Consider the following 57,671-nt stretch of genomic DNA (forward strand, 5'->3'; position numbering starts at 1 on the left):
ACCCCAATTATCTATTGAGTTTAAGCGGACAATGTCAGTGTGTATTTCGAAATGTGTACCTGACCCCCTTGATTTTTTGCGTAAAGATTTTCATACCTTATTGGTACAAAACCATTGTCGTAAATTATGTCTTTCAATGAAATGGTGATATACAGACTATCATTAAAATATTGTTCTTATATCTGGTAACGAAATGCGTAACTTTTGTGGTTCTATGGTGCTTTCTTTAATGATTTTAGCAGCCTTGTTGCCACTTTCTGTGTTTGCGCATGAAGAAGCTAAGCCCGTTACCTTGGGGATTGTAGTATTTCCACCACTTGTGATAAAGGACAGTGAAACCGGGCGTTGTTATGGTGAAGTGGTAGAGATGTCCTCTAAGCTTTTAAAGCAGCTTGGTTACACTATGAGTATTGAATGCATTCCCCCTATACGGCTTTTTGAAAGGGTGAAACAAGGCGAGATTGATTTAACCGTTAATGTAAAAGGTACAGCTGCACTTGACGATCATGCTACGTTTATTGATAAGCCCGTAACAAACCTAACGTTAATGAGAGTGACAAATAACGCTCGCCTAAATGAAAAATCCATAGCGGGTATCAGAGGATATGATTACGTAGGGGAGCGTATTCGTTTAGTTGAAGAAGGGTACGAATTTGTCGATATGCCCTCTAGTGTAGATTCCATCAGGTTTTTTCTCTTCGATAGGACAGCCAACCTCATTACATACGAGCGACCTTTTTATTATTTTCTTGGTGACAAAGAGTTCGATGGAAGAACAAGTTCAATAATATTAAAAAAGAATATTCCCACATTCTTCGCAGTGTCGTTACAAAGCAAACATAAAGATGATCTTCTTGAAAAACTCTCAGCCTACAGTGAGTCTTTCAAGGAAGGAACTATCTTAGAACACGCCACTAAACCCACACCACAGCTTTAAAGTATTTAAGTCTGCGCAGTATTTTCGCGAGGGTGTTTACTCTCAAATAAAAAATATTAAAAAAAGTTAAAATTTTGTGAAAGCAAATTGTTAACACCTCGGTCTTATTTATTGAACGTCAACATTGTGGTTTAACAATAGAATAAATTTCCGAGGGCTAAAAATGAAGCAAATTAATAAAACATCAATAGCAACAGCGTTAGGTGCAGTAGTTATCGGCTCGTTAGCATCAAGTGTAGCGGTAGCAGATACAAATCCATTCGGTATGCAATCTCTTGAGTCTGGTTATAGTCAATTTGCCGCAGAAGGAAAATGTGGTGAAGGCAAGTGTGGCGGCGATAAAGCCGCAAAAGAAGGCAAGTGCGGCGGTGATAAAGCCGCAAAAGAAGGCAAGTGCGGCGGTGATAAAGCTGCAAAAGAAGGCAAGTGCGGCGGCGATAAAGCCGCAAAAGAAGGCAAGTGCGGCGGTGATAAAGCCGCAAAAGAAGGCAAGTGCGGCGGCGATAAAGCCGCAAAAGAAGGTAAGTGCGGCGGCGATAAAGCAGCAAAAGAAGGTAAGTGCGGCGGCGATAAAGCAGCGAAAGAAGGTAAGTGCGGTGAAGGTAAATGCGGTAGCATGTAACCATTGCTTTCTAGAATCGTAATATGGCCGTCAATTGATGGCCTTTTTTTTAGTACTGTTCTTGGAGACTAAGAGTGAATAATATCAAAGGTGCTGGTTTAGGTTTCAGACGTGAAATGCTTGACGAACTATTCCCTACACTTCCTAAAGAAGTCGACTTTTGGGAAGTGGCGCCAGAAAACTGGATCCCTCTTGGTGGCATTTATCAAAAACAATTTAAACAGGCCACTGCACAAGCACCATTTAGTACTCATGGACTGTCTCTTTCGATAGGCAGCAGTGATAAGCTTGATGTTGAGTTTATAAAAACCGTGAAGCAGTTCTTAGATGCCAATAACATAGGCCTATACAGCGAGCATTTAAGCTATTGTTCTGGAAACGGTCATATGTATGATTTGATGCCTATTCCATTTACTGAAGAGGCGGTTAAGCACGTTGTTGCTAGGGTTAAGCAAGTGCAGGACATTCTTGAAAGGCCCCTTGTCTTAGAAAATGTTTCTTATTATGTCGCGCCAGATCAGGTTATCTCTGAACTTGAATTCACCAACGCAGTTTTATCTGAGTCTGGCTGCTCTATGTTGCTAGACGTCAATAATGTTTACGTAAACAGTATTAATCATAACTATTCCCCACATGAGTTTATTAAAGGGCTGCCGTCTCACAAAATAGTTTACGGTCACATTGCGGGGCATTACGACGAGGCTGCAGATTTAAAAGTGGATACACACGGTGCCGATGTTATTGAACCAGTATGGGAGCTATTAGACTATGCCTATAGCGCACATGGCGTTTACCCCACTTTGCTAGAGCGTGACTTCAATATCCCCTGTGTGGATAATTTACTCAACGAAGTGCGTAAAATTAAAGCAATACAGTCAAAACACGCGTCTTCTGGAATTAATTCTTCAAGTAAGGGAGTTGCTTGATGCCATCGTTACAACAAAGCCAGGGTGAATTTGTACAGGCGATAAAAGACCCTTCAACTTTTATACCTAAGGATGAAGAGTACGCCAGACGAATGAAAATCTATCAGTCGCTATTTTTCAGCAACATAAATGGTTTTGTTAGCTCAGCACTTCCAGTTTTAAAATCTATCATCATTGCTCAATTTGGCGAAAACCAATGGGAGCAAGTAATCGGTCAGTTCTTTATTGAGCACCAGTGCAGGTCTCCTTACTTTAATGAAATAAGTAAAGAGTTTGTTGAGTACCTAGCGACATCTCCCGCCTTTGGTTTTGAACTACCATCGTTTTCTTGTGAGCTAGCCCACTATGAATGGTTAGAGTTAGATGTGGCAACGCGTAGAAGTAGTGAAAACAACGCGTATTACAAACCAGGACAAAACATTGAGGAAGTGAAAGTTTCACCATTTGCCACGTTAGCGTCATATTCGTACGCAGTTCACCTTATAGGTCCTGATCATATGCCCGACAGTCCATCTGAAGTGCCACACAATTATGTCGTGTATCGAGATGAAGAATATCAAGTTCAATTTGTTCATTTAACCGCTATGACTGCTATGCTGGTACATACCATAGAGGGAGCTGAAGAAGGCATTTCATTAGCGGTATTAGCTAACCAACTCATTGAGCAGGCGCCAAGTATTCCTCAGTCAACGCTTACAGCGGGAATGGAACAAACTGTCATCGACTTACTGCAAAAGCGGATATTAATGCTGGCATAAGCCTGCAAAATATATAAATACAGACGGCATAGTGTTTAATTTTTTATCGTTTGAAGTGTCCATTATTAACTTTACTTACCAACTGTATTTATTGTGAGCGTTTAACTATATTAGCGCTGTCAATCGGGCTTGCTTTCGATTAACATTTACAACCATTTTTTTGTTCACAATTATTGTTTAGGTAGTGCATATGGCTGACAATGAAGATTTTAAAGAAGTTTATAACAAATGGTACTTCTTGGCCTCATTAGTAACTTTACTCGCTTTTCCGTTGATGCATATCATCGCCGGTTGGTTCACATTCTGGTTATAAAGCAGACATATAAGGTATTATCGTGACTGCAGAATATATAAAATCAGTAGTGAAAACCGTTCCTGACTATCCAAAGCCAGGCATATTATTTAGAGATGTAACTAGCGTTTTGGAAGATCACAAGGCGTTCAAAAGCTGTATCTCATTACTTGTTGAAAAGTATCAGGGCATGGGATTTACAAAGATCGCAGGCACTGAAGCTCGCGGCTTTTTGTTTGGCGCGCCTTTAGCAATTGAAATGGGTATCGGGTTTATCCCAGTACGCAAACCTAATAAGCTGCCCAGAGAAGTCGTAAGTGAAAGCTACGAGCTAGAATACGGCACAGATACGTTACAAATTCATCGCGATGCAATTGTCCCTGGCGACAAGGTATTGTTGATTGATGATCTTCTTGCTACCGGCGGAACTATCGCTGCATCAGCGAAGCTTATTCGCTCATTGGGTGGTGAGTTAAATCACGCTGGGTTCGTTATTAATCTACCCGATTTAGGTGGTCATAAAAAATTGACCGAACTAAACATTGAAAGCTATTCAATTTGCGAGTTTGAAGGCGAGTAGTTAGCCATTCAAAAGGGCGCAAGAAAGCCGCAATAAGGCGTGATTAAGCTTGATGAGGCAAAACAAGGCGTGATGAGGCAAAGAGTACAGTAATGAGTTATCAGGTATTAGCAAGGAAATGGCGACCAGGGAAGTTCGGTGAACTTGTCGGCCAAGAGCATGTGGTGTCAGCCATTTCAAATGCCTTAGATAACGATCGTTTGCATCACGCTTATCTGTTCACCGGCACACGAGGCGTAGGAAAAACGACAATAGCGCGTATTTTTTCTAAAAGCTTAAATTGTGAAGAAGGCCAAGGAGCTAATCCTTGCGGACAGTGCCATACGTGCAAAGAAATTGAGCAAGGAAATTACGTTGATTTGCTCGAGATTGATGCGGCATCAAGAACGAAAGTAGAAGATACGCGAGAGCTTCTGGACAATGTGCAGTACAAGCCAACTCGTGGCCGCTACAAGGTGTACCTTATCGATGAGGTACACATGCTCTCGAAACACAGTTTCAACGCGTTGTTAAAGACGCTGGAAGAGCCGCCTCCTCACGTAAAATTCCTGTTGGCGACCACCGATCCACAAAAGCTGCCCATCACCATTTTATCTCGCTGTCTTCAGTTTAATCTTAAGGCTATGTCGCGAGAGCAAATTGTTGGTCAACTTACTCACATTCTAGAGCAGGAGCAATTGAGCTTCGAGCCTCAAGCGCTGTCGCTGCTTGCAAGAGCCGCACAAGGCAGTATGCGTGACGCGCTCAGTTTAACTGACCAGGCCATAGCGCAAGGCGGAAACCAAGTAACTGCATCGGTGGTTACTGACATGCTTGGTTTAATGGACAAAAACCAGCTGCTCAAAATTATCAATGCGGTGGTAAATAAAACTCCCAATGATGTGATTCAGTTGGTCAACGACTTGGCTGAGCAGGCGCCAGATTACGACAATGTTCATGGTGAATTGGCGAGCCTACTCCATCAGATAGCCTTGACCCAATGGGTGCCTGAGGCATGTAAGCTGGAGACAACATCGGCAAAAGCGATATATCAACTCGCCAAAACCATCCCCGCTGAACAAGTACAGTTGCTCTATCAAATTGCAATTCAAGGGAGAAAAGACTTACCTTTCGCAGCCGATGGTAAAAGCGCATTTGAAATGACATTAATGCGAATGATGTCGTTTGCACCTGCAACGCCTCCTGATAATGGTGCAGATAATATTGAGCGCGGAGGTAGTGAGCACGACCTTCCCGTTAAAGCCGGCCCTCAATCACAGACTGGTGATCCGGGAAACGTCGGTAAGCAAGAGGAAGCGCTTAAAAGCGAAACTCTTGTAGATGCCACGCAACAAGCGGAAGCAGCAGAGCCGCAATTTCAAGGGCAGCCTACCTTTGATATAGCTTCTGGACCTGATACACAGTCTGAGCCGGATACACAGCCTGAGCCAGAGCTTTCAGAGGCGTCTCACTCAGCTTATCGCGGTGGTGATGTGGATACTGTTGAATCAGAGCCTTCAGCGAGAAAAGAGCCTTCAGCTGGACAAGAGCCTTCAGCGGGACAAGAGCCATCAGCGAGACAAGAGCCTTCAGCGAGACAAGAGTCTTTTGCGAATAAACAGCCTTCTGAAAATACAGTGCCTGAACCCACAGCTGATGCTATGAATGTTGCGAACCACGCCAACACTGCAACCGTTGACTCTGATCCTAAATTGGGTGAATCCCAGCATAGCGAATCACAAAAAGCTGAATCACAGCATAGCGGGTCACTAAAGGCTGAATCACAACGTCAAGTATCTGAACAGACGGAACCCGAGCAGCCACAGCAACTCGAGCCGCAGCAGGTAGACTCGATCTCTGAAGCTTCGCATCAGCAAAGTGATTTGTCGCCATTTTCTAATAATGAGCCTCCGTTAGATGCCTACATGGACGATATGCCGCCTGCCAGTGATGAAGAGTATCCACCAGATATTGATAGCGGTTTTTCTCACCGTGCTGACGGCGAGCAAAATGCTTCGCCAGACATTGCGCCAGAAACTGCACAGCCGTCTCCAGAAGAGCAGTTGAGTGCTACCGCAAGCATGCTTGCGCTTAGACAAAAAATGAAACAGCGCAAGGCACAAGACACAGAAGATAAAAAAGCGCAGGTATCTGCAGAAAGTCCTTCGCAGGACGCCGCTGATAGAATGTCTAACACCCTGCGTTCTCGATTCTCAAATGCTAACGCAACGCCATCAGCGCAGAATAACCAAGCCCAATCTTCGCAGCAGCATATTGAACAAGAGCAATCAGACCCAAATCAATCACAGCTTCAATCTCAAATGTCAAAGGCAGAGGGTAGTGCTAATAAAGTGGTACCTGGTTTATCAGACTCAGTGAATACAGCCTCTGATAATACAAGCTCGCCCATCACAGCAGATTTTCAGCCTTCTGTTAACAGTGACGAGAGCGGCCAAGGCAATGCATTCGACGATGACGAGTTTTTCAATGCCGAATTTGAAGAAGATATGCCGTTTGCCAGTGACTCGCAGCCTGATTCGCCTGATTCGCCCGATTTGCAGAGCGCTTTATCGAACCAAGGCTCATTACAGCAAGACTCATTACAACAAGGCTCATCGCAAGAAGCTTCATCGCAAAAAAATGCTAGCGAAAGCTTTTTTACGGAAGACCATCCACCGTGGGACACTGCACAGAGCAACGGTTCAGTCGATTCAAATGGTCCTGTGGCTTTTAATGATAATGCGGCGACGGATTCATTACACAATACAAATGCTGAGCAAGTGCCTTTCCAGAGCGCAAAGCAGCCTACTGAATCTAAGCAGAGCAGTTATGACCAAGGCGCTAGCTTCCAGTCTAACGTAGACTATTCGTCAAGCAATGCTGAACAAAGCGATGGCTCAAGAGTCATTACCAGCACCCCAAGTGGCAGTTTAAGTGCATATCTCGAAGATGGAACTAAACTTACTCATGCTAGCCAAATAGATGAGTGGAGTAACTTAGTTGAGCAGATGCCAATCGCCGGATTACTAAAGCAACTGTTTCTTCATGCGTCTTTTTCTCGTGATAACGGTACTGTGTCACTTGAAATTGATAACAGTCAGTCTCATTTACTTAATGAGAGCGCGAAACAGCAATTGCTAGACACACTGCATCATGGGTTGGGAGAGAACGTAACGGTAAATATTACGTTAGGTAAACCAAATTCAACGCCATTTGCACTGCAGCAAGATATTCATGCAATGCGCCAGGCGCATGCACATTCAGTTGTACAAACTGATGAAAAGATTCAAGCGCTGCTATCAATTTTTGATGCCTCAGTGCTGACCGATTCGGTTAAAGCACGGTAGCAGATTAACTTAATACCAAACAAAGTGAGATAAAAATATGTTTAAAGGCGGTATGGGCAACATGATGAAACAGGCGCAGCAGATGCAAGATCGCATGCAAAAAGTGCAGGACGATCTCGCTAAGCTGGAAGTTACCGGTGAAGCCGGTGCAGGTATGGTTAAAGTTACAATGACCTGCAACCACAACGTACGTCGCGTTGACATCGACGACTCGCTAATGGACGATGATAAAGACATGATTGAAGACCTTGTTGCAGCAGCGTTTAACGACGCCGTTCGCCGCGTTCAAGAAACCAGCAAAGAAAAAATGGCTGATGTAACTGGCGGAATGTCACTTCCACCCGGTATGAAACTGCCGTTTTAAATAGGGCTAATCAAAGCAGGGCCTATTGAGGCAAGTTGCTATAACAACTGAATTTGATAAATTTAAATTCAGATAAAACACCCGCCCGATAGTTCTAGTATTCAAAAGCCTTGGAACATTCCAAGGCTTTTGCACATTCAGCGTTTGCTTTTTGTGATGCTATTTTCCTATAGTCCATATCTTCCAAAGTCATCTCATTACAACCACTGTATTTAACGTACTGTGCATCAAAATCTAACACTCCATCATTCCTCTTCAAATACGCTATAACTTGTCAGGGCTACTGCTCGCTGATAATGTATTATTTCATTGATTAATAGGGATATGTTTATGAAATATGGAATGTTTGTACTTGTATTAGCTGCTTTTGTTGCGGGTTACTTTATCGGTCACGCAAGACCTTTTACCGATGCTGATACACCACCATCTTTACAGCTTTTGGATGGCACTTCATCATCTAATACGCCAGCACTAAATGCCCAATCGCTTAATGGTAAATTTGCTACTGAATCTGAAACAAAATCAGGAAGCCCTCACAACCTAATTAGTGATGATCTAACAAGTGATAAACTAACTAACGACAACCAAACCGACGGCAACCAACAGCAACCATTATCGTCAGATAACGTCGATGAATCAGAACCCAGTGAACTCATCGTGAGTCAGAATAAAGATTCTCAACGTGATAACGCCCCATCTGATCCTAATACATCCGACCAACAAAGCGCAGTATCATTCCCCGCAGCACAGGAAGAGCTCGATGAATGGGTAACTGCTCGCAAAGAAACCCTTCAACAGCAGCTCACCGATGCCATAGGCGAACAAGATGCCTCATGGATGTTTGATCAAGTGCTAAAAGATAATGAATTTCTCAACCAGCCAACAGCGACAAATGCATTTGACAACGATGTAGTGTCGCGATTTGAGATGGAACAAAAGCTAAAAGACTTTATAACCGCTAGAAGCAAAGACCCTCAACTTCAAATACTCAGTGTGAATTGTATTCAAGGACGTTGTGAAATTACCTTGGAGGGCAAAGACCAAACAGCAGCTATCTTCTTATTCTTTGATATTCAAAAAGATAACTCGATGGGAGTCATCGAGTTAATGACCCCAACATTTTATTTGGATGACGAGGGAAATTATTGGCTCTATAGAACCCTTACATACGCGGTAAATTAGCTTTCGCGCGATTATTATGAAGCCATTGATTAAATCTGCTATACACGGGGTTTCACCAGCTTTTACGCTATTAATGCATTACAATAGCGAGAATTTTGAAGCCATTCACAATGGCATCTCGTATTATCACTATCTAACATCGCCTATTAGGGCGTGTTGAGCTTTATTATGCACTTTGCAGAGGTTTGTGTGTTGTTAAAATAAGGTCAACATGCTCTGACTATTTCTAGATAAAAAGGAACCCGTCTTGATCAGAAAAGGTTTGGTCACATCCACTCTCATTCTTATTCCTATTGCTATCGTATTAACTGTTTTCAGTATCTATTCCTTATTCAGTATAAAAACAGTCACCGTCGACCCGAAGCTAAGGGAGATATCGGGTATCGAGTTTGATAAAAAGCAGCGCCTTTGGGCGATTAACGACAGTGGCGATGGCCCCATTCTTTATATGTTAAACAAAGACGGTTCAATTGCTCGTGAAGTGACAGTCTCAAATGCTAAAAACGTCGATTGGGAGGACATGACGCAAAATCAGTTTGGTCATTTTTTCCTAGGCGATTTTGGCAATAACGACAACGATAGGCGTTGGCTTACTATTTATAAAATTGAAAACCCTATTGATATTAAAACCGACACCACGAAGGCTGAAATCATAAAGTTTACTTACCCTCAAATGGAAGAGGGCGAGATTAAACCAGAAGATAAAAACTATGATCTAGAGGCATTTGTTGAATTTAAACGCCATCTTTATCTGTTTACCAAAAACAGAACTAAGCCCTTTGACGGTATTACCAAACTGTACAAAGTGGGCGATCATGCGGCTAATTTTGATGCTGAATTAATAGGTGAATTTAAAACCTGTACCACCCTCGAAAAATTATGCTGGATAACCTCAGCGGCAATAAGCCCAAATAGAGAAAAGTTGGTTTTACTTGATTCTACCAGTCTTTGGCTATTTGAAAATTTTGATGGTGATAACTTTTTCAGTGGTGAGGTATCACGCATAGACTTAGGCATTATCACGCAAAAAGAAGCAGTAACGTTTTACGATGACAACACGCTTGTATTTACCGATGAGGAATTCAAAGGCCTGGTAGGCGGAAATGTTTATGAAGTTAAACTCGACCAAGTAAAGCGTAACGTGATTAAATACCCTCAACAAAACGATAGCGAACGAACAGCGAAGTAGTCTCATTATGAAGTTCAGTCCCTTACTTGCAGAACTCATTCAGGCGTTAACGTGTCTGCCTGGTGTTGGTAACAAAAGCGCTCAGCGAATGGCGTTTCATTTACTCGAGCGAAACCGAAAAGGTGCCGTTGCCTTAAGCGATGTATTGCACAACGCAATGGAGCACATCCATCATTGTAAGCGCTGTAGAACTTTTACTGAAGATGAGCTATGTGACATATGCCGCCACCCTGAGCGTGAGGCCAGTGGCCTTCTGTGCGTGGTGGAGAGCCCTCAAGATGTATTGGCAATAGAGCAAACCATGAGCTTTAAGGGGCAGTATTTTGTTTTGATGGGGCACCTGTCGCCTATTGATGGCGTGGGGCCAGAAGAAATTGGTTTGAATGAACTGGAGGCGCGGTTTGCTGCAGGGGGGATCACCGAGGTAATACTTGCGACCAATCCAACCGTAGAAGGTGAAGCCACTGCCCATTACATCGGTCAGCTGTGCGCGTCAAACGACATTGATGCCTCTCGTATTGCTCACGGCGTGCCGGTGGGCGGTGAATTGGAATACATTGATAACAACACATTAACCCACGCTTTCTCTGGGCGGCGTAAACTTTAGTGTGATAAAAAACAAATAATTTTTCTCTCTTGTAGTTGAAAAACACGCTTCGAGTCCACACCTGTCTATCAGTAACGTGATCCATTCAACGAGGAGATACTGGATTATGGCTGAAGCAGCCCATAAAGAAACCCACGGTTTTCAGACGGAAGTAAAACAACTTCTACATCTGATGATTCATTCTTTGTACTCAAACAAAGAAATCTTCTTACGCGAGTTAGTGTCTAACGCCGCTGACGCCGCAGATAAACTCCGTTTCCGCGCTTTGGAAAACGACAGTCTCTATGAAAACGATGGTGACTTGAGCGTTAAGCTAAGCGTAGACAGCGAAGCGAACACCATCACAATCGTCGACAACGGCATTGGTATGTCTCGAGATGAGGTAATCGCTAACCTTGGTACTATTGCTAAGTCTGGTACAAAGGACTTTTTCAGTAAGCTGTCTGGCGACAGCGCAAAAGACTCACAGCTTATCGGACAGTTTGGCGTAGGTTTCTACTCTGCGTTCATCGTTGCTGATAAAGTTACCGTTCGTTCTCGCGCCGCGGGTGCAGATGCATCAACGGGTGTTGAGTGGGTATCTGATGGTGGTGGCGAATTTACTATTGCCGACATTAACAAGCCAACTCGCGGTACCGAAATTACGCTTCACCTTCGCGAAGAAGAAAAGGAGTTTGCAGACACATGGCGTCTTCGTTCAATCGTAAGTAAATACTCAGACCACATCAGCATTCCGGTGCATATGTGGAAAGATGAAGTGCCTGAAAGCGAAGGGCCTGACGGCGAGAAAATTGAAGCTCAGCCTGGTGAATGGGAAGCGGTTAACAAAGCAACTGCGTTGTGGACTCGTGAAAAGTCTGACATCAGTGATGACGAATACAACGAGTTCTATAAGCATATCTCTCACGACTTTGCTGACCCACTATCCTGGGTACACAACAAAGTTGAGGGTAAAACAGAGTACACCAGCTTACTGTATATTCCTTCAAAAGCCCCGTTTGATATGTGGAATCGTGACCAAAATCACGGTTTGAAGCTGTACGTTCAACGTGTGTTTATCATGGACGACGCAGAACAGTTTATGCCTACGTACCTTCGTTTTGTGAAGGGACTACTTGATAGCAACGACCTACCACTGAACGTGTCTCGTGAAATTCTTCAAGATAATAAAGTGACTCAAGCGCTGCGCCAAGGTTGTACTAAACGCGTGCTTCAGATGCTTGAAAGAATGGCCAAGAACGACTCAGACAAGTACCAGACTTTCTGGAATGAGTTTGGTAATGCGCTTAAAGAAGGTCCAGCTGAAGACTTTAGCAATCGCGAAAAAATTGCCGGTCTACTTCGTTTCTCATCGACTCACGGTGATTCTGATGCGCAAACCGTATCACTTGCCGACTACATTGAGCGCATGAAAGAAGGGCAAGACAAGATTTATTTCGTTACTGCAGACAGCCTGCAGGCGGCTAAATCGAGTCCTCACCTTGAGATATTCCGCAAGAAGGGTATCGAAGTATTACTCATGGGCGAGCGTATTGACGAATGGTTAATGTCTCACCTGACAGAGTTTAACGAAAAGCAGTTTGTTTCAATTGCGAAAGGCGACTTGGACTTAGGTGATTTGGAAGACGAAGAGTCTAAGAAAGCCCAAGAAGAAGCTGAGAAAGAAATTGAAGGCGTGCTAGAAAGAGCAAAAGCGGCGTTAGGCGAGAAAGTGGTAGATGTGAAATTTACCCATCGTTTAACAGACTCTCCTGCGTGCATCGTAGCCGATGATAATGGCATGACAACGCAGATGATGAAGCTAATGCAAGCAGCTGGTCAAAGCGTACCAGACGTTAAGTATCACTTTGAGCTTAACCCTGAGCACAGCCTAGTTAAAAAGCTAGCCGACACTCAAGACGAAGAGTTGTTCAATGAATGGGTAGGGGTGTTATTCGACCAAGCTGCACTTTCAGAACAAGGCAGTCTTAAAGACCCTGCTACCTTCGTTCAAAACATGAATGCATTGTTGATGAAGCTGGCAAAATAAGCTGCTTTTAGAACACTGCAAATTTTAAAGAAAACGGGCTTTACGCCCGTTTTTTGTTTTTATGTCTTTCAATCAAGTATCCCCCTAATAATATGTTATGTTTTCAGGCCTAAAATACGCAGCCAGCACTGCTATTATGCGTGTGGGATATAAAGCGTGTAGACAATGGCCGTAATCGTCACAGTTTGTGCGTTGCTCAAAGAGTGACTATAAGTTGAACGTATATTCGCCATTAGTCGTAAGATTAGCCTTGAGGTGCTGCTTACACTTGTCACTAATGTATTGAATGTGTAAAGTGCCCGTAGTGAAAATTTTAAAAAATCATAAGCGGAGAACGCACTCATGCGAATCATTCTTCTCGGCGCTCCTGGCGCGGGTAAGGGCACACAAGCTCAGTTTCTAATGGGCAAATACGATATTCCACAAATTTCTACAGGCGATATGCTTCGCGCAGCAATAAAAGCTGGTACCGAACTTGGTTTAAAAGCCAAGCAGGTGATGGATGAAGGTAAGCTGGTTTCTGACGATATCATTATTGGTTTAGTGAAAGAGCGCATTGCAATGGATGATTGCAAAGACGGTTTTTTACTCGACGGCTTTCCACGCACTATTCCCCAAGCGGATGCAATGAAGGAAGCCGGTGTGGAAGTAGACCACTGCATTGAATTTGATGTTGCAGATGACGTGATTGTTGAGCGCATGGGCGGAAGACGTGTACACCCTGCTTCTGGTCGTGTTTACCACGTAGTGTACAATCCGCCTAAAGAGGCAGGCAAAGATGACGCCACTGGTGAAGATCTTATTGTCCGTGAAGATGATAAAGAAGACACTGTACGTAAGCGTTTAGCTATTTATCATGAGCAAACTAAGCCACTTGTTAACTATTACATGGCGGAAGCTGATGCTGGCAACTGCGAGTACCACAAACTCGATGGAAACCGTCCGGTTGATGACGTTAGCGCTGACCTTGAAAAACGCTTAAGCTAGTCAATTGACTCATTACAAGAGGCCGCATTAATGCGGCCTTTTTATTGTGCCGATTTTATTATGCCTTTAAAGTGGGAAGAGGTTCTGACTTGCGTGTGCTGCCTCCCCTCTGAATAATAACTTAGAGGGATAAAGCTAACAGAGATAGAGCTAAGAGGGCTAGCTAAGAGAGCTAAACAGGCGCTACCTAATAACGCATCACAATCAGCTATACGTTGTTAAAATCTCTATGCTAACTTAGAGATATAAGTTGCAAAAACGGTTGCACGAATAATAATAAAAATTGGAGTTGATAATGGTTTTACCAATCACGGCCTTTTACGCCAGCTTGCTGGGTATATGCTATCTCTATTTATCCCTGCTTGTCATTGGCGCCAGGCGGCGTTACAAAGTGAGTTTGGGAGATGGAGGGTACGAAGATTTAGGGCGTTTGTCTCGTGCACACGGTAACTTCAGTGAATATGTGCCGATTACGCTAATTATGATCGCCTGCTTTGAAGCAAATACCGGTCAAGAGTGGGCCGTGCATGCCTTAGGAAGTGGTATTTTGTTTGGAAGAGTACTGCATGCTTATGGATTAGGAAAGCACGCAGGGGCTAGCTGGCAGCGTTTTGCAGGTATGATTTTGACTTTTCTAGCAATGCTGGTGACAGCCGTTGGCAATTTGGTATTGATTCATTTCGGGCTGTAGCGCCTGTCGAGGAAGTTAATTGCTCATAAAGCGTTAACAACAGATGATAATTGCATAAAAGCCCGCGTAGCGGGCTTTTATGCATGCCGTATACATTAATTTAGTGTCAACATGGCGCGGTTTTGTCGTGGTAAATAATAGTTGCTCTTATCAAGAGAGAAAGCCACAGAAGTGGCCCTGCCTTGTATTTCAGAGATAGGGAAGAGCCCATAGTAGCGAGAATCCATACTGTTATCTCTATTGTCTCCCATAGCCAATATATAGCCTTTTGGTATGGTCACTGGGTGAAATGAGGATGCAGGGTTTTCAATCGAGCGGTGAGTAACGCCGCTGCTATCAATATAATCACTGTTAGTCAGCGCAATAGTGCGAGAGTCACCTAGAAGCGCCTCTTGATAAAAAGGTGAAGTAAGCGGCGTGATGGTGGCTGATCCACCGTTTATGAAAAGGCGATTATGACGAAGCTCAACAGTGTCGCCCGCCACGGCAACCGCACGTTTAACCAATCGATTCTGTGCCGCGCTGCTATTGATAATCACAATGTCGCCACGCTCTACGTCGCCAGTCTTGGCAATGACAATGTCACTAAAAGGCAATTCTAGGGTGTAAGCTGTTTTATCTACTACTATTCTGTCACCCACTTGAATTGTCGGTTCCATTGAGCCTGATGGCACATGATACCAGTCGGCCATACTGCTTCTGAATGAAAACATAAGGACGATAAAAAGAATAAAAGGGAGATTTTCTTTAATCAGGTTTTTTGCGTTTGGCAAAGCCGTGTCTTTGTTCAAGAGGGTATCCATCTAAAGTGTATGATAATAGGGCGTGTTGATCCTTGCTGTACAAGTTTTGGGCTAAGTCAAAGGGCCCAAATAAAAAAGCGGGGCCAAAGAGTAAAATGTTTTCCATAACGCCCCCTTCGGGCAGCGCCTGTGAGCTATTTACACTGCCTTGAATGGTTTCGATTTAGCCCGCTAGACCTTCAACCATTCGCCTTGTCTAAATAGCTCACAGACCGCTGCAAAAATGTACAGCAAAGATCAACACGCCCTTGTTAGATACCTAAAAAACAAAATGTTCATTATCAAGATGTAAAAGAGTGTGTCGGCACAAAAAGGCCCATCGTTGTGATGGGCCTTTTGAGTATATAAGCGCTTATCTACGAGCTTTTTTATCAGCTTATTTAAAAATAAGCGTTGAGAAGTTACTTATGACGCTCTTGTAATACGCTTAGCGCATCGTTTAGCGACATATCGCTGGCTTGTAACAGCACAGTGAGGTGATACAACAAATCAGCAGCTTCGTTTTTAAGTTCTTCTTTGTCGTGAACGGTTGCGGCTAATGCGGTCTCAACGCCTTCTTCACCCACTTTTTGCGCAATGCGTTTAATGCCTTTGTTATAAAGGCTGGCCGTATAGCTGCTTTTAGGGTCGGCTGTTTTACGTGATGCCAATACGCGCTCTAGGTCGGCTAAAAACGTAAACGCCGGCGTACTGCCTTCAAACCAGCAGCTTTCTACACCAGTGTGACACGTCGGGCCGTTTGGATTTGCTAATACTAGCAGTGAATCGCTATCGCAATCACACGCAACACTCACCAAGTCTAGCGTGTTACCCGATACTTCCCCTTTCATCCACAAACGCTGTTTAGAGCGGCTGAAGAATGTCACTTTGCCACTTTCTAAAGTTTTGGCTAGTGCGTCTTGGTCCATATAGCCTTGCATTAACACTTTGCCAGATAATGCATCTTGTACAATCGCAGGCAAAAGGTTATCCATCTTTTCCCAGGCTAGAGTATTGCTGTTGCTACTTGTAATGATCATGGATTAACTCCTTCTGCTTGCGCTGTTAAGCCATGACGCTTGCGCATAGGGACGCCGTTAGCAGTCAACTCTGCTTTCAACTCGTCTATATTAATAATGCTTTTATGAAATACAGAGGCGGCTAAGGCCCCATCAACGTCAGCTTGCTGAAACACGTCAGTAAAGTGTGCAATTTCGCCTGCACCACCAGATGCTATTAACGGCACATCGCAAGCACCTCTTACCGCTTTGAGCTGTTTAACGTCGTAACCATTGCGTACACCGTCTTGATTCATGCAGTTAAGCACGATTTCACCAGCACCACGAGATTGCACTTCTTTTATCCAGTCTATGGTTTGCCACTGACTTTTTTGAGTGCGGCTTTCATCACCGGTAAACTTGTACACTTCATATTGATTAGTGGCTTCGTTGTAAAAGCTATCAATACCGATAACCACGCATTGCTGACCGTAAACGTCGTGTAACGCATTTATCAAATCAGGGTTATTTAGGGCAGGGGAGTTAATGGAGATTTTATCCGCGCCCATCTCCAGAATTCGTCCAGCATCTTCAATACTTTTGATGCCGCCAGCAACACAAAATGGAATATCAATTACTTGCGCAATGCGGCTTACCCAGCTTTTATCCACAACGCGAGCATCAGAGCTTGCTGTAATATCATAAAATACCAGTTCGTCGGCGCCTGCCTTGGCGTATTGCTCAGCAAGTGGAACAATATCACCAATTATTTCATGGTTTCTAAATTGAACCCCTTTTACTACCTTGCCGTCGCGAACGTCTAAACAAGGAATTATGCGTTTTGCCAGCATGCGATAGCCTCCTTCACGGTGAACTTACCTTCGAGTAAGGCGCGACCTAAAATAACCCCATCAACCTTGGTTGGCTTTAAAACGGCAATGTCATTAAGGCTTCCAATACCACCAGAAGCCTGCCATTTTACATTAGGAAACTGAGCTGCCATTTCTTCATACAGGGCTTTATTTGCACCTTGTAAGGTACCGTCACGGCTTATGTCTGTGCACAACACATGTTTAGCACCCACAGTAGCGAAATCGTCTAACAGTCCCTCAAGTGCAACGCCTGAGTTTTCTTGCCAGCCATGGGTGGCAATCAGTTTTTCGCCGCTTTCGCTGATATTAATATCTAAGGCAAGTACGATATGTTCTGGTCCGTATTTCTCAACCCAAGACTTCACTAGCTCAGGTTGTTTAACGGCCAGAGAGCCAATCACAACGCGACTTACACCCGTCTCAAGTAACTGTGCTACCTCTTCTTCAGAGCGAATGCCGCCACCAGCCTGAAACTTCATGCGCTTGGTATCTACCATAGCTTTAATCAATGACAGTTGGCGCTTGCTGGTATCTTTTGCACCTGTTAAGTCAACAATATGCAGCCAGGTAGCGCCTTGGTCAGCATAGTCGTGTACGACCTCTACAGGGTCTAATTCGTATTGTGTCTTTTGCTCGTAATCGCCTTGGTAAAGACGAACCACGTGTCCGTCAATAAGATCAATTGCTGGAATTATCATTATAAGTTCACAAAGTTGGTAAGAAGTTGTGCGCCAGCCTCGCCGGAGCGCTCTGGGTGAAACTGCACGCCATAAAAATTATTTTTATTAATGGCCGCAGAGAATGACCCGCCGTAATCGCAACGGGCAAGGGTATGCGCATAATCAGGCACGGCAAAGCTGTGTACAAAGTAAAAGTAGGTGTCTTGAGGAATGCCTTTAAACAATTCGTCATCACTGTGCTGTACTGTGTTCCAGCCCATGTGAGGTAAACGCAAACCGTTCGCCTCCATGCGTGCTACGTGCCCAGGCATGAGTGAAAGACACGGAATATCACCGCTTGTATTATTCATTCCACCTTCAGCACTGCTATCTACCATTAACTGCATGCCTAAACACACGCCTAATACAGGTTGAGTGAGAGACTGTAGTGTAGCAACAAGTTCTTTTTGCTTAATACTCGCCATCGCTGCAGAAGCGGTGCCCACGCCAGGCAAAAACACTTTATCTGCGGCGGTGATAACGCTTTTATCATCAGAAACTTCTACCTCTACGCCTAAACGCTCTAATGCAAATCGCACAGAAGAGATGTTGGCGCAGCCAGTATTTACAATAACTATTCTCTGTCGTTGGTGTGTGTTGACCACAGACATTACAGCGCTCCTTTACTGCTTGGCAGTGCGTCGCCTTTTAATGCAATTGCTTGACGCAGCGCGCGACCAAACACTTTAAATAAGCTTTCAACCTGATGGTGCGCATTACCTTCACTTGTCGATAAGTGTAAAGATAGGCCCATACTTTGCGCTAAAGAATAGAAAAAGTGTGGCACCATTTCTGTGGCCATTTCACCCACTTGGTCACGGCTAAACTCCGCTTCAAATTTAAGGTGAGGGCGGTTTGATATATCCATTATGCATTCTGCGCGACACTCATCCATAGGCAGTGCAAAACCAAAGCGACCAATACCGCGTTTGTCTCCTAGCGCTTTCTTGAGCGCTTCACCAATGGCTAGCGCGGTATCTTCAACGCTGTGGTGATCGTCGATGTGCAAATCGCCATCTACGGACACATTAAGCTGAAAGCCACCGTGAACGGCAATTTGATCGAGCATATGATCGAAAAAGCCAAGCCCCGTGTGAATAGCCGATTTCTCTTGAGAGTCTAAATCTACACGCACTCTAATATCGGTTTCAGACGTAGTACGAACCACTTCTGCGATACGAGACGAAGCAAGAATGGTCGTTTGAACTGTGTTCCAGTCAAGGTTGTCGCGGTTGTATTGCAGCGCCTTAATACCCATATTTTCAGCAAGCTGAACGTCGGTGATTCTGTCGCCAATCACATAAGAACGCGTAAAGTCTACCTTGCCTTGCTGAAGATAGTCTTTAACCATACCAAGCTTGGGTTTACGGCAGGTGCAATTGTCTTCATCAAAATGTGGGCAAATAAGCACGTCGTCAAAGGTAACCCCTTGGCTTTCAAAAATGCCCATCATGGCATTATGCGCCACGTCAAAGTCTTGTTGAGGGAAGCTGTCAGTACCTAAACCGTCTTGGTTAGTTACCATTACCAGCTTAAACCCTGCTGCTTTGAGTTTTAACAGTACCGGTATAACGTTTGGCTCGAAGACCAGTTTTTCTAAACTGTCTAATTGCTTATCTACAGGCGGTTCTTCGACAAGAGTGCCGTCGCGGTCTATAAATAGTATGGCTTGCTGACTCATGCCCCGTCCTCATTTATAAAATCATTTATTAATTGCATTAATCGTAAATTTTGTTCTTCGCTACCAATGCTCACTCGTAGGCAGTTGGTGAGATTAAGCTGTTTAGACTGATCGCGTATCAGCATTCCTTTTGATACCAAGTACTGCATTAGCGCTGCAGACTTTGCATATCTAAACAAGATGAAGTTTGCCTTTCTGTCACCAATCAGGTGAATACCATCAATTTCTGACAGCGCAGCGGCAAGTATCTCTTTCTCGCGATTAATCGTGTCTACCTGCAGTTGTAAAAGCGTCAACGACTCTGTCGACAGCGCTTTTTCTGCAATTTGAGCGACCGGCTCAGGAATAGGGTACGGCGCTATAACTTTCAGCAGTGCCTGAATAACAGGCTCTTGAGCTAAGGTAAAACCACAGCGAAGCCCTGCTAACGCAAAAGCCTTCGACAATGTGCGCAGTATAACAAGGTTAGGGTAGGCCTTTAGGTCATTTGCCCAGGTGTTGTCGGCATCAAACTCGATATAGGCTTCGTCTACTACCACTAACGCTTTATCTGCAAAGTGAGTTAACACTTGTTTAATGTCATTTCGAGCAACCTGGGTGCCGGTTGGGTTGTTAGGCGCACAAATAAACACAACATTGACGTCGTCGGTAGCGCAAACGCCATCCACGTCTAAGCTAAAGTCTTCGTTAAGCGGTACTTTTTTCACACCCACATTGCAGGTTTCAGCGCTTATTGCGTACATACCATAGGTAGGGGGACAAATAAGAATATTGTCTTTACCTGGCGTACAAAATGTTCGAATGAGTAGCTCAATTCCTTCATCGGCGCCGCGCGTAACAATAAGGTTGTTATTATCGACACCTGCGTAGGAGGCATAACCGTTCACTACCTTGCCTGGCTGGCATGAAGGGTAGCGATTAAAGTTGCTGCTATCTACAGCATAATCGTTAGCATAGGGCGACTCATTTGCGTTCAACCAATCTTGCCCGCCAGAAAACAAACGTCGGGCAGACTCGTACGGCTTCAGGGGCACTAAATTTTCATTAATCAGCGTATCTACTAAGCGGGACATTAAGCGTTGCCCTCGTTTTTGGTGTTGTTGACGCCAAGTTTGTTCATACCCAGTTTGTTCATACGAAGTGCTACTGCATGTTCGTGGGCATCTAACCCTTCTGCGCTAGCGAGAGTCATGATTGCTGGACCAAGATTGCGCATGCCATCAGCCGATAACTCTTGAATCGTGTAGCGGCGCATAAAGTCTAACAAGCCTAAACTTGAGTAGTTTTTCGCATAGCCATAAGTAGGCAAAACATGATTAGTGCCTGAGGCGTAATCCCCTGCTGATTCCGGCGACCATGGGCCCAGAAAAATAGAGCCTGCGCACTTTATTTTTGGCAAATAGCGTCGTGCATCTTCAATTTGAACAATCAAGTGTTCCGCTGCATAAGCATTGCTTGCTTCTATTGCTTCGTCTATTGAACTGGCCAAAATATAACGTGCGTTTTCCATGGCCGGTCTGGCTATTTCAGCGCGGGACAAAGTGGCAAGCTGTCGTTCAACAGCGGCTTTCGCCGCATCGATTAATTCACTGCTATCACTGACTAAAATTGCCTGTGAGTCTGGACCGTGTTCGGCCTGAGAGAGTAAGTCGGCGGCAACAAATTCAGCATCAGCAAATTTATCTGCCAGTACCAAAACCTCAGAAGGGCCCGCCGGCATATCGATAGCCGCACCATCAGCACGTTGACTCACTTGCTGCTTAGCTTCGGTAACAAAACTGTTTCCAGGGCCAAAAATCTTATCAACCTGTGGAATGCTTTGGGTGCCTAATGCCATTGCTGCCACGGCCTGAGCGCCGCCGCATAAAAATATATCCTCAATGCCGCACTTGCGAGCAGCATAAGCAATTTCAGGTGCAATGCGCTGCTGTTTATTGGGCGGAGTACATAAGAGCTTGCGCTCACATCCGGCCACAAGCGCCGGCACACCAAGCATTAATACAGTAGATGGCAAAGGGGCACTGCCGCCTGGAATGTATAAACCAACGGCGTCTAAAGCAGTAAAGCGAAGCTCACAGTGCACGCCAGGTGTTGTTGTCAGTGAAATATCAGAAGGTATCTGCGCTTCGTGAAACTGCTTAATATTGTCAAAAGCGGTATCAATAGCGTTGGCTACTTCCACACTTACCTTCGAGGCCAATTCATCAATGTCGCTTTGCGAGAGCACTAGCGACTGTAAATCAGGGCAATCAAATTTGCGGGTGTAATCTAAAACCGCACTGTCGCCCTTGGTCTCAACGTTAGCGATAATCTCGCTAACGGTTAGTTTAAGTTGCTGGCTATTGGCCATAGCCGGGCGCGAGAGCGCCTGTTTTTTCTCATCATTAGAAAGAGATGACCAAGTAATCATAATAGTCTGCCTTTAGCCCATCATTTTTTCGATTGGCATTACAAGAATAGAGCTACAACCAAGGGCTTTTAATTTTTCCATGGTTTCCCAGAATAAGGTTTCTGTTGATACTACATGGATAGCCACTTGCTCTTCATTGCCCGCAAGAGGAAGTACGGTCGGGTTTTCAGCGCCTGGCAACAAGCTCTTCACTTGCTCTAAATACGCTTTTGGTGCGTGAAGCATGATGTACTTACTTTCTTTTGCTAACAGAACACCATCTACGCGAGGCATCATACGATTGATCAATGCTTGTTTCTCATCGCTCATATCGCCGCCAACGCGCTTAATCAATACCGCTTTAGAGCGGAAGATTTCTTCTTTTTCAACTAATCCATTAGCTTCTAACGTGGCGCCAGTAGACACCAGGTCACAAATAGCGTCTGCAACGCCAGCGCGAGGCGCAACTTCTACAGAACCCGTTAGCATGACGGCTTTTGCGTTAATACCTTGTTCTTCGAAATAACGTTCAAGAAGGTAAGGATAGGTTGTTGCCACTTCTTTACCGTCAAGAGATTGAACACCATCGTAATCCATCTCATTAGGTACCGCGATGGATAAGCGACAGCCACCATAGTCTAGACGACGAAGAGTTTCGTATTCAAAAGGCTTTCCTGCAGCTTTTCGCTCAAGGGACTTTTCTTCTAACTCGTTCTCGCCAATAAAGCCTAAGTCAACCACACCGTCCATGACTAAGCCTGGAATATCGTCATCACGCACGCGCAGCAAATCAATAGGTTCGTTTGTAGAATGCGCAATCAGCAGACGATCACGAATATTGAGTTTTATGCCGATTGCCTTTAACAATGCAATGCTATCATCGCTCAAGCGGCCTGATTTCTGTACGGCAATTCGAAGTCTTTTGCTGTTACTCATTAAAACGTTCCTTACACATGTTGTGTTTACTTGTGATTGCGCAAAACATAAAAAACCCCCGGAAGTTTCCTTCCGAGGGTCGAGAATTTTTTATCTGCGCCATTGGAAGGAGACATAGACCTTCCAGCACGAACCTGAAAGGTTATGCTATGTGGTGATGGTGGTGTTTCGCAGCGCAGTTTATCATTATGAAAAAATATGTCCTAAAATTTAACGAACGAAACATTAGCGGTTTGAGGCAAAATTTGCAAGGCTAAAGTGAACTCTTAGGCTGCAGTACGTACAAATTAATAGGCATATAGTAAAACTTTTTGATCTGAGCGAAAGTAAACCTTTTTCAACCATGCTTAAATGGTTTTACCGTTACACAGATATGCCTTCAATCAGCGAGGTTTTTGATGATGTTTAATTCTGTTAGTTACAGAGTTTATCGTTTGATTGGATTATGGTTTAAATAGGCAAAGACACAGCGGAGATACAATTATTATGAGTAACGACTTATTGTTTCCTATTTTACCGCGCAATACGAAGATTGTGATCGAAGAAGACAAGCGTGTAAAAAAAGTGGAAAAATCAAAAAAATCTGAGCATCTCTCTGAAGAGGATAGCGATCAGTTTGATGAAGTAAATCGCGCCGATGCGTTAGAGTACGCTACCAAGCACAGGCACGAAACTAATAAGAAGGACGGCGACGATAACAATGAAGGAGGGTTAAAGCATATTGACGTGGACGTTTAAAAAAGCGGCAAACCCATTATCTGTTTGCCGCTCATCAAACGTTCTAATATCACTGATTAGTTAAGTGTTTTGTCTACCCAAAACTTTGTACCTTTAACAGTAGCTTGCAGCGCCAACCCGCTTTCAGTCATGGTATACACAGTGACATCCCCTAAATAACCTTCACCCTCAGCAGATGCGCCTTTGTTTCCAGCCTTAGCCGCTGCGTCGGCATTTGTACCTAATGTCCAGCCATTTTCAATAAAGTACGACATGGCTTTTTGCGAGTGAAAAACCATGACAACGCGATAGTCTTTAGCGCCTAATCCAAAACCCACGCCTCCTTCAGCCATGTTCATATAGGTTTTATTACCCGTTGCGTTGTTGTTTACCACGCCGTAACCCGTTCCTGCGGCAAAAAAGATAACGTTCACATTAGCATTGGTAAAAACCGCATATCCTGCGGCATTTTGTAATTGTGAGCGCGTGTCGGGTTTTTCGCTGTATAGGCGGGTTAAAGCATTTTGCTGCATGTCTAAGATAGCCTGTCTTTTTTCAGCAACACTTCCGTCTCCCATTGAGGCACATGCGCCAAGCAAAAACACAGTAGCAAAAATCCATAGATGATAGTTTAAACTTTTTATTTTCATATTCTTCTCCGCAGAGTATGGCAGGTTTAAGACAAAGTATGGCTGCTTTGAGCCGTATTGATTTTTGATGTATGAACCTATTTGTTAAGCATTTACTCTGCCATCTCGTAATTTGTCACTTATTTTATCAACATTAGTATGGCAATAAGTTAAGCAGTGCTATGCCCAAACTCAGCTGCATCGCTCTTGAGACAACGCCTTCAGGCAAAAACTCTTTATATGCACCCATATTGGCTGGCTCAAATATCACAGAGTTAACGTGATTTTTTGTATACATTTCTTGTGTGTTTTTGACAAAGCGAATTAGGTCATCAAATTTCGTACGTCTAGTTGGTGAAGGAAAAGGAATAGATTACACTGGGCACACTAAATTTTTCCTGACTCTACACGAGAGCTCAATGCGCTTTTCTGTATTTTTGTTTTTATCTTGCTTATCATTTCATGCTTACAGCGTGGAAATTGAGTCATTGTGGCTTGACGAAGCAAAGGCGATATTGGCTGAATCTCCCAAACGTGCCTTAGAGCACCTGCAAAATAATCAATCTAAAACCAAAGCACTGTCTCCAGCCGACCAGCTGCACTACCTTGAAGTTCTCACTCGCACGTATCGCGAGATAGGTGAGCTCGATAAAAGTGAAAGGTTTGCAGAGCAATATGTGCAGCAAGCAAAGCTAATTCAATCCGATTATTTTCATCCTAGGGCCATTCGCCAGCAAGGGGAAATATTCTATCAAAAGGGGTCGTATGCAAAAGCGGAAGAACGTTTCAAGTCCTCACTGGCGATGTACGTTCAGCAAGACAATGAGCCTCAAATTGCAATCATGCAACTAAGAGTGAGTACCGCGATCCGCTCAAACGGTCGTTTCTGGGAAGCTATTGAGTTAGCGGAGGCAGCGTTGGCTTATTTCGTCGCAGTGGATGACAGCGATAGAATGGCCTCTGCTTATAGCTCCATTGGTCTCGCTCATGAGTTTTTGGGCAATTATTCTCAAGCCCTAGATGCCTTAAATAAAACGCTTGCTATACACATTCAAGATAACGATGAAATAGCAATGGCTGATGTACTTTACAACATTGCTTCCGTTTATGTCGAAACCGATGATTGGCCAGCGGCAAGGCAATATCTTGAACGCGCTTTAGTCATTGATACCAAAGCAGGATTCAAAAACAACGTGGCTTACGACCTAAGACGGCTGGCTCAGGTGGATTTAGGTCAACAAAAATACGAAGCGAGTTTACGCCACGTTATTGAGGCAAAGCGCTTGTTTACGGAGCTAGGCTCAATAAGAAATCAAGCATGGTGTTTAATATTGGAAGGACAGGTTTACACGGAAGTCAATGACCTTATTGATGCAGAAACAACCCTCACTGAGGGCTTAAAGTACGCAAAAAAAGCAGAGGACTTTGGACTCGTCGCTGCAGCGCACACTCACCTTGCATCACTTTTTGTGAAGCAAAACAGAATAGACGAGGCCTTAGTGTTACTAAAACAAGGGCTACGTAGTGCCAAAGAGAGAGATGAGGCACGTAACCTGTGGTTATTATATTCAACACTCGTTGAGGCGTATGAAAAAAGTGGCGGTTATAGGCAAGCATTAGACGCGCTAAAAGAATATGTTCATGCAGAGAAGGCGAGAGAAAAAGAGCGTAGGATGAACACTATCGCTCAGCTTCAAAATACCATTACCTCGCAAACTCAAAGACATGAGATGGCTCTGATAGCCAAAGATAGGGAGTTAACTGAAGCAAAGCTAGTTCAAACTCAATTTGAACGCAATGTTTGGCTTGCCGGGGCCGGCGTTGTGTTGCTATTTCTTATGATCTTTGCTCACAAAGAGCGGCAAAAAAAGGAGTTGGCAAAACTAAAGCAGCACTTGTTGTCAGAGGCTGCTGATAGAAAAAATAAGCTGTTGGCCGATGTCTCTCACGAGTTGCGCACGCCGTTAACGGTACTTGGATTACAAATTGAATTACTCGAGCACGATTTAGCAGAAAACCCTGAACTAACTTATCAACAACTTAAAGATAAAATAAAGGAGTTGAACACGCTAATTAACGATGTTTACGAGCTTTCAACGGCAGATTCTGGAGCCATGGCCTTTCACTTTGAAGAATCAGTTGTCACCACCATTTTCAATCAGTGCATTTTGCAAATAAGACCCTTAGTCGAGCAGGCTGGTTTAACTTTTTCAGTGAATTCCCAAATTACTGCTGGTGCTATCGTTAGCGTTGATGCGTCCCGCATGATTCAGGTGCTCAGTAACCTCGTAAGAAATAGCATAGCCTATACCGATAAGCCTGGCGAGATCGTAATAAATGCATGGCTAGAAGGGAAGGCCTTTCATATAAGCGTTGAAGATACCGCGCCTTCAGTGCACCCTGATGAGTGCAAATTACTCTTCGACCGTCTCTATAGAGTGGAACAGTCTCGGTCTCGTGATACAGGAGGCTCAGGGTTGGGCTTAGCAATAAGCAAACGTATTGTAGAGGCTCACAATGGTCACATAAGCGCACGCGTAAGTGCTCTAGGGGGAATTAATGTTGAGCTTTCTATTCCACTCTCTCAAAAACAACAAAAGCATATAGAATTTGACAAACCAGTGCTGACATAAACCCACTGTGCAAACTATAAGTTTAAGAGTGACGTGCAAGTCAATTACGTTAAAGTGTATAGAGCGTTTGCTGCACAATCGCAGCTGTCGAGTTCTCGTTTATCGTCCACGTATTTTTTAGCTCTAGGGCCCGCCCGTTATTCAATTGCCAACGAGAAAAGTTCGATATAAAGTCTTTGTTAACGCTAAGCGTTTTCTGCAAGATGAATTTAGCTTGAATGTTAGGGACTAAGATATCTTGCCAAAACTCTTCAATGTCATATCTTCCGATAATAAACTGATTATGTTCATATTGAACAATAGCCATAGAGTCGTAAAAACTTGCGCACTTATTAGCGTTGTGTTTGTTAAAAGCGTGAATAAAGCCTTTGTGCGCTCGAGAAATTTCCTGTTTTAATAAATGCTTCGTGCTTAGTTGAGCACTAAGTAAAATTTCCATAATTTCTATACATCCTTGATGTAATATAAATTGTAGCGATATCAATGCGATAATTATGGCACTGTATCCTTGCTCAATTATGGAAAAAGTGTGGAGTTTGCTCTTTACGGTCGTTTATTGGTGGGGAGTATATTTATATCCCGCGCCGTAGATTGCGATGACTAACTCATTGTCTGGTGAAATGATTTTGAGTTTTCGGCGTAACTTACTAACGTGGCTATCGACAGTTCTGTCTGAAACTATTCTTTCGTCACTGTAAATGACATCCATCAGCGCATCACGTGAAAAGATTTTATTAGGCGAGGTGAGAAGCGTCTTCGCTAGGGCAAACTCTACGGGTGTTAGCAATACTTTTTTGCCTCTAACTTCAGCTTCAAGCGTATCTCTATTTAGCTTCATTTCAGCACAATGAACCGCTTGACCATCATCTTTGTAGTCACCTTTACTGTCGCTTCTGCGTAAAACTGCTTTTATTCTCAACACGAGTTCAGGAGCACTGAATGGTTTACAAACATAGTCGTCGGCTCCTGCCTGTAACCCGATTAAACGATCTCTTTCGCTGCTTCGTGCCGTGAGCATAATAATGGGAACTTGGCTATGTTTGCGGATATTTTGACATAAATCGATACCATCGCCACCGGGAAGCATTAAATCTAAGACAATTAAATCTGGCTTGTAATGCAATACTATTTCAAGCAAATCCGCAGCAGTATGTAATACCGTGCATGCCATTTGTTCTTTTTCTAAAAATGCTTTTACTGCCAATGCGATGCTAACTTCATCTTCTACTACAAGGATATGTGTCATGCTAATTTTTCCGATGTCTTTCACGACAGCGTGTTATCTGATTGATTGGGCTTGTTAACAATTCTTGAAACTGTACAGCGTTTGAGATTGATTTGCATGTTTGTTTTGTTGGATTGTTTAACGATATAAAGCGTAAAGTAAGAGTTTTTTGGAAGGAAAAAACGTTGAATAAGCAATGCTGGGTTTTAATGTTTGGTAATAATGTTTGGTGTTAATGTTTGGTATTAATGTTTGGTAATTATGTGAACTCAAAAATTACCGCTAAACATAGCGTAGTTAGCGTAGTGCGCACTGGCTCTGGTTACATCTCGCAGCGTAATAAAATTACTGTAAATAGTTTCAAGTAATAACGGTTTTAAGATGGTCATAATTATGCGGCCGCCCCTGAGAAGACAAATGCAACTCAGGGCGTTCACAATGAAATGATGAAGCTCGCATCAATAGGGTATGCTTTTATAAAGTGTGAAATATTGGCGACTTGCGACAACAAAAACACCTGCTGCTAGCGTTTTTAATATTTATGACCATCAAAAACGAACACTATCGAGGGTAATGAAAAGCAAAATACCCTTTAAGCTCTCTAAAATTCAATTTCCAATTCTAATGCGCCTGGGTGATCAGTCTGCCCAACCATTTCTTCATAGGGTGTATTTTGTCTTAACCATACGTGCTCAAAAGATTGTGTGTCGAAATGCTCCCTTATTTCATTCAAACAATGAAATGTCTTTGGTTGCGAACTCTTGTCTCGTACAAGTGCTCGGGATGCTCCGACACCGGTAGACGCAAGATAATTACCGCCCTCTAATGATTCAATGTACAAGTTCATAGCTGAATTTCTCCTTAACGTTACTTAATATTTAGTCGAAATATTTGAAAAGTGATCATTAATTATGATTCATTTATATAAACCGACGTGCCGCCGTTGCTAAATTTGGCAGTAGTTACCACCACTTATTACTGCATCGCAGTAGGCCTACCGATGTCAGGTGTGTAGAGAGTTGGTCTTTATCTGATTCGTTTAAAAAACTGCCAATCTCACATTCGCATACGTCGTCTTTTAAAATAATTCGGGGTAACCGGCCAAAACGGGTGTCCTCAATAAAATAAAGATATGACGCGGTTTTGTTCAACACCCAGCGATTGCCTTGGGAGGTGGTAATTTCGATAGTGGCTGCAGCAATGGTGATATCTTCCCATCGATAGGTTGCGCGAGAGGTAATATACATAACACAAATAAGCGCAAATACTTCTGCGCCAGCAAAAGGAAGGATTACCCATGCACCCGCTACAGCCCAAGCGGTTGCTATTGAGCTAATAAATAGCGCAAAGGCTAGCATAAGAAACTTTGTCTGCTTCCACGTGGCAGACCTATTCGGCGTTATATGAATAACGGTGTCGTTATTTTCTTTTGATACTACTATCATGTCGCTGCGTTAACGATACGGCCGTGAAAACAAACATGAAGCCTTATACGTATCGATTTAAGCATTTAGATTGAAATTTGTTCAGTTGCAGGCAGCCGCTCGGACACTCAGTTAACTCGTTGTAGGAAAAAGAGACTTGTCATATTCCCTATCATTGCCACTGCTTTTTCGCAAAAGAGCGTGGTTTTTCGCCTTTGTTACAGTATGGGCTTTTGTTATTTTTTCACAAAATAATGTGGGGGCTCTGCTGCAAGAATATGGCTTCTTTACCTTTGTCGGCATAGTAGGGGCGGTATTTGCCAATGCCACAGGCGCTGGTGGCGGCGTGATATTTGTCCCCTTTTTTGCATATCTCTCCTTTACCCCTGACAGTATTGTAGCAACAAGCTTTGCTATTCAGTGTTGTGGTATGACGGCAGGAGCAATTACATGGACTCGCTTTTTTTGCACTCAACGCAAAACAGAACAGCGTAAAACAGACAGTCAGTGGGGCGCACTGCCAAGTGCTCTTTTATTAACTGTCATACCTTCTCTTTGTGGTGTCCTTTTTTCGCAATACACCACGCATGGCTCAGCGCTTCTACTCAATGTATTGGGGGGGCCTGAAAACTTACATACGGGATTCGGCGTGTTCTCCGTTATATTGGCCATTGCAATAATAGCGTCAATTCCGCTAATGAAGCGCCAGGTGTTCAACAAAGCGTTAGCCGTAAATGATATTGTTTTTCTTCCCACGATCGCCTTCTTGGGCGGGTGCATTACCGCTTGGCTATCTATCGGTGTGGGCGAACTCGTTGCGGTATACCTCATTATCCGCGGCTTTAACGTCACCATGTCTATAGCGGTGGCGGTTATTTTATCAGCATTTACAGTGTGGTCAGCGCTTCCCTTTCATGTACTTGTCAGCCATGCCATAGTATATGACGTCGTCATATTTGCTGGTGCAGGCGCTATTTTGGGCGGTGTTATGGCTAAATATCTTGTGCTGGCTTTTTCTACGCAATCACTAAAGCTATTTTTTGGGTTGTGGGTATTTTTACTAGGCGTAACCAGCCTACCTATTTTTTAGCGTTTTTTATCTGTCACTTTATATTCATTACAAGATAAGCGACTGAACCTCACAGGGAGTTAGTCTATGGAATTTGACGTAACACCTCGTCCTCTATATCGGGTATCGCAGCCCGAATGGTCATCCCACGCGGTTATTTATCAAATTAACACTCGGCAGTTCAGCGCTGAGGGAACCTTTGAAGGGGTAATCGAAAAGCTGGAACATATTAAGCGCTTGGGCGCTGATATTATCTGGTTAATGCCAATTCATCCTATTGGAAACAAGAACAGAAAAGGGCAGCTCGGTAGCCCATACGCGGTGAGTGATTATCTCGATATAAACCCAGAGTTCGGCAATAAAGAAAGCTTTAAACAGCTAGTATCCCAAGCTCATCAACTCAACCTTAAAGTCATTCTAGACTGGGTGCCTAATCACAGTGCTTGGGATAACCCCCTTGTCGACTCGCATCCGCATTGGTATGCAAAAGATTACAAAGGCGACTTCCGCCCATCGCCATGGTGGGATTGGTCTGACATTATCGAGTTTGATTATTCCCAGCCTGGCCTGAGGGAATACATGATTTCTGCAATGCGCTATTGGGTGGAAACGTTTGATATTGACGGATTTCGTTGTGATGTTGCAGGCTACGTCCCCAACGACTTTTGGCAGCAAGCACGTCAGGCTCTCGACTCTATCAAACCTGTATTTTTGCTTGCTGAGTGGGAAAACAGAGATTTACACGAGAATGCTTTTAATATGACCTATGCGTGGAGTTGGAATGAAACTCTTCACGAATTAGCCAAGGGGCGCGGCAGTGTAGACAGCCTCCGAAAATACTACTCATGGAATGAGAGAGCATGGCCGCACAACGCCTACCGCATGACGTTTGTGAGCAATCACGATAAAAACGCATGGGACGGCACGCAGCGTGAGCAGTTTGGTGACGCTCTCGAGGCGTGTATTGCGCTTTCAGTTATAGGCGAGGGGATGCCTCTTATTCACAACGGACAAGAAGCTGGAGAGACCAAACGTCTGGCTTTTTTTGAACGAGATCCCATTGAGTGGCAAGAACATCCTATCGGCGAACTGTACCGAGAACTCATCGCCCTTAAAAAATCGAAACCATTTTTAGGCAATGGTGAGTTTGGAGCACGCATGATCCAAGTGCCTAACTCATCAATGGCTCAGGTATTCAGTTTTGTAAGACGAGAAGAGCGCGAGGACGACAAAGTCTTTGTGGTGATTAACTTTTCTGATGTGCCCGCAACGGTGACATTTGAAGAATCGTTGCATCTAGGTACGCTGCAACACTGGAAGCGCAATAAGAAAACGACGTTTTCATCCGATACCACGCTCACGTTAAAACCCTGGGGCTTTGAAATCTGGCACAAATAACAGGGTACTTGTTTATTTTTACATGTGTTGTTCGATAGGTTTTCAACGCTGTTTTTGGCATAATGCGCGCCTAACAATACAATGTATTTGAATCGTCCCAAAAATGCCCACTATAAAAAATGTATTTTCATCTGATGGCCTGCTTGCAAAAACCATAAAAGGGTTTGTGCCAAGAGAGGCGCAAACCGATATGGCCAACGCGGTAAAGCACGCCATCGATACAACGGGCAGTTTGGTGGTAGAGGCCGGCACAGGCACGGGTAAAACCTTTGCCTATCTTGCGCCGGTGCTAATTAGCAGTGGTAAAGCTATTATTTCCACCGGAACTAAAAACCTTCAAGAGCAGCTTTTTCACCGCGACCTACCGCTAGTAAAAAAAGCATTAAGCAGCAAGCGTAAAACCGCATTATTAAAAGGGCGGTCGAACTATTTATGTTTACATCGATTATCTCAGCATGGCGGTAACTCTACCTTGGTAGAAAAAGAGGTGTTGGGCCAGTTATCTGAAGTGAAGCGCTGGTCAAGCACAACCAAAAGCGGAGATATGGGAGAGTTAAAAACCCTTCCAGAAGATGCGCGTGTGCTGCCCATGGTGACATCTACCGTAGATAATTGTTTAGGCCGAGAATGTCCAGACTACGAAGATTGTTACCTGGTGAAAGCCCGCCGCAAAGCCCTTGATGCTGATATTATTGTGGTGAATCATCATCTGTTTTTCGCCGATATGGCGCTTAAAGACACGGGGTTTGGCGAGCTTATCCCTGAAGCCGATGCCATTATTTTTGATGAGGCCCACCAAATCCCCGATATTGCCAGCGACTACTTTGGTGAGTCGTTGTCGACGAGGCAAATTCAAGATATTGCCAAAGACATTACCTTACTGTTTAGAACGGTACTCAAAGATGCTGGGCAGTTAGATAAAGCCGCTGATAAATGTCGCATGATAGCGTCTGATTTACGCCTGCTTTTTCCTCATGATCCTGAGCGGGGAAATTGGGCACTCGCACTCGATCGCGACGAAGTTCGCCTGCAGGTGGGTAAGCTTGCCGAAGCGCTAGGCGTTCTTTATGAAGTGTGCAAGCTGCATTTAGGCCGCGATAAAGATTTAGACAATATGTACGAGCGCATTGTTGCATCGAGAGAGCAGCTTGACGCGTTAAGTGACAATAAGCAACAAAACGTAAGCTTGTGGTATGAAACTACACCGCGCCACATTGTTATGCATTTAACACCGCTGTCTATCGCCGCTAAATTCAGACGCTTTGTAGAGTCGCCGCCGCGAGGCTGGGTGTTCACGTCGGCAACCTTAATGGTAAACGGCGGTTTCGAGCACTTTCAGCGTCGAATGGGGTTGGAAGATTCAGAAACTCTTGGCTTAGACAGCCCATTTAACTACCCAGAACAGGCCATGCTGTGTGTACCGCGCTACTTGCCTGAGCCAAACAGCTATTCAATGCGTGAAACTCTGCTGTACACGGCGAAGCGTTTAATTAAGGCCAGTCGCGGGCGTTGTTTTTTGTTGTTTACCAGTCACGCGATGCTCAGAGAAATAGCAAAAAAACTGGAAGATGAAATAGACAATCCGCTGCTTGTTCAAGGGACCACCACAAAACAAGCATTGTTAGATGCGTATTTAGCCGATGAGAAAGCCGTACTCATGGGCACAGGTGCATTTTGGGAGGGCGTAGACGTGCGTGGTAACGACCTCGTCTGCGTGATGATAGATAAGCTTCCGTTTGCTTCACCGGATGATCCTTTGCTTCAAGCTCGAATGGAAGATGTGAAAAAATGCGGTGCAAACCCCTTTGGCGTTATTCAGATTCCACAAGCAGTTATCACCTTAAAGCAGGGGGCGGGACGCCTCATTCGCGACCCTACCGATAAAGGGGTGTTGGTCATTTGTGATAATCGCTTAGTGACTAAACCTTATGCAAAAACGTTTATAGGCAGCTTGCCCGACATGAAACGCACGCGAAGCCTAGATGATGTAGAGGCATTTCTTGCCGGCATCGATGATGAAGAATGATAGAGAGTTGTAATGAATATTTTAGCTATTGATACAGCAACAGAAGCGTGTTCAGTCGCCTTAGAAGTCGATAATACGCTATACAGCCATTTTGAAGTATGCCCGCAGCAGCACAGTCAGCGTCTTCTACCCATGATTGATGCAATACTAAAGGAAGCCGGTGTTGAATTAGCTTCACTTGATTTATTGGCGTTTGGTCGCGGTCCCGGTAGTTTTACGGGAGTGAGAATTGCAACCGGCATGATTCAAGGTCTAGCGCTTGGCACGGGCTTACCCGTAGCAGGCGTAAGTACGCTAAAGGCAATGGCAGTTGAAGCTGCACAAAAGAGCACCGGACAATTCGTTGCCGTTGCGTCAGACGCACGTATGGGTGAAGTCTATTTCTGTGTATACAAAAAGTTGGATAATGGGTTAGAAACAGTCGTTCCTGAACAAGTGTGTCCGCCTAAAGAAGCAGTCAATTACCTCAGTGAATTGGGCAAGGCGCTCAACAATAATGTGATTGTTGCTGGCACTGGCTGGGCGGCCTATGAGGAGCTTCAGCAGTGGTTGAATACGCAGGGCGATGGAGAAACAGCCGTAAGCACAGCAGCAAACACAGAAAAAAAGCCAGCCGTTACATTACCGAACGCTGCATTCATGCTTGAAGACGCCAAAGAAGCTGCCCGTGCAAACACAACTACAAGCGCTGCAGAAGTGAAACCGGTTTACTTAAGAGATAAGGTGACGTGGAAAAAGCTTCCCGGTCGGGAATAAGGATTATCTTATACTAGGAACGAAAATTGCAGATGCTAGAGCGTTATAAAAATTACAGAGCGTTATGAAAACTGTAGTGCGTTATGAATATTAATACTAATTTTGGCATATCATCTTCTGACGCCGCTCAAGGCCGGGTCTCGAAAATTTCGAAAGACCCTCAGCAGGAGAACAAAGGGCAAAGCGAGTCGTCTCAAGTAAAGGCGATAGTTGTTGCGCCTGACGAACAGGGTACTAGCAATGCAAAGGCCTACCAAGATTTTATAAAAGAAGACAGCAACGCCTATTCTCAGCAGGCCATTGCGTCTTACCAAAGTTTTGAAAAACAGCAGCAGCGAGAGTCGATTCAAGACATGTTTGGTGTTGATATCTACGCATAGAGAGGAGCCTGTGTTCTGGGTAACGTATTCCTTTATTACCTAGCCTTTTACTAACTATTCCTTTGCCAACTAGCCCTTTACTACCTGCTAAGTCGCTCCCATGCCTTGTTTAGTATTGTTGCTGCTAATTCGGGGGAAAGCTTACTATCAGAAGATCTCACCCACAGTCTGGAATTATCCGGTGGTAATACATTGAGTGTCAGGTAGCTGAAATTCCCAAGCTTTTACAGGGTTTGTTTGAGAATCTTTATCATTTTGTAACAGAACTCTAGTGGTTCTGTGAACGTATCAATGCTAACTTAGTCTTAGTTATGAGGCCCTCAAATGCTCGACGAAAAAGCAAAGCGAAGGCTGTCTACACAATTTTCTACTTCAGTGGTAACGCCGGGGTTAATCGTCAAATGATGTACAAAGGAGCGCGCATATGTCTCGATATTTACTTTTATTGACCGTGTTCATGTTTGCAGGATGTGCCATGGTGCCAGATACCTTAGAGGTACCCGAAGGCACCGCATTGGTTTCGTATTCAAGTGCCGTTACTTCAGGCGCCAGTGCTCAAGGGGAAAAGGCTCGCTGGGGCGGCATTGTGGTTGGTGTTGAGAATAAACCGAACAAGACCTTTATCGAACTTGCGCACTTCCCACTCAATCACTACGGCAAGCCCCGCAGTTCTGGTGAGACATCTGGACGCTTTAAAGTGCAGATAGACGGCTTTGTCGATCCTATTGTGTTTGAGGAGGGCCGCACTGCAACTTTCTTGGGTACGCTTATCGCACCCACTACTGGGATGGTAGGTGAGCAGCCTTATATCTATCCCACTATCGCGGCCGATGATTATCATATGTGGCGAGATAGGGAAGTGTATGACGTAAACACATTCTTCTTTAATTACCATAGCGGGTGGTATTCACCTTTCTATGGTCTGCGCGGCCCATGGGGATGGGGCGGAGGCCCTTGGATGGGCGGACGCTTCATAGGTGGCCCTTGGATGTTTCCGCAAATGAATCGCATGCGAGTTATCCGTTACAGCAATGCTCCAAGACGCGCTAGAATAACCAATATGAATGGACCTAGCCCGGCACAAAGAAGCTCTAGGTCAAGCGGTGGCCAAAAAGGGCCGGTGGTAAACAACCCCAAAGTGCAGCAGTATTAGTAGCAAAAGGCGGCAAGTTGATGCCGCCTTTTTTGTTTGCGCGTGAGTTTAAAAAGTAAATGCGGCAATGGTTTGCCGCTAATGGCGGTGCGTTTATGGTTGAATTTGAAGCAATGGCAGGCCCCCTTGAATTAGCGGGTTTAGATAATCAAGGAAGTGGGCAAGTTGTCATTGGCCTTCACGGTTATCTGGATAACGCTGAAAGCTTGCGCGTGCTTGCGCCCTATTTGTCGTCCTGTCGCTATATCGCAATCGACCTTGCAGGGCATGGGCGTTCCTCTCATCGCCCTGTGGGCGCTCATTATAATCAAACTGACTATTTACAAGACCTGCACGTGCTGATTGAGAGCGAGGGCTGGGACAATGTTATTCTTGTAGGGCATTCTCTTGGTGGTATCTTGGTGACTATGTATGCCGCGTTATTCCCTGAGAAAATAAAAGCGGTAGTGAGTATTGATGCATGTGGGCCTCTTACCGAAAGCGAAGAAACGACACAGCAGCAAATGCGAAATGCGTTAATTAGCAGGCAGGGTAAATTAAGCAGCCACCGCCGCACGGTTAACCTTGATGATGCGGTGAAAGCGCGGTGCAAAATATCTGATATGACAGCTGATCATGCGCGGCAAATACTCATGCGAAACATGATTACAGAGGCAGATGGTAATACTTATTGGTGCAGCGATCCAAAGCTTCGGACGAAATCCATACTTAGACTTACAGAAAAACAAGCACAAACCTTAATGGAGTCGGTGACATGCCCTATACTCTTTATCGGCGCATCAAGGAGTTTTAAAAATTTACCTCATGTTTATGAGCAACGAGCACACTGGTTTGAATCTGCGCAATATGAACAATTTGTAGGCGGTCATCACATTCATATGGAAAAAAGTAAGGATGTAGGGCGTCTTATTTGTCAATTTGTTGAGCAAATGTAAATTGCAGCGTTTATTTTTTTTTACACTTCCTATACTATTCGCAGGTTATCAGACCAGTTACATGGGCGCGGTTTCTCACGGGCTCAATTATTAGTAGAAGAATAAAGTAAAGGAGGTTTTGGTGGAAAAAACCTGGCTTAAACATTACGACCCTCGTGTATCCGCAGAAATTGATGCCGATCGCTACAACTCTGTCGTCGACATTTTCGAACAATCGGTAAAAAAGTTTAAAGATAAAGAAGCCTTTATTAACATGGGGCATTCAATGACGTTTGGTGAGCTTGATACGTTATCAGCTCAGTATGCGGCTTATCTTCAGGCAAGCGGACTAAAGCGCGGTGATGCCGTAGCGATAATGATGCCGAACCTTCTCCAATACCCCGTCGCCATGTTTGGTATTTTGCGCGCTGGTATGGTCGTTGTTAATGTTAACCCCTTGTACACGGCCAGAGAGCTAAAACATCAGCTTAACGACGCTAATGTTAAAGCCATTGTCATTGTCGAAAACTTTGCCTGTACGCTAGAAGCAGTTATTGGCGATACCCAAGTAAAAGAAGTGTTTCTAACTGCACTTGGCGACATGCTTCCAGCGCCAAAACGCTGGGTAGTGAACGCGGTAGTCAAATACGTGAAGAAAATGGTGCCGTCGTTTAATCTATCGGCCACCACGTCATTTATGTCTGCAGTCAAAAAAGGGCAGTCTTTAGAGTATAAGCGTCCAAATATAGAAAACTCAGACATAGCTTTTTTGCAATACACCGGCGGGACAACAGGTTTATCTAAAGGGGCAATGCTAACGCATAGAAATATGGTTGCCAATTTAGAGCAAGTATCAGGAATACTTGAAACCGTTATAGAAGAAGGTAAAGATTTCGTCGTGACGGCACTGCCGCTTTACCATATCTTCGCGTTGCTGGCGAATTGCTTGATGTTTGTGAAATACGGCTGTCGCAACCTGCTTATCACTAATCCACGGGATATGCCTGCATTTGTCAGTGAGTTGGGGAAATATCCCTTTACGATATTACCCGGTGTTAACACGCTCTTTAACGGCCTACTTAACACCCCCGGATTTGATGAATTAGATTTTTCTAATTTCAAGTTTGGACTCGGTGGCGGTATGGCGGTTCAGCGCCCAGTAGCTGAAAAGTGGGAAAAAGTAACGGGCACCGTACTTTTAGAAGGCTATGGCCTCACTGAATGCTCGCCAGTTGTTGCTGTAAATCCCCCTCAGATAGAGGCATATAAAGGGGCAATCGGTATGCCGGTTCCTTCTACCGACATCAAACTATTAGACGATGACGGCAATCCAGTAGAAAAAGGTGAACCAGGCGAGATGTGGGTAAAAGGCCCGCAAGTCATGAAGGGATATCTAAATCGCCCAGAAGCGACGGAGGATATCTTGAAAGATGGTTGGCTTGCCACAGGTGACATTGCCACGGTAGACGATGAAGGTTACTTCTATATTGTTGACCGCAAAAAGGATATGATCCTAGTTTCAGGCTTCAATGTGTTCCCTAATGAAATTGAAGAAGTCGCTGCTATGCACGAAAATATCGTCGAAGCGGCCGCGGTGGGTGTACCTCACGAAGTCAGTGGTGAGGTTGTTAAGTTATTCGTAGTACGTAACAACGACTCGTTAACTGAAAAAGACGTTATCGCTCACTGCCGTAGTGAACTAACAGGCTACAAAGTGCCTAAACAAGTTGTCTTTAAAGATGATTTGCCAAAAACCAATGTAGGTAAAATACTACGCCGGGAGCTTAGAGACTAATTTCTTTAACTAGTTTTTAAAGCCGGCGTGAGCCGGCTTTTTTATTTAATGTGCGAAATAATGCAATATCAATTAATTACAACATACGAACAGCTAGACAACGTGTGCGCTTTGGCGCAACAGCAAGGTGCTGTGGCTCTTGATACAGAGTTTGTTCGAACGCGAACACTTACGCCTCACCTTGGGTTAATACAGCTCTACGATGGACACCAACTTGTTCTTATCGACCCTATTGCCATAGACAATATGCAGCCATTCATCGATTTACTGGAAAATAAATCGCTTGTGAAGGTATTACACTCCTGTTCTGAAGACTTAGAAACTTTTCTTGTTGCCTTCAATACGATCCCGGAGCCTGTTTTTGACACCCAGTTTGCGGCCAGTCTATTAGATATGGGGCCAAGTTTAGGGTATGCCCGTCTTGTAGAGATGATTTGCAACGTGAGCCTTGATAAAGGTGAATCTCGAACCGATTGGATTGCCCGTCCACTGCGTGAGTCGCAGCTAAGTTACGCTGCTAACGACGTGCTGTATCTGCTGCCTTGCTATGAAGATTTGGTGGTCAAGGTAAAAGACGCAGGAAAAGAGAACTGGGTTTATCAAGAAATTGCGCTGCTAGCTGCGAAAAAGCGGGCGCAAATGCCAGCAGATTTTGCCTACCTCACTATTAAAAATAATTGGCGATTGAATAGCGAACAACTTACGGTACTTCAGGCGCTAGCGTCGTGGCGTTTAACAACGGCAAGAAAAAAAGATCTCGCCTTAAACTTTGTCTTTAAAGAAGGGCATTTGTTCGAGGCGGCACAGCGCCTTTTGTCGAGTAAATCAGACTTATCGAAAATTAACGATTTAAATCACCAGGCAATACGTCGATATGGCGATACCATTATTGATTTAATCGCCGAGGCCCGTGAACGGTTCGCTCAAACTCCGGATAAACTGCGGCTACCGCAAGTATTACGCTTGATGGATATTCCTAAGTACAAGAAAACACTTGCCGATCTCAAAGTTATCAGCGAAGAGATTGCGAAAGAAAACGGCGTGAATAACGAAGTAATGTCATCGAAAAAACAGCTAAATCAATTATTAAAGTGGTATTGGTTTAATGTAGATGAAACCCGTATCCTGGGCTTAAAACCTGACGTGTTATCAACATGGCGTGGGCCACTCTTTACGCCAAAAGTAGTTGAGCTACTTGGCGAACTGCCTGAGGGCTAGAATACTTCATTAGCAATGAAAGCACTGAAATAAAAGCGCTGAAACGCAAAAGCCAAAATAAAGCGTCAGTTTTGGTAAACGTAAACACAGAATAGAAACGAGAAATAGTATGTTATGTGCGGTTTATAAAACCCGAAAAAAACAGGGCATGTATTTATACGTGCCTAAAAAAGATGTATTTGACGACGTACCAGAGCCTCTTATGCAGCGCTTTGGCAAGCCTGAGTTAGTCACACTGCTAGCATTAGACAAGCGTGAAAAGATAGCAGGCATCGACAAGCAGAAGCTCACAGATGAATTAAATAGCAACGGCTTTTACCTACAAATGCCGCCTAAAGAGGATGATCTTCTGTCTACTCATCGAGTTTCTCTTGGTCTATCTTCTTCACCGGACAAAAAGTTTTAGTATGCGTTTAACTATGTTGTTAGCAATGCTGGTGGCAAGTATTGCTGTGTCTTCATCTCAAGCCAGCGACAATGAATTTAATGATTACCTCAAAACGCTAAAAAGCGAAGCGATAGAAAAAGGTTATGACGTACAGTTTATTGATAGCGCTTTTAGCGATATCACATTTCGACCTACTGCCGTTAAATCAGATAAAAATCAGCCGGAAAAGAAAATCACCTTAGACGATTACATTGTATCGCGAGTACCTGATTGGAAAGCTGAGCAGGCAGTACAGAAATACCTTTCAAATAAAGTGTTACTGGACGAAATTGGACGCAAATATGGTGTTCAACCACGCTTTATCGTGGCGCTGTGGGGAAATGAGTCAAACTTTGGAAAAATACAGGGTTCGTATAGCGTACTGTCGGCACTAGCCTCTCTTGCGTATGAAGGGCGTAGGGAAGCACTATTCAAAAAGAATTTCTTTGCTGCGCTTACAATTTTAAGTGAAAAGCACGCACAGGTGGATAATTTTAAAGGCTCCTGGGCAGGAGCGATGGGGCAGACCCAATTTATGCCAGTATCGTTTCTCACCTATGCTGAAGATTATGACGGCGATGGTAAAAAAGACATTTGGGGCACAAAAGCCGATGTGTTTGCCTCTATTGCTAATTATCTGGCCTCAGAGGGCTGGGATGACACGGGGACATGGGGCCGCCAGGTAAGACTCACCAAGCCAGTAACGATATCTGGCTTGACAAAAGCCAACATGAGGCCACTTTCGTTTTGGCAAGACCAAGGCGTAAGACGGTTTGACGGTAGCGACCTTCCCAATGTGGATATTAAAGCGTCGTTAATTATGCCTGACGGTGAAAACGGCCGGATCTACCTTGTCTATAATAATTTTCACACCCTGATGAAATGGAATCGTTCGACCTATTTCGGCGTTTCTGTTGGATACTTGTCTGAACGCATAAAGAGAGGATATTGATGCCTTATCAACACAAAAGCGTGGCTGAGCAGTCTATTGCTCTTCCAGTCAATAAAGTTGTGTGTATTGGTAGAAACTATTTAGACCATATTCAAGAAATGAACTCAGTGGTGTCTGAAGACCCTTTGCTTTTCATGAAGCCCAAGTCGGCCATGTGTGATATGACAATGCCACTTGCGATACCCGCTGATAAAGGTGCCTGTCACAATGAGCTAGAAGTCGCAGTGCTGTTAAAAAATAGCCTCAAAAATGCCAGTGATTCTGAAGTTGCCGACGCTATCTGGGGTATTGGTTTAGGGCTAGATTTAACGCTACGGGATGTGCAAGCATCGCTTAAAAAGCAGGGGCAGCCTTGGGAGCGAGCAAAGGCTTTTGATAACAGCGCACCACTTTCATCTTTTGTTCCGTTGGCAGAAATTGATAATCTCGACGACTTGCGTTTTACCCTCAAGATTAATGGCGAGGTGAGACAGCAAGGCCACACAGCGTTGATGCTACACAAAATTATTCCGTTAATTGCGCACATGTCCACCGTATTTTCTCTCGACGCCGGCGATGTTATCCTCACAGGAACGCCAAAAGGCGTTGGTCCGCTTAACGACGGCGATACAGTAGCCGTATCGCTAGACGCTTTCTTTTCGCTTCAAACTAAGGTAATTGTGTAATGCCCGCATCGTCAGCGCCATTTTGGGAAACCAAATCATTGGAAGAAATGAACCAAACCGAGTGGGAATCACTGTGCGATGGATGTGGTAAGTGCTGTTTACACAAGTTTATTGATGATGAAAGTGTAGAAGAATACAGCCCAACCGACTTTATCAATGCCAACGAGCAGATACACTATACCAATATTGTATGCTCTTATTTAAATACAAAAAAATGTGAGTGTACCGAGTATCAAAACAGAACTGTGCTAGTGCCCGATTGCGTCAAACTGACGAAAGAAAACCTGAAAGACATCTTTTTTATGCCAACAAGCTGTACCTACAGAAGGTTACATGAGGGCAGGGGAATGCCGTCGTGGCACCCGTTGCTTAACAAGGGTAAAAAGCATGTCATGCATGCGAAGGGCATGTCTGTTCGCAATAAAACCATATTTGAGACCGATGTAGATTTAAATGAATTTGAGAACTACATTGCCATATGGCCGCTGGAAGACTTAGATTAGACCTGAAGTTTATTCGTTACTTTATTCGTTACTTTACTCACTAATAAGCGCATAAAGTAGGGCGTCTCTGCCAAAAACTCGCTTGCGGCATAGCCCTTCTTTTATAGCACCTATACGCTCGGCGACTCGCAAACTGGCTTTATTGTTTGGCTCAACAAAACACTCCAATCTATTTAAGTTCATTTGAGAAAAGGCGAGCTTTTTCAGTGCCTCACAAATTGCTGTGGCAAGGCCTCTGCCACAGGCATCTGGACGCAACCAGTAACCAAGGTTTGCACTAAGATGAGTATGATGTATGTGGTTAATAATACCCATGCCCAAGCATCGCTCTTCATGCACAAGTAAATAGGTTAAACCATAGCCACTCTCTCTCGCCTTTTCCATATTCTCTATGCACTGCTTAGATAAAGCCGGAGTCACGGGGCAGGTTGACGCCCCAAACCATGGCTTTACATGATGAATAGACTGTTGCCCTGCTTCACACAGCATGTCGCAATGCTTGCGAGCAATACGCTGTATGGAGACGGGGCCTTGCTCAGTATGAATCGGAGGAAGGCGAGAAGGGAGTATTGATAAATCAATCAAAAGGGCTTTTTATCCAATAGCCTGCAAGCAAACACGACAATAAACGCAATGGCATAGGTGGCGAAGATGATTTGCATCCATTCTGCCATGCCCATGGACAGGAATTGCCATGTGTTTTCCAGGCAGTCACCCTCTGCGGCGAACACGGCAGGGATCCACTCATGAAGCTGCAGCCAAGAAGGAAAGTTAGGCACAATCTCGCAGCTTGCAAAAAACGGATTGGACGCATTAAGCAGCTCAACATGCTCAGTAGCAAGTAAATACCCCCATCCCGCGGACACTGCCCACCCGGCAAAACCAAGCATGCGCGTAAACCCATTATTGCTAATCACTACAATTAACGCTGAAAATACGATGCCATACATCGCCGTGCGCTGGTAAATACACATGATGCAAGGCTTAAGCCCCATGGCATACTGAAAGTACAGGGCTGCAATTTCAAGTGCCAGTGACGTGGCAAAAAGCACAAGCCATGATGACTTGTGCTCGGCCCACTGACTAATACCGTGAATAACGCTTCGCATTACTTAGTGTCCTACCGCTTCAGTCCCAACCGCGGTGGCAGAGTGGTGCTCAATTAAGTGCATATCGTATAACCATGCGGTGGCATCGGCTAAACCTATATAGGTTGCCAACAAACCAACAACGGTCAGCACGACGGTATACGGCAGTGCCATAATTACCATTTTCCCGTAGGAAAGGCGCAGTAACGGCGCTATGGCAGAAGTCAGTAAGAATAAGAACGCAGCTTGTCCGTTTGGTGTTGCCACACTGGGTAAATTCGTACCTGTGTTAATGGCTACTGCAAGCATGTCGTATTGATCCCGTGTAATTTGCCCAGCTTCTAAGGCGGCTGTTACTTCGGTAATGTATACCGAGCCTACAAACACATTGTCGCTGACCATAGAGAGAACACCATTGGCCAAGTAGAACATCACCATTTGGGTTTCACCTTCAAACGACAGTACCCAGTGAATAACTGGCTGGAAAAGCCCTTGGTCGATAATAACGGCAACAACACCAAAGAAAACAGCAAGCAGTGCAGTGAATGGCAGTGCCTCTTCAAACGCTTTGCCTAAGGCGTGTTCTTCAATAACGCCGCTCATAGAGGTGGCTAGCACAATAACAGAAAGACCAATTAGCCCAACAGACGCCATATGCGTGGCTAGACCTACAATTAACCAAACACCGATTAACGCTTGAACCAGTAACTTTGCCTTCTCGCGCTTACTGCGCCCTTCATCCATATGCATATTGTAATCGGCAAGAATTTGTCTTACCGCAGAAGGAAGCTCAGCACCGTAAGAGAACAGCTTCATTTTTTCTACAAAAATAGTCGTAAGCAAACCAAACACAAAAACAGGCAGAGAAACGGGGGCCATACGGATGAAGAATTCGACAAAATTCCAGCCCGCTTTGTCGGCAATAATAAGGTTTTGGGGTTCACCGACCATGGTCATAACGCCGCCAAGCGCTGTACCAACGGCAGAGTGCATCATGAGGTTGCGTAAAAACGCACGGAAATCCTCTAAGTCATTTCGACCAATATCGTGCACGCCATCATCACTGGTATGGTCGTGGTCAGAGTGAAATTCTTTGCCCGAAGCGACTTTGTGGTAAATAGAGTAAAAACCTAAGCCAACACTGATGATAACTGCAACAACAGTAAGGGCATCTAGGAACGCTGATAAAAACGCAGAGGCAAAAATAAATGAAAGGGAAAGAATGAGCTTGTTTTGAACCTTAATAACCAGCTTGGTAAATAGGTACATAAGAAGGTCTTTCATGAAGTATATGCCTGCGACCATAAAGACCAGCAATAGCAACACCTCTAAATTGACTTCAATTTCATGCATCATATGACCGGGGGTGGTCATTCCTATGAACATAGCCTCTATGAGAAGCAAGCCTCCAGGCTGTAGGGGATAGCATTTAAGTGCCATCGCAAGGGTGAAAATAAACTGGATAACAAGTGACCAGCCTGCAATATAGGGGTCCACCATAAATACAAAGGGGTTGGCAATGAGAAAGGCAATAATCGTCTTTTTGTACCAATCGGGCGCATGTCCCAGGAAATTCTTATAGATCGCCGAGATCATTGAGGTTTGCATGAGTTCCTGTTCCTTTTACAACAAAGCACGCATTTGTGCGTATCTTTACACTGTATATTTGCGATTCATCGCGTTACAAATCTGTTGCTGAGTAGTCTCACCCACTGTAAAAACAGTTTTGTCGCGATTATTATAGTCGGGTTTTAAGCGTACATGATATTAACGTGTTGAGAAAGCAGTTCACGGGCATCTAATGACGAAAGTTACTGAAAATTTGTCGAATTTTTTATCATGGTATAACAACTTATTAGAAAGTCTGTCGAATGTGAGTGTTTTGTGAACAAAAACTCAGTTTATCACTTTGTCACGGGAACAAAATTTAAGGTAATAGTGTCTAGGTCCCCCAGCTGACGTATATTTCGTTGTGTGAATGTGCAACCATCTGGTACAATCAGTTGTTAAATTTTATGATCTTATGTAAACGTGCAGGCGATTAGTTATGATATATAAGGCGCAGAGTCCCGCTGGGTTCGCCGAAGAATACATTGTGGAGTCAATTTGGAGCGGCCGCTTTCCGCCAGGTACTATTTTGCCTGCAGAAAGAGAGTTATCTGAGCTAATTGGTGTTACCCGAACTACGCTACGAGAAGTGCTTCAACGACTCGCTAGAGATGGATGGCTAACTATTCAGCACGGCAAACCAACAAAAGTGAACAACTTTTGGGAAACGTGCGGTTTAAACATTCTAGAAACCCTTGCTCGACTCGATCAAGAAGGTATTCCTGAGTTAGTTGATAACCTGTTAGCCGCACGCACAAACTTAAGTGCAGTGTTTATAAGAGGTGCTATCCGTCACAACGCGCAAGCGTCGGCCGATATTATTGCTCGATATAAAGACGTAGAGCAAGAAGGTCTTGCCTTTGCGCAGTTCGATTATCAAATGACCCACGATTTAGCGCTTGCATCTAACAATAATGTATTTGTGCTCATGATGAATGGATTTCGCGGTCTGTATTCACGTATTGGTGGATATTTCTTTGCTCACCAAGACGCTCGCGACATCGCCATGAAGTATTATGCAGATTTACTTGAAGTTGCAGAGAGTGGCGACCATGACCGTGTGCCAAATGTAGTAAGAAACTACGGCATAGAAAGCGGAAAAATGTGGCAAGAAATTCGAAACGACATGCCAAAAGACTTGGTAGACTAGGGCGTGTTGATCTCTGCTGTACATTTTTGCAGCGGTCTGTGAGCTATAGAGCTATAGAGCAGCACGCCCTGGTAAACGGCTCTTATTTCGTTTCAAGCTTTCGATAAAAAACGCCTTTCGGTAAGACTACTCAGTGCAGGGAAAACCTGCCAAATTAGAGTGTTTTTACCGAAGGGCGTTTTTTTACTTTAATTTTGTTTTTAGTATGCGGTTTCTAATTGTAAAGCGTAGAGTTTACTTATGGTGTTTAGTCACACCCCAATTAGGCACTCATAGGAGCTCAAAATGACTACTAAAGATACTATCAAAGGCAAAATTAATGACGCTGAAGAAATGGCGCGTAAAATTTGGTTAGCAGGTCTTGGCGCTTATGGAAAAAGCGTTGATGAAGCTCAAGGTCGATATGACAAGCTAAGTGAAGAAGCAAGCAAAATGTTTGATGAGCTTGTGTCGAAAGGCGAAACCCTAGAAGGCGATGCACGCAGTAAATTTAAATCTACAACCAATGATGTTGAACACCGCGTTGCTGATGTTCGTAAAAAGCTGGGTTTAGATGCAGAGCCAGCAGATCAACGTATCGACGAGCTATCTGCAAAGATTGATGCGTTAACTGAAGCGGTTGCTAAGTTAGCTGCAAACAAGTAATAACCAACGTGCTGCTTTTAAACATTAGCGCAGCAACCATACGTTAAAAAGATAGGTGGTGTAGAGTGAAAGTCCGAATCCGGATAATGACTACACCATCTTTATCTCCTTCATTAAGGAGGCACCATGAGTAACAATTCTACAGAGCCGAAAAAGACCGTTGTGGTTAGCGCCGAAGTAAAAGCTCCGGCTACATCGCAAGGCTCTATCACGACATCATTAAAGTCTTCGCCTATTTTTGGTTGGTTTTATGCTGGAGCAGATATGCTTTCTGCTGAGTTGGACCAAGTGGCAGGCTTAGTGAGCAAGCAAATTGATAAAACCAGCGAGACTTTGCAAGAGATGCAGTCAAAAGGCATTGAAGTTGAGGCTGATTTAAGACGCTCATTTAGCCCGTTTGTATTTTTTGATGCTGCTCAGAATTTAGTAAAATCGACATCTGTCTATTCAGTGTTATTTGGCGGGCAAAAGCAGCAGCGTAAAGCGCAGCAAATAGATGAGCTTTCCGCTAAGGTGGATGCGTTAGTAGAGCAAGTAGCACTGTTAGCGGCTAAAGAAGCGTTTAAGCAGGCTGAGAAAAAAGAGACGCCTAAAAAAGCACCCGCAAAAACATCCGCTAGGGCAGCATCTAAGCCCACCGCCAAGGCGACAGCTAAAGCCTCGACGACAAAAGCGGCCGCTGCTAGAGCGTCAAAAACAAGTAGTGGTAAAAATACGGCGTCGGCCACGGTCAAAACGACGGCTACGGTCAAAACGACGGCTTCTAAGCCTACAGCAAAAGCGACTGCGTCTAAACCATCAGCAGAGTCGACTGCAACGAAAGCGACTGCGTCTATACCTGCAGCAAAAGCGAAAGAGTCAAACGAAGAGGCTCCTTCTAACGCTTCGAGCGCAACCGTTTCACCGAGCAACACTGAAAAGAAAAACGGCTGAGCGAGTTTTTAAAATAGCTCAAGCAAGTCAGTTATCACTAGCTTAAACGAGCCGGTTATCCAAACAAAAAAGCAAACCTTCCGGTTTGCTTTTTTTTGCCTACATTTTTATACCTAGTCACTTAGCAAAAGTATGAAGCCACAAAGCTCAACATTATTTAAAAGATATGAGCTTACGTATTTTTTGCCCAAATGTTTTGGTGCTTTTTAAAGCCAAAGAAGTCGTGGGGCTCCCAAAAGCTAGGCACCAAATCATCTAATGATTTTTGCGAGAAGTTACTCGATAACTGACTCATTATTTCACTGAGTCTTGCTTCTCCCAACCGCATCAGTTTTTTTCTATTAGCAGGGAAGTACAGGTTTCTACTCTTTTCTATTACTTCTTGAGCGCCGCTTGTCACAAAGTTCTGATTTCGCGTGACTACTTTGCAAATTGGCTCGGCAGGTTTAGCTGGATTAAGACCCGTTACTATCGCGTATTCAAACTGGTTTTTTTCCTCGCCTTTTTCATTTTTCGGAATAAAGGCAACACCAAAGCCTTGTGGGAAATACCCAACTAGGCTCATAAAGTCTTGTGCCAAGTTTTTGTTCAAACTCCCTTTTTTCGCCAGCTGCTCTATAAGCAAGTAGCCTTTCGGTAAATCTAGGCGGGTATAATCTGCCTTGGTAGATAGCACAATAGACACATAAATCTGTGGTATTTTGACCAGCTCTCCCAGCCCTGTTTTTGACAAGAACGCGTCTTTTACCAACTGTTGAAGAAAATCAGACGCTTGGGTATGAGCTTTAATAAAGCGGTCTCTTTCTTCTCTTACATTGCCGGTGTAATTCAAAATGCCTAAGCCGTCAGACAAATACTTCATAGTGAAGTGATAGTTTATCTTAAGTAAGTTTTTGCGCTGCTCTTCATCAAGCAATCTGAACTCGTCTAAATCGCCATCTTTACCTTTTAAAATGGTAAGTGCACCGGGGCTTTGCAAGCCAATATCTTGAAGGAGGGCTGCGGATATTAGCGGCACACCCAATTCAGTTTTCCATTTGTCTTTCCAATACTGATCGTTTCGAAAGCGCGAAATAGCTTCGCGGTATTTAGACAAATAAGAGTGGGCTATCATGTCATGGTCTAACAAGCGGTCAGCCAGCCTTAATGTAAGAACGGCTTTATATATAGGCTTGTACCGTTGATGTACTTTTGCGAAGCTACCCTCGGCACCGCGAGTAAGCAGCATTAATGTTCCTAGAAACTTGGCGCTTAATTGCTGAGTCTCAGCCCAGGTTTCACCCTCACACAACTTAATTACTGTAGTGCAGACGGTTTCAAGTCTTTCAAGGCGGGCTAGTCTTTCTTCTTCAAGCTTATCGTTATTGTTTTTTATCTGTTTAGCAAGTTGACTAGCAAGAACCTCTTTGTCTTTCCTATCTTTTATTTTGAGTAGATGTTCTTTTAAATCGGTGGTGTGCTGTTCTAATGTTGTGGTTAGCGTGAAGTAATGTCGCGCATCCTCAAAGATAGAGCCGAACCCGGTCTCTTTGGGATACACTAAAGAAAGCAATTGTTTGACTTGTTGTGTGTAAATACTGTCGGGGTTTTGGCTTTGTGAACTCACCGTGATCCTTTAAATTGTTCTCGCATCAGCCAACGACACGTTGCCATGACGTACTCGCGTTACGGCGTGTGATGCGCAAGATGTCGAAGCTCCATCGCTTCTCGTTTTTTCAACTGCGCTAAATGATAACGCAATTTCTCACTTATTTTGGTATTTCTTTCTATTACATGGAGTTGTGGCCAAGACGCTTGCTCTCCACTAGTCATTAATTCATCCATGCTTTCTAGCGTTGGGTTAGCTAAAACTTTTGAAATGTTGCTCAATTGACGCTTCGGCAAAATATTAATATCACCGACATATTGCTGATCAATTATTGACCTTACTTTGTGAATAGCAAGTTTAGCACTCTTATTGCCCACCATTTTTTCAATAATATCAATAGCGAAAACGCTGTTTGATTTTGCCAACTGGCCAATGTGGCGAGTTGTGATGTCCCATAGGGAATGTGCATCGATTCTTCTGGAAGAAATAAAAGGGACTGCTAGCGGATTTGTCTGGCTTACAATGCTGTGATTAACACCGTAAAGCCTGGCCAATCGTTTAAACGGTAAATCGGCCATTAACGATCCATCTGCAAATCGTCGATTGGGAATGTATGGGACGATTTCGCCCGATGGCGTCTTTGCCTTTAGCTGCACCGGGCTAAATACAATAGGCACAGCGCAAGATGCTCTTACAGCTTGGCTGATAATAGCGTTGGGCGATGTTTTTGCATTCAGTAAACGAGAATGCTGATGTAAATCGGCAGGTGATACCGTAATGGTAACGTGTCGACCTGTTTTTCTAAAGGCTTCTTCAAACGTCGTTAAGTCGAATAACTCAATAAGTGCATTTTCCAGCATGGAGCTATCAAATAGACTGTCTTTGCTAAGACCAGCAAAAGTACGCCAGTGCTTGAACATTTCGTAAATTCGTTCTGAATCTAAGGATTCTTCAAGCTCATCGTGGGTTCGGGTGGCTAGCATAGCGCCAATAATGGAACCTGCAGAGGCACCAGATATAACGGTGGGTAAGAGTCGTCTTTGATTTAACGACTTTACAACGCCTGCGTGAAAGAAACCAAGGCCTGCACCGCCAGACAACATTAGGCAGCTGCGGCCGAAAGCGTGGGCAGTTTCTTCAAAAAACGAGAGTTTTTCATAAAAGTCCACGTCGTATTCATTGGCATTCACAATCTGCTCAAGCGTTAAAGAAACCTCATCGATAAATTGTTCAATGAGCTTTTTTGTGCCTATTTTGCAGTGAGTTTGTAACGCAGGATTAGCAATATTGCCCAAGTTTCCATGCAGTCCCTCATGCAGTATGGACATGAGGGCATGGATATCGCCTCGACCTCTTGCAATTTGAAGGCGTTGCACCCGTTTTTGAATAAGTTTGTAGTCGTAGTCTTCACTCTCATCCTTTGCCTTCCAGTCGTCAGCGCCAGACATGGCATCATAAGCCAGACAAGCAGCCTCATATTCGTCGTAGTTACTCGCGTGTTTAATATCACGTTCAAGCTTTTTTAACGGTAAATCGAATGCTGTCATGGCAACCACCTTATTTATTCCAAGCACAAAACGCCTAAAATCATAGTAGATATCAAAATTAGAATTCACTACCTAAGGTTGGGTATAAATCGCGTTATTCAGCGGCATTGGGTGTAGAAATTTGTTTTCTATCAACAATTACGTCTAATTACATTTTTTACGTTGACCAAATCATAAGCACTCAGTAGCCTGAGTAGTAGAATAAAAAATTGGAACGTTTGTTCGCTGTATGGACTGGAATATTCAAACCCTTAGCTTGCTATCAATACCACTGATAAGTGCAGTTGTTGGTTGGGCGACAAATTATCTTGCAGTTAAGATGATGTTTTACCCCATCGAGTTTGTGGGCATTAAGCCTTTTCTGGGCTGGCAGGGTCTCATTCCGGCTAAACGTCGGCAAATGGCAGAAATAGAAGTTGAGCTTGTTTTAGGTAAGTTACTGAGCGTGGAGGAGCTTGCTCAACGGCTCGATCCCGATGAACTCACCAAAGCTATTGAACGCAGACTGAGCCAAGTTATTCGCAAAGTGGTTAACGATGTTATGGCCGAGTCGGCACCTCAAATGTGGGCAGCACTGCCGGTTCAAGGAAAGAATTTAGTTTATCAACGCATTGAAAACGACATGCCGAATGTTGTGCATAAAATGGTGGATGATTTTCAGCACAATGTGTCCGAAATTCTCGATATTAAAGAGCTCGTTGTTGAGCAACTGGTTAATTCACCAGAGCTGATCAACGAAATTTTTCTCACAGCTGGCAGTAAAGAGTTTCCCTTTATCGTGCGTTCAGGGCTGTATTTTGGCTTTCTCTTTGGCTTACCCACCATGCTGTTGTGGTACTTCTACCAAGCGTGGTGGATTTTACCTTTAGGCGGCTTGCTAGTGGGGTATGCCACAAATTGGATAGCCATTAAAATTATCTTTGAGCCCAAGCGGCCCCGAAAAATCGGCCCCTTTGTGGTTCAAGGCATGTTTTTAAAACGTCAAAAAGAAGTGTCTGAGGTGTACTCGTCGATTATAGAAGAGAAGCTGATTACGCCTAAAAATATCACCAATATCATTTTACACGGCTCTGGCTCGGCGCAGTTACTCGAGCTTATTGAGCTGCATGTTAACGACGCTATCGAGCGCTACGTGGCCATTGCACAGCCTTATTTTGCGCTCGGGGTAGGGTCAGAAAACTATCACAAAATGAAAGCATTAGCAGTGCAGCAAATTTTTGATAACTCGGAAAAATACCTGCTTTATGCCTACGATTACGCCAATGGCGCTATGCAAATTGGCCAAGACTTGAGCTTAAGAATGCAGGCGCTAAGTGCAGAAGAATTCGAGGGCGTGCTGCGCCCAGCGTACCAACAAGATGAGTGGAAATTGATATTAACCGGCGCGTTGTTAGGTATGGCCGCTGGCTTTATGCAGCTTTATTTGGTGTTTATGTAGGGAGCGTTTAGCGCAATGAAAACAGCACAGCGTATCTTGCTTACTGCCTTGGCGATGTTTAATGAGCACGGAGAAAACTCCGTTACGAGTGTCGATATTGCCATCGAACTCGATATAAGCCCTGGCAACCTTTACTATCACTTTAAGGGCAAAGAAAGCATCGTGGTGGCGCTGATGAAAATGCACGAACAGCAAATGCAGGCATTACTGACCCAAGACAAGCTCGATACCTTACGTGCAGAAGACATAATCTACTACCTGTATTTGCTTATTGATAGCATTCACGTATTTCATTTTTTATATAAAAGCCCTGCTGACTTGGCAGAGAAATACCCACAGATAGTGAAGCGTCGGCAGCATATTTTGGCCAATCTTAAACGTCAAATCACATTTCTATTCGAATCGTTAGTCAAGCAGAAGGTGCTGATTGCTAGCGACGCCGATCGCGTTTTATTGGTCGAGCTTATACTACTCATCATTACTCAGTCTTGTCAGTTCGATGAATTAAACAGTCACATGGATGACGAGACTCAACGGTTTCATGCTTTATCACTTATGATGGTGAGTATTCTTCCGCGACTTGCTATGAATGAAGAAGAAAAGGTAAAGCTAGTGGCCATACTCCATTCTCACGAGTTTGCCAATAGTATAAAAAGTGAATCACCACTGTACGCCGTTAACGGGGATAATTAATGTCAAAAACCCTTAGTTTTTTAGACAAATCGTTCTGGATAACGGAATCGGATGAAAACCCAAAGCACGTAGCGTGTTTACAGCTACTAGCGCTTCCTAAAGACGCCGACAAAAAAAACTACGTACCGACACTGTTTAATGAGATAAAGAGCTACACTCGGGCCACATCGCCATTTAGTTGTGCAGTGAGGACCTTTCTTGGGTATCCCATCGGTTTTAAGCCGGTCAAAAAGCTGCACATGGATTACCATGTGCAAATTCACCGGGTAGCCAATGTGCAAAACAGAGAAGCCCTCGACGCCATTGTCGCCCGTCTTCACGCCTCCCGTTTAGACCCCGACAAGCCCCTTTGGCAATACCATTTTATTTTTGATGAGATTAGCGACACCTTTGCCATTTATGCGCGCGTACATCACATGTATGGCGATGGCACCACTTTAGTTCGCTGGTTTCAAGCGGGCTATGTCTCACACTCTACCGACGGCAAATTTACGCCTATTTGGGCAACGAAGCGGCTTAAAAATAAAAAGCGGGATCCGATCAGTTTGGTGAAACGTCTAGTTGGCGTGGGATATGCCCTTAAAACCGTATTCGATTTGCTGGTTATTTTCATCCGAATCTTTATGAAGCTGCTTAGAGTGAACCCGCACTATATGCCGGTGCCGTTCACCGGTACCAAAACTATGCTTACCGGGCAGGTAAAAGCGGGAAGGGTAGTGGCAACTGTCGATTTAGATTTTAAACGGGTAAAAGCATTAGCGCGGCGCACCCGATCTACTGCAAACGAAGTGCTGTTGTGTGCATTTGATATTGGTGTACACAAACTGCTTAAAGAGCACGGCCAAGTGTTTAAAAAGGCGCTGTACACCAATATGCCCATTAACCTTCGTAAACCGGGTGAAAAAACCACCGGCAATAAAATTGCGATTGTTCCAGTTAAGCTCGCTCATGGCGAAAATGATCCTTACCTTAGGTTAAGACAGATAGTCGTTAATCATCGCATAGTGAAGCACGCGGCCCAGCACGCCCGTCCAGCTGCGTTTAGTGGCTACACTGTTGTTATTCAGTCGATGGCATTGGTTTTTGAGTGGCTGCGCTTATCAAACGTGGTAAAGCCCATTGCTAATATACTTATTTCCAATGTGCCGGGTCCTAGAGAAACGCGATATTTAAAAGATGCCAAGTTACTTGCCTGTTACCCCATATCAACAATGACACCGGGGGGCGGGGTGAACATTACTTTTATGACCTATGCCGACACCGCCAACGTGGGTCTTGTGTGTTGCAATGAAAACGTAGAGTCCCTGCAGCCACTCGCTCTTTATGTGAAAGAAGCCTTTGATATGCTGGAGGCAAGTGTGGACGACCCTAGATTAAACATTGATGATATCGGTGAACACATCGATAAAGTGCCGCTTTCTATAGTGACTGAACATTAGGGCTTTCTTGGCTTAGTATTTTGGTTACGTTGGTTGAGCACTAGGGCTATGTTGATTGAGCGCTATGTTGATTAAGCGCTTCGTTAGACGAGATAAAAGCGAAGTCGGTCGTCTTCTACGCGCACACTTTTGCCAACTCGAGCAAACAGGGCCTCGCGCCAATGCGACTCGCGCATGGTATGACTCAGATTAGCGGTATTAAGCTCACTTTGAATGGCCTGGTTAATTTGCGGTTTGTGATAGTCTAGTACCGCTTGTTTCGAGCCTGATAAAAAGAGCTTTAAATATTCAGCAGCCACATCTGACGTACCAACGGTAAATAGAGACATTGCCGAACGCAGTGACGATGTCACCAAAATATTAATGCCCTGCGGGAAGAATTTATTTAACAGGTAGCGAGAGTCTTGTATCAGCGCGTAATTATCATCGACCAGCGTGATGGTATCGATATTGACGTGGGTGAGTAATACGGTTTTACTAAATTCATCGTATTGGGGCGTTGCGCTTGATACAACCACAAGGTGCGCTCGATAAAGCGTGTTATCAGCCACGTCGATATTTATACTAGCAAGACATTGAAGCACTAGTTTATTATTTTCGTTATCGAAGGCTATTTCGCCCTCATGTACTTTGACTGAGCCAGTACCAATGGGAATATTAAGTGGAAATCGGTGGGGGAATAAGTCGGCTATTAACTCGTGAAGTTCTTCTTTTGTGAAGTCATCAAAGCGCAGTTTACCGAGTTTGATAAGCAGTCTAGCAATGAGTAGCTTACACCTATCTTTAAGCGGCATGCGCGATGGTTGACTGTCGATAGACGGCGAAGAGAGAGGCATAGCGACTGTGTAGACCCTTGTATTAAAACTGAGAACATTTCAAGACTATTATGTTTTGTGAAAGTTACAACACAAAACTTTCCCGAAGCACGGCTAATTTGCTAATCTGGTCTTACCACAACCTTTTGTTAACAATTAGAGCGTTAACAACTAAAACGTTAATAAATAGAGCGCTAATAAATAGAGCAGTGACTATGAGTGAAATACAAGGTAAATACGACTACATCATTGTAGGTGGAGGCTCTGCGGGAGCGGTATTAGCGACTCGATTGTCTGAAAATCCAGCCCTTGATATTTTACTTATCGAAGCGGGCGCAAAAGACACCAACCCTATGATCCACATCCCCTTTGGCATTTCCTTGTTAAGTCGTTTTGAGGGCATTGGTTGGGGATATCACACTGCACCGCAAAAAGAGATGTACGACCGTGAACTCTTCTGGCCTCGGGGAAAAACCCTAGGCGGCAGCAGCTCTGTTAATGCTATGTGCTATATACGTGGTCAAGCCGAAGACTATGATCGCTGGGCGTTTGAGGAAGGCGCGGTGGGGTGGTCCTTTGACGACGTATTGCCTTACTTCAAACGTGCTGAAAACTTTGAAGATGGGGCTGATGAGTACCATGGCACAGGTGGTCCGCTTAATGTGAGTAAGCTTCGACATACTAGCGTGCTCTCCGACGCTTTTGTTGGCTCAGCCTCCTATGGCGGCTATCAGCAAATCGATGACTTTAATCGCGGCCAGCGTGAGGGTATAGGTCATTACCACGTTACTCAGGTTAACGGGCAACGTTGCTCTACGGCGAAAGGCTATTTATCACAAGCAAAGCACCGCAATAACCTCACTGTACTCACCAAAGTGGCTGCCGAAAAAGTTGTGTTAAAAGACAAACGCGCGGTGGGGGTACAGGTAAGAGAAAAGGGCTCTGTTGCCACGTACTTTGCCAAAAGTGAAGTGATCTTGTGCGGCGGTGCAATTAATTCGCCGCAGTTGCTGATGCTCTCAGGCATTGGCCCTCGCCTTGAGCTTGAAGAGAAAGGCATTTACGTCCACAAAGATTTACCTGGTGTGGGACAAAATCTGCAGGACCATCTCGATGCAATTGTGCAGTTTACCTGTGAGGCCCGAGAAGGTTATGCAGTAGCCGTAGGTGCACTGCCTAAGTACGTTAAAGCAACGGCAGAATACGCCCTTAAGCGCGACGGAATTTTTTCTTCCAACATTGCCGAAGCGGGTGGTTTTTTACGCTCGTCAATTGCAGGAGAATACCCCGATATTCAGCTTCACTTTTTACCCGCTATTCTTAACGATCACGGCAGACAGGTTGCCTTCGGTTATGGTTACGGACTGCACGTATGCTGCCTATATCCTAAAAGTCGCGGTACGGTATCACTGCAAAGCAATCACCCGGCTGACCATGCGCTTATCGATCCGAATTACCTCAGTGCGGTGGAAGATCAGCAGGTGATGATTGATGGGGTAAGAATGGCCAGAAAATTACTTGCTGCGCCTGATTTCGAAAAATTTAAGGGAAGTGAGCTGTATCCTGGTGTTGAGGCACAAACTGACGAAGAAATTTTGGAGTTTTTGCGAGAGCGTGCTGAAACTATCTATCACCCAATAGGGACCTGTAAAATGGGTAGCGAATCCGATGAGTTGGCGGTGGTAGATTCCCAGTTGAAAGTAAGAGGAATTGAAGGGTTAAGAGTAGTCGATGCGTCGGTAATGCCTAGTCTTATTGGTGGTAACACGAACGCACCAACGGTAATGATTGCAGAGCGAGCGGCTGATTTTATCAAGGCCACACATGAAGGGCAGCCAATACCCATTCAAACTGCGTCTGCGTAGAGTTAGGTATAGGGTTCTGTTTAGTAAAGCGCTTCTGCGCTCTAGGCTTTGTTCGACGCTTGCATAAATAAATCTGCGGCACAGTCACACATTTCTTGAATGTGGCTGCTG

Annotated in this window: 56 protein-coding genes and 1 other annotated feature (1 of these 57 running past the window's edge); of the genes, 35 read left to right on the forward strand and 21 right to left on the reverse strand. The window is 44.3% G+C overall.

Annotated elements, in window-relative coordinates; genetic code table 11:
* Positions 1-229 precede the first annotated feature (229 nt).
* From V7R39_RS16280 to V7R39_RS16340, 13 genes are all read left to right on the forward strand, one after another.
* Positions 230-937 (forward strand): hypothetical protein, encoded by a 708-nt coding sequence (locus V7R39_RS16280; protein ID WP_334031984.1) that lies wholly within the window; start codon positions 230-232, stop codon positions 935-937.
* A gap of 163 nt (positions 938-1,100) precedes the next feature.
* Complete coding sequence (locus V7R39_RS16285) at positions 1,101-1,559, forward strand: HvfA family oxazolone/thioamide-modified RiPP metallophore (RefSeq protein WP_334031985.1); 459 nt, start codon at positions 1,101-1,103, stop codon at positions 1,557-1,559.
* A gap of 74 nt (positions 1,560-1,633) precedes the next feature.
* Positions 1,634-2,485 (forward strand): HvfB family MNIO-type RiPP peptide maturase, encoded by an 852-nt coding sequence (locus V7R39_RS16290; RefSeq protein ID WP_334031986.1) that lies wholly within the window; start codon positions 1,634-1,636, stop codon positions 2,483-2,485.
* A complete protein-coding gene (locus V7R39_RS16295; RefSeq protein ID WP_334031987.1) occupies positions 2,485-3,243 on the forward strand; it encodes an HvfC family RiPP maturation protein in 759 nt (252 codons plus the stop codon). Before V7R39_RS16290 ends, V7R39_RS16295 begins: the two co-directional genes overlap by 1 nt.
* A 335-nt stretch (positions 3,244-3,578) precedes the next feature.
* Positions 3,579-4,115 carry an adenine phosphoribosyltransferase gene (gene apt, locus V7R39_RS16300; protein WP_032095911.1) on the forward strand — a complete coding sequence of 179 codons (537 nt, stop codon included), beginning with the start codon at positions 3,579-3,581 and terminating at the stop codon, positions 4,113-4,115.
* A gap of 92 nt (positions 4,116-4,207) precedes the next feature.
* Positions 4,208-7,441 (forward strand): DNA polymerase III subunit gamma/tau, encoded by a 3,234-nt coding sequence (gene dnaX / locus V7R39_RS16305; protein WP_334031988.1) that lies wholly within the window; start codon positions 4,208-4,210, stop codon positions 7,439-7,441.
* 37 nt (positions 7,442-7,478) lie between these two features.
* Positions 7,479-7,805, forward strand: a complete 327-nt coding sequence (locus tag V7R39_RS16310; RefSeq protein WP_032095913.1) for a YbaB/EbfC family nucleoid-associated protein — start codon at positions 7,479-7,481, stop codon at positions 7,803-7,805.
* Between the two features lie 330 nt (positions 7,806-8,135).
* Positions 8,136-8,987: a hypothetical protein gene (locus V7R39_RS16315; RefSeq protein WP_334031989.1), complete on the forward strand. Its 852-nt coding sequence runs from the start codon at positions 8,136-8,138 to the stop codon at positions 8,985-8,987.
* Between the two features lie 262 nt (positions 8,988-9,249).
* Positions 9,250-10,176 carry a hypothetical protein gene (locus V7R39_RS16320; RefSeq protein ID WP_420837618.1) on the forward strand — a complete coding sequence of 309 codons (927 nt, stop codon included), beginning with the start codon at positions 9,250-9,252 and terminating at the stop codon, positions 10,174-10,176.
* 7 nt (positions 10,177-10,183) lie between these two features.
* Positions 10,184-10,783: a recombination mediator RecR gene (gene recR / locus V7R39_RS16325; RefSeq protein ID WP_163107706.1), complete on the forward strand. Its 600-nt coding sequence runs from the start codon at positions 10,184-10,186 to the stop codon at positions 10,781-10,783.
* 106 nt (positions 10,784-10,889) lie between these two features.
* Positions 10,890-12,812, forward strand: a complete 1,923-nt coding sequence (htpG, locus tag V7R39_RS16330; protein ID WP_334031990.1) for a molecular chaperone HtpG — start codon at positions 10,890-10,892, stop codon at positions 12,810-12,812.
* Between the two features lie 342 nt (positions 12,813-13,154).
* Complete coding sequence (adk, locus tag V7R39_RS16335; protein WP_334031991.1) at positions 13,155-13,799, forward strand: adenylate kinase; 645 nt, start codon at positions 13,155-13,157, stop codon at positions 13,797-13,799.
* Between the two features lie 295 nt (positions 13,800-14,094).
* Positions 14,095-14,490, forward strand: coding sequence for an MAPEG family protein (locus V7R39_RS16340; RefSeq protein ID WP_334031992.1), 396 nt, complete (start codon positions 14,095-14,097; stop codon positions 14,488-14,490).
* 95 nt (positions 14,491-14,585) lie between these two features.
* On the opposite strand, the gene lepB is transcribed toward V7R39_RS16340, so the two are convergent.
* From lepB to hisG, 9 genes are all read right to left on the reverse strand, one after another.
* Positions 14,586-15,281 (reverse strand): signal peptidase I, encoded by a 696-nt coding sequence (gene lepB, locus V7R39_RS16345; protein ID WP_334031993.1) that lies wholly within the window; start codon positions 15,279-15,281, stop codon positions 14,586-14,588.
* A gap of 413 nt (positions 15,282-15,694) precedes the next feature.
* Complete coding sequence (gene hisIE / locus V7R39_RS16350) at positions 15,695-16,312, reverse strand: bifunctional phosphoribosyl-AMP cyclohydrolase/phosphoribosyl-ATP diphosphatase HisIE (protein ID WP_334031994.1); 618 nt, start codon at positions 16,310-16,312, stop codon at positions 15,695-15,697.
* A complete protein-coding gene (hisF, locus tag V7R39_RS16355) occupies positions 16,309-17,121 on the reverse strand; it encodes an imidazole glycerol phosphate synthase subunit HisF (RefSeq protein ID WP_334031995.1) in 813 nt (270 codons plus the stop codon). Before hisF ends, hisIE begins: the two co-directional genes overlap by 4 nt.
* Entirely contained in the window at positions 17,103-17,840 is a 738-nt protein-coding gene (hisA, locus tag V7R39_RS16360; RefSeq protein WP_287009946.1) for a 1-(5-phosphoribosyl)-5-[(5-phosphoribosylamino)methylideneamino]imidazole-4-carboxamide isomerase, read from the reverse strand. The genes hisF and hisA overlap by 19 nt, the downstream gene beginning before the upstream one ends.
* Positions 17,840-18,472: an imidazole glycerol phosphate synthase subunit HisH gene (gene hisH, locus V7R39_RS16365; RefSeq protein ID WP_287009945.1), complete on the reverse strand. Its 633-nt coding sequence runs from the start codon at positions 18,470-18,472 to the stop codon at positions 17,840-17,842. Before hisH ends, hisA begins: the two co-directional genes overlap by 1 nt.
* A complete protein-coding gene (gene hisB, locus V7R39_RS16370) occupies positions 18,472-19,542 on the reverse strand; it encodes a bifunctional histidinol-phosphatase/imidazoleglycerol-phosphate dehydratase HisB (RefSeq protein WP_334031996.1) in 1,071 nt (356 codons plus the stop codon). Before hisB ends, hisH begins: the two co-directional genes overlap by 1 nt.
* Positions 19,539-20,615 (reverse strand): histidinol-phosphate transaminase, encoded by a 1,077-nt coding sequence (hisC, locus tag V7R39_RS16375; protein ID WP_334031997.1) that lies wholly within the window; start codon positions 20,613-20,615, stop codon positions 19,539-19,541. The genes hisB and hisC overlap by 4 nt, the downstream gene beginning before the upstream one ends.
* On the reverse strand, positions 20,615-21,952 hold the full coding sequence (gene hisD, locus V7R39_RS16380; RefSeq protein WP_334031999.1) for a histidinol dehydrogenase: 1,338 nt from the start codon (positions 21,950-21,952) through the stop codon (positions 20,615-20,617). The genes hisC and hisD overlap by 1 nt, the downstream gene beginning before the upstream one ends.
* Positions 21,953-21,964: 12 nt before the next feature.
* Complete coding sequence (hisG, locus tag V7R39_RS16385; protein WP_163107696.1) at positions 21,965-22,867, reverse strand: ATP phosphoribosyltransferase; 903 nt, start codon at positions 22,865-22,867, stop codon at positions 21,965-21,967.
* 47 nt (positions 22,868-22,914) lie between these two features.
* Positions 22,915-23,034 (reverse strand) — a sequence feature (His leader region).
* 319 nt (positions 23,035-23,353) lie between these two features.
* Here hisG and V7R39_RS16390 point away from each other — a divergent pair.
* A complete protein-coding gene (locus V7R39_RS16390) occupies positions 23,354-23,605 on the forward strand; it encodes a hypothetical protein (protein ID WP_163107695.1) in 252 nt (83 codons plus the stop codon).
* Positions 23,606-23,661: 56 nt separating this feature from the next.
* On the opposite strand, the gene V7R39_RS16395 is transcribed toward V7R39_RS16390, so the two are convergent.
* Positions 23,662-24,234 carry a YSC84-related protein gene (locus V7R39_RS16395; protein ID WP_334032000.1) on the reverse strand — a complete coding sequence of 191 codons (573 nt, stop codon included), beginning with the start codon at positions 24,232-24,234 and terminating at the stop codon, positions 23,662-23,664.
* A gap of 398 nt (positions 24,235-24,632) precedes the next feature.
* On the opposite strand from V7R39_RS16395, the gene V7R39_RS16400 reads away from it, so the two are divergent.
* Positions 24,633-26,846 carry a tetratricopeptide repeat protein gene (locus tag V7R39_RS16400; protein ID WP_334032001.1) on the forward strand — a complete coding sequence of 738 codons (2,214 nt, stop codon included), beginning with the start codon at positions 24,633-24,635 and terminating at the stop codon, positions 26,844-26,846.
* Positions 26,847-26,895: 49 nt separating this feature from the next.
* On the opposite strand, the gene V7R39_RS16405 is transcribed toward V7R39_RS16400, so the two are convergent.
* The 4 genes from V7R39_RS16405 to V7R39_RS16420 all read right to left on the reverse strand — a co-directional run bounded on the left by V7R39_RS16405 (position 26,896) and on the right by V7R39_RS16420 (position 29,516).
* On the reverse strand, positions 26,896-27,285 hold the full coding sequence (locus tag V7R39_RS16405) for a hypothetical protein (RefSeq protein ID WP_334032002.1): 390 nt from the start codon (positions 27,283-27,285) through the stop codon (positions 26,896-26,898).
* 114 nt (positions 27,286-27,399) lie between these two features.
* Complete coding sequence (locus tag V7R39_RS16410) at positions 27,400-28,092, reverse strand: response regulator transcription factor (protein ID WP_334032003.1); 693 nt, start codon at positions 28,090-28,092, stop codon at positions 27,400-27,402.
* Positions 28,093-28,672: 580 nt separating this feature from the next.
* Entirely contained in the window at positions 28,673-28,918 is a 246-nt protein-coding gene (locus V7R39_RS16415) for a DUF6482 family protein (RefSeq protein ID WP_334032004.1), read from the reverse strand.
* A 115-nt stretch (positions 28,919-29,033) separates the two neighbouring features.
* Positions 29,034-29,516: a DUF2244 domain-containing protein gene (locus V7R39_RS16420; protein ID WP_334032005.1), complete on the reverse strand. Its 483-nt coding sequence runs from the start codon at positions 29,514-29,516 to the stop codon at positions 29,034-29,036.
* Positions 29,517-29,670: 154 nt separating this feature from the next.
* Here V7R39_RS16420 and V7R39_RS16425 point away from each other — a divergent pair, with 154 nt between their 5' ends.
* From V7R39_RS16425 to V7R39_RS16485, 13 genes are all read left to right on the forward strand, one after another.
* The gene (locus V7R39_RS16425; RefSeq protein WP_438823559.1) at positions 29,671-30,585 is read left to right on the forward strand and encodes a TSUP family transporter; all 915 of its coding nucleotides are present in this window, start codon (positions 29,671-29,673) and stop codon (positions 30,583-30,585) included.
* Positions 30,586-30,651: 66 nt separating this feature from the next.
* On the forward strand, positions 30,652-31,962 hold the full coding sequence (locus tag V7R39_RS16430) for an alpha-amylase family glycosyl hydrolase (protein ID WP_334032007.1): 1,311 nt from the start codon (positions 30,652-30,654) through the stop codon (positions 31,960-31,962).
* A 103-nt stretch (positions 31,963-32,065) separates the two neighbouring features.
* Positions 32,066-33,988 (forward strand): ATP-dependent DNA helicase, encoded by a 1,923-nt coding sequence (locus tag V7R39_RS16435; RefSeq protein WP_334032009.1) that lies wholly within the window; start codon positions 32,066-32,068, stop codon positions 33,986-33,988.
* Positions 33,989-34,000: 12 nt separating this feature from the next.
* On the forward strand, positions 34,001-34,744 hold the full coding sequence (gene tsaB / locus V7R39_RS16440; RefSeq protein WP_334032011.1) for a tRNA (adenosine(37)-N6)-threonylcarbamoyltransferase complex dimerization subunit type 1 TsaB: 744 nt from the start codon (positions 34,001-34,003) through the stop codon (positions 34,742-34,744).
* 83 nt (positions 34,745-34,827) lie between these two features.
* Positions 34,828-35,124 (forward strand): hypothetical protein, encoded by a 297-nt coding sequence (locus V7R39_RS16445; RefSeq protein WP_334032012.1) that lies wholly within the window; start codon positions 34,828-34,830, stop codon positions 35,122-35,124.
* Positions 35,125-35,548: 424 nt separating this feature from the next.
* Positions 35,549-36,277 carry a Slp family lipoprotein gene (locus V7R39_RS16450; protein ID WP_334032013.1) on the forward strand — a complete coding sequence of 243 codons (729 nt, stop codon included), beginning with the start codon at positions 35,549-35,551 and terminating at the stop codon, positions 36,275-36,277.
* 59 nt (positions 36,278-36,336) lie between these two features.
* On the forward strand, positions 36,337-37,212 hold the full coding sequence (locus tag V7R39_RS16455) for an alpha/beta hydrolase (RefSeq protein ID WP_334032014.1): 876 nt from the start codon (positions 36,337-36,339) through the stop codon (positions 37,210-37,212).
* A gap of 121 nt (positions 37,213-37,333) precedes the next feature.
* Positions 37,334-38,986, forward strand: a complete 1,653-nt coding sequence (fadD, locus tag V7R39_RS16460; protein ID WP_334032015.1) for a long-chain-fatty-acid--CoA ligase FadD — start codon at positions 37,334-37,336, stop codon at positions 38,984-38,986.
* Between the two features lie 60 nt (positions 38,987-39,046).
* Complete coding sequence (gene rnd / locus V7R39_RS16465) at positions 39,047-40,204, forward strand: ribonuclease D (protein WP_334032017.1); 1,158 nt, start codon at positions 39,047-39,049, stop codon at positions 40,202-40,204.
* Between the two features lie 109 nt (positions 40,205-40,313).
* Positions 40,314-40,610 (forward strand): YcgL domain-containing protein, encoded by a 297-nt coding sequence (locus V7R39_RS16470; RefSeq protein ID WP_269520876.1) that lies wholly within the window; start codon positions 40,314-40,316, stop codon positions 40,608-40,610.
* A gap of 1 nt (position 40,611) precedes the next feature.
* Complete coding sequence (locus tag V7R39_RS16475; protein ID WP_438823557.1) at positions 40,612-41,583, forward strand: lytic murein transglycosylase; 972 nt, start codon at positions 40,612-40,614, stop codon at positions 41,581-41,583.
* Positions 41,583-42,248 (forward strand): fumarylacetoacetate hydrolase family protein, encoded by a 666-nt coding sequence (locus V7R39_RS16480; RefSeq protein WP_334032018.1) that lies wholly within the window; start codon positions 41,583-41,585, stop codon positions 42,246-42,248. Before V7R39_RS16475 ends, V7R39_RS16480 begins: the two co-directional genes overlap by 1 nt.
* The gene (locus V7R39_RS16485) at positions 42,248-42,751 is read left to right on the forward strand and encodes a YcgN family cysteine cluster protein (RefSeq protein ID WP_334032019.1); all 504 of its coding nucleotides are present in this window, start codon (positions 42,248-42,250) and stop codon (positions 42,749-42,751) included. The genes V7R39_RS16480 and V7R39_RS16485 overlap by 1 nt, the downstream gene beginning before the upstream one ends.
* A 33-nt stretch (positions 42,752-42,784) precedes the next feature.
* On the opposite strand, the gene V7R39_RS16490 is transcribed toward V7R39_RS16485, so the two are convergent.
* The 3 genes from V7R39_RS16490 to nhaB are packed head-to-tail and all read right to left on the reverse strand — an operon-like array spanning position 42,785 to position 45,447.
* Positions 42,785-43,336 (reverse strand): GNAT family N-acetyltransferase, encoded by a 552-nt coding sequence (locus V7R39_RS16490; RefSeq protein WP_334032020.1) that lies wholly within the window; start codon positions 43,334-43,336, stop codon positions 42,785-42,787.
* Positions 43,333-43,860, reverse strand: a complete 528-nt coding sequence (gene dsbB, locus V7R39_RS16495) for a disulfide bond formation protein DsbB (RefSeq protein WP_334032021.1) — start codon at positions 43,858-43,860, stop codon at positions 43,333-43,335. Before dsbB ends, V7R39_RS16490 begins: the two co-directional genes overlap by 4 nt.
* Positions 43,861-43,863: 3 nt before the next feature.
* Positions 43,864-45,447: a sodium/proton antiporter NhaB gene (gene nhaB, locus V7R39_RS16500; protein WP_334032022.1), complete on the reverse strand. Its 1,584-nt coding sequence runs from the start codon at positions 45,445-45,447 to the stop codon at positions 43,864-43,866.
* A 439-nt stretch (positions 45,448-45,886) separates the two neighbouring features.
* On the opposite strand from nhaB, the gene fadR reads away from it, so the two are divergent.
* The 3 genes from fadR to V7R39_RS16515 all read left to right on the forward strand — a co-directional run bounded on the left by fadR (position 45,887) and on the right by V7R39_RS16515 (position 48,175).
* Positions 45,887-46,597 carry a fatty acid metabolism transcriptional regulator FadR gene (gene fadR / locus V7R39_RS16505; protein ID WP_269520882.1) on the forward strand — a complete coding sequence of 237 codons (711 nt, stop codon included), beginning with the start codon at positions 45,887-45,889 and terminating at the stop codon, positions 46,595-46,597.
* A gap of 285 nt (positions 46,598-46,882) precedes the next feature.
* Positions 46,883-47,242: a phasin-related domain-containing protein gene (locus V7R39_RS16510; RefSeq protein WP_334032023.1), complete on the forward strand. Its 360-nt coding sequence runs from the start codon at positions 46,883-46,885 to the stop codon at positions 47,240-47,242.
* Between the two features lie 126 nt (positions 47,243-47,368).
* Positions 47,369-48,175 (forward strand): hypothetical protein, encoded by an 807-nt coding sequence (locus tag V7R39_RS16515; protein WP_334032024.1) that lies wholly within the window; start codon positions 47,369-47,371, stop codon positions 48,173-48,175.
* Positions 48,176-48,347: 172 nt separating this feature from the next.
* On the opposite strand, the gene V7R39_RS16520 is transcribed toward V7R39_RS16515, so the two are convergent.
* Both V7R39_RS16520 and V7R39_RS16525 read right to left on the reverse strand, forming a co-directional pair.
* Positions 48,348-49,781 (reverse strand): hypothetical protein, encoded by a 1,434-nt coding sequence (locus V7R39_RS16520; protein WP_334032025.1) that lies wholly within the window; start codon positions 49,779-49,781, stop codon positions 48,348-48,350.
* Positions 49,782-49,840: 59 nt separating this feature from the next.
* Positions 49,841-51,310: a DUF3336 domain-containing protein gene (locus V7R39_RS16525; RefSeq protein WP_334032026.1), complete on the reverse strand. Its 1,470-nt coding sequence runs from the start codon at positions 51,308-51,310 to the stop codon at positions 49,841-49,843.
* A 229-nt stretch (positions 51,311-51,539) separates the two neighbouring features.
* Here V7R39_RS16525 and V7R39_RS16530 point away from each other — a divergent pair, with 229 nt between their 5' ends.
* Genes V7R39_RS16530 through V7R39_RS16540 form a run of 3 tightly spaced genes read left to right on the forward strand, consistent with a single transcriptional unit; the run spans position 51,540 to position 54,880 of the window.
* Positions 51,540-52,748, forward strand: a complete 1,209-nt coding sequence (locus tag V7R39_RS16530; RefSeq protein ID WP_334032027.1) for a DUF445 domain-containing protein — start codon at positions 51,540-51,542, stop codon at positions 52,746-52,748.
* A gap of 15 nt (positions 52,749-52,763) precedes the next feature.
* Positions 52,764-53,441, forward strand: a complete 678-nt coding sequence (locus V7R39_RS16535; RefSeq protein ID WP_334032028.1) for a TetR/AcrR family transcriptional regulator — start codon at positions 52,764-52,766, stop codon at positions 53,439-53,441.
* On the forward strand, positions 53,441-54,880 hold the full coding sequence (locus V7R39_RS16540) for a wax ester/triacylglycerol synthase domain-containing protein (protein WP_334032029.1): 1,440 nt from the start codon (positions 53,441-53,443) through the stop codon (positions 54,878-54,880). Before V7R39_RS16535 ends, V7R39_RS16540 begins: the two co-directional genes overlap by 1 nt.
* Before the next feature lie 83 nt (positions 54,881-54,963).
* On the opposite strand, the gene V7R39_RS16545 is transcribed toward V7R39_RS16540, so the two are convergent.
* Entirely contained in the window at positions 54,964-55,716 is a 753-nt protein-coding gene (locus V7R39_RS16545; RefSeq protein WP_334032030.1) for a DUF1439 domain-containing protein, read from the reverse strand.
* A gap of 194 nt (positions 55,717-55,910) precedes the next feature.
* On the opposite strand from V7R39_RS16545, the gene V7R39_RS16550 reads away from it, so the two are divergent.
* Positions 55,911-57,560, forward strand: a complete 1,650-nt coding sequence (locus V7R39_RS16550; RefSeq protein WP_334032031.1) for a GMC family oxidoreductase — start codon at positions 55,911-55,913, stop codon at positions 57,558-57,560.
* A 41-nt stretch (positions 57,561-57,601) separates the two neighbouring features.
* Here V7R39_RS16550 and V7R39_RS16555 read toward each other — a convergent pair whose 3' ends face one another.
* Positions 57,602-57,671: the final stretch of a TetR/AcrR family transcriptional regulator gene (locus tag V7R39_RS16555; protein ID WP_334032032.1), read on the reverse strand. 644 nt of this gene lie beyond the right edge of the window; the window shows 70 of its 714 coding nt (coding positions 645-714); its start codon lies beyond the right edge, outside the window — the gene reads right to left on this strand; the stop codon is at positions 57,602-57,604.

Origin of the sequence: Alteromonas sp. P256, assembly GCF_036864455.1 — a bacterium.
In the GTDB taxonomy this organism is placed as follows: Bacteria; Pseudomonadota; Gammaproteobacteria; order Enterobacterales; family Alteromonadaceae; genus Alteromonas.

What these genes read in the sequence shown, in the direction of transcription:
- V7R39_RS16395 (WP_334032000.1), bottom strand. Translation starts at nt 24,234, where the DNA reads ATGAAAATAAAAAGTTTAAACTATCATCTATGGATTTTTGCTACTGTG.
- V7R39_RS16415 (WP_334032004.1), bottom strand. Translation starts at nt 28,918, where the DNA reads ATGAACTTGTACATTGAATCATTAGAGGGCGGTAATTATCTTGCGTCT.
- V7R39_RS16515 (WP_334032024.1), top strand. Translation starts at nt 47,369, where the DNA reads ATGAGTAACAATTCTACAGAGCCGAAAAAGACCGTTGTGGTTAGCGCC.
- V7R39_RS16400 (WP_334032001.1), top strand. Translation starts at nt 24,633, where the DNA reads ATGCGCTTTTCTGTATTTTTGTTTTTATCTTGCTTATCATTTCATGCT.
- V7R39_RS16285 (WP_334031985.1), top strand. Translation starts at nt 1,101, where the DNA reads ATGAAGCAAATTAATAAAACATCAATAGCAACAGCGTTAGGTGCAGTA.
- V7R39_RS16535 (WP_334032028.1), top strand. Translation starts at nt 52,764, where the DNA reads ATGAAAACAGCACAGCGTATCTTGCTTACTGCCTTGGCGATGTTTAAT.
- V7R39_RS16405 (WP_334032002.1), bottom strand. Translation starts at nt 27,285, where the DNA reads ATGGAAATTTTACTTAGTGCTCAACTAAGCACGAAGCATTTATTAAAA.
- adk (WP_334031991.1), top strand. Translation starts at nt 13,155, where the DNA reads ATGCGAATCATTCTTCTCGGCGCTCCTGGCGCGGGTAAGGGCACACAA.
- V7R39_RS16550 (WP_334032031.1), top strand. Translation starts at nt 55,911, where the DNA reads ATGAGTGAAATACAAGGTAAATACGACTACATCATTGTAGGTGGAGGC.
- V7R39_RS16545 (WP_334032030.1), bottom strand. Translation starts at nt 55,716, where the DNA reads ATGCCTCTCTCTTCGCCGTCTATCGACAGTCAACCATCGCGCATGCCG.
- recR (WP_163107706.1), top strand. Translation starts at nt 10,184, where the DNA reads ATGAAGTTCAGTCCCTTACTTGCAGAACTCATTCAGGCGTTAACGTGT.
- hisA (WP_287009946.1), bottom strand. Translation starts at nt 17,840, where the DNA reads ATGATAATTCCAGCAATTGATCTTATTGACGGACACGTGGTTCGTCTT.
- hisF (WP_334031995.1), bottom strand. Translation starts at nt 17,121, where the DNA reads ATGCTGGCAAAACGCATAATTCCTTGTTTAGACGTTCGCGACGGCAAG.
- V7R39_RS16420 (WP_334032005.1), bottom strand. Translation starts at nt 29,516, where the DNA reads ATGATAGTAGTATCAAAAGAAAATAACGACACCGTTATTCATATAACG.
- dnaX (WP_334031988.1), top strand. Translation starts at nt 4,208, where the DNA reads ATGAGTTATCAGGTATTAGCAAGGAAATGGCGACCAGGGAAGTTCGGT.
- tsaB (WP_334032011.1), top strand. Translation starts at nt 34,001, where the DNA reads ATGAATATTTTAGCTATTGATACAGCAACAGAAGCGTGTTCAGTCGCC.
- rnd (WP_334032017.1), top strand. Translation starts at nt 39,047, where the DNA reads ATGCAATATCAATTAATTACAACATACGAACAGCTAGACAACGTGTGC.
- hisIE (WP_334031994.1), bottom strand. Translation starts at nt 16,312, where the DNA reads ATGATCATTACAAGTAGCAACAGCAATACTCTAGCCTGGGAAAAGATG.
- hisB (WP_334031996.1), bottom strand. Translation starts at nt 19,542, where the DNA reads ATGAGTCAGCAAGCCATACTATTTATAGACCGCGACGGCACTCTTGTC.
- hisH (WP_287009945.1), bottom strand. Translation starts at nt 18,472, where the DNA reads ATGTCTGTGGTCAACACACACCAACGACAGAGAATAGTTATTGTAAAT.
- V7R39_RS16310 (WP_032095913.1), top strand. Translation starts at nt 7,479, where the DNA reads ATGTTTAAAGGCGGTATGGGCAACATGATGAAACAGGCGCAGCAGATG.
- htpG (WP_334031990.1), top strand. Translation starts at nt 10,890, where the DNA reads ATGGCTGAAGCAGCCCATAAAGAAACCCACGGTTTTCAGACGGAAGTA.
- fadR (WP_269520882.1), top strand. Translation starts at nt 45,887, where the DNA reads ATGATATATAAGGCGCAGAGTCCCGCTGGGTTCGCCGAAGAATACATT.
- V7R39_RS16470 (WP_269520876.1), top strand. Translation starts at nt 40,314, where the DNA reads ATGTTATGTGCGGTTTATAAAACCCGAAAAAAACAGGGCATGTATTTA.
- V7R39_RS16340 (WP_334031992.1), top strand. Translation starts at nt 14,095, where the DNA reads ATGGTTTTACCAATCACGGCCTTTTACGCCAGCTTGCTGGGTATATGC.
- V7R39_RS16530 (WP_334032027.1), top strand. Translation starts at nt 51,540, where the DNA reads ATGGACTGGAATATTCAAACCCTTAGCTTGCTATCAATACCACTGATA.
- V7R39_RS16295 (WP_334031987.1), top strand. Translation starts at nt 2,485, where the DNA reads ATGCCATCGTTACAACAAAGCCAGGGTGAATTTGTACAGGCGATAAAA.
- hisG (WP_163107696.1), bottom strand. Translation starts at nt 22,867, where the DNA reads ATGAGTAACAGCAAAAGACTTCGAATTGCCGTACAGAAATCAGGCCGC.
- V7R39_RS16510 (WP_334032023.1), top strand. Translation starts at nt 46,883, where the DNA reads ATGACTACTAAAGATACTATCAAAGGCAAAATTAATGACGCTGAAGAA.
- V7R39_RS16480 (WP_334032018.1), top strand. Translation starts at nt 41,583, where the DNA reads ATGCCTTATCAACACAAAAGCGTGGCTGAGCAGTCTATTGCTCTTCCA.
- dsbB (WP_334032021.1), bottom strand. Translation starts at nt 43,860, where the DNA reads ATGCGAAGCGTTATTCACGGTATTAGTCAGTGGGCCGAGCACAAGTCA.
- V7R39_RS16485 (WP_334032019.1), top strand. Translation starts at nt 42,248, where the DNA reads ATGCCCGCATCGTCAGCGCCATTTTGGGAAACCAAATCATTGGAAGAA.
- V7R39_RS16475 (WP_438823557.1), top strand. Translation starts at nt 40,612, where the DNA reads ATGCGTTTAACTATGTTGTTAGCAATGCTGGTGGCAAGTATTGCTGTG.
- V7R39_RS16525 (WP_334032026.1), bottom strand. Translation starts at nt 51,310, where the DNA reads ATGACAGCATTCGATTTACCGTTAAAAAAGCTTGAACGTGATATTAAA.
- nhaB (WP_334032022.1), bottom strand. Translation starts at nt 45,447, where the DNA reads ATGCAAACCTCAATGATCTCGGCGATCTATAAGAATTTCCTGGGACAT.
- V7R39_RS16390 (WP_163107695.1), top strand. Translation starts at nt 23,354, where the DNA reads ATGAGTAACGACTTATTGTTTCCTATTTTACCGCGCAATACGAAGATT.
- hisC (WP_334031997.1), bottom strand. Translation starts at nt 20,615, where the DNA reads ATGTCCCGCTTAGTAGATACGCTGATTAATGAAAATTTAGTGCCCCTG.
- V7R39_RS16455 (WP_334032014.1), top strand. Translation starts at nt 36,337, where the DNA reads ATGCGGCAATGGTTTGCCGCTAATGGCGGTGCGTTTATGGTTGAATTT.
- V7R39_RS16410 (WP_334032003.1), bottom strand. Translation starts at nt 28,092, where the DNA reads ATGACACATATCCTTGTAGTAGAAGATGAAGTTAGCATCGCATTGGCA.
- V7R39_RS16540 (WP_334032029.1), top strand. Translation starts at nt 53,441, where the DNA reads ATGTCAAAAACCCTTAGTTTTTTAGACAAATCGTTCTGGATAACGGAA.
- V7R39_RS16435 (WP_334032009.1), top strand. Translation starts at nt 32,066, where the DNA reads ATGCCCACTATAAAAAATGTATTTTCATCTGATGGCCTGCTTGCAAAA.
- hisD (WP_334031999.1), bottom strand. Translation starts at nt 21,952, where the DNA reads ATGATTACTTGGTCATCTCTTTCTAATGATGAGAAAAAACAGGCGCTC.
- V7R39_RS16430 (WP_334032007.1), top strand. Translation starts at nt 30,652, where the DNA reads ATGGAATTTGACGTAACACCTCGTCCTCTATATCGGGTATCGCAGCCC.
- V7R39_RS16450 (WP_334032013.1), top strand. Translation starts at nt 35,549, where the DNA reads ATGTCTCGATATTTACTTTTATTGACCGTGTTCATGTTTGCAGGATGT.
- V7R39_RS16445 (WP_334032012.1), top strand. Translation starts at nt 34,828, where the DNA reads ATGAATATTAATACTAATTTTGGCATATCATCTTCTGACGCCGCTCAA.
- V7R39_RS16315 (WP_334031989.1), top strand. Translation starts at nt 8,136, where the DNA reads ATGAAATATGGAATGTTTGTACTTGTATTAGCTGCTTTTGTTGCGGGT.
- V7R39_RS16280 (WP_334031984.1), top strand. Translation starts at nt 230, where the DNA reads ATGATTTTAGCAGCCTTGTTGCCACTTTCTGTGTTTGCGCATGAAGAA.